This is a genomic window from Arcobacter venerupis, assembly GCF_013201665.1.
Classification (GTDB): Bacteria; Campylobacterota; Campylobacteria; order Campylobacterales; family Arcobacteraceae; genus Aliarcobacter; species Aliarcobacter venerupis.
Window position 1 is genome coordinate 2,017,744 of record NZ_CP053840.1, and the last position, 57,671, is coordinate 2,075,414.

Here is a 57,671-nt window from a genome sequence, read left to right on the forward strand (position 1 = left end):
TTATATCCATTTGTTTTAATCACTCCAAAAAGTGCTTCTTCATCATTTAAATATATTTGTTGTGGTTTTCCACTAATATAAATGCAATTACATCCAATAAACTCTTCTAAGAGTTTTTTAGAACTAAAAATACTTTTGGCTACATATTTATCTCTTAAAAGTATTTTTATAGCTTTGAAATTACTAATAGTTATATTAATTGGCATTACCAATTTTCCATTGCGTTTCTTGCATCTATTAAATTAAGTTCTACATGATTTGAGCTCTCTCTTGTTCCCATGTATATTCTTGGATATGCTTCTATAATATCATCATCATTAGCAGCTGTTCCATTTATAAATACAAACTCTAAATGTCTTGCATATTTCATTAATTCTGTAAAATAATCTGCCGATATTTGCCCTATTTCATCGATAATACAATGATATTTCATATCTTCACTATTTGTAAATTTGTTTGCAACCATACGAAGTAAAGTAATATAAATAATGGCTTTTATCATAATAGATGTTCCATTACTTCCTACACTATCAAGGGTTGCAATTCCTTTTGTTACTTGAGCATTTTCACTAACATCAAAGGTTAAAGTACTAATATCTGCAACTGTAATATTTTTTTTGAATGTTTTATCAAGAACTATTTGTAAATCATGGGCTATTTTTACAAGTTCATTTTTTACTTGTTCAGATCTATGGCTATTTTCATATCCAATCAACATATTAGCACTTAACATATCGCCAATATTTTCGATACTTGTTACTATTTCATCTCTACCTGTATCTTTAAAATTTAATTTTATGTAATCAATTACTGTAATATTTTCAATCCCTTTTTTGATTGTTAGATTTATTTTGTTTACATCTTTTACAATACTATTAAAAGTCCCTTTTATATGAGATATTTTACTTACAGCATCATTTATAGCCTCAATTAGTCGGTGTAATTGTAGGCTCGTTCCTTCTATATCAAATTTTGTTTTAATAAAATCTGCATAGGATTTGGCTATTACAATATACTGGTCTATATTATCTTCAAAACTATTTATGTCAAATTTCGTTTTTAATTTCATCATATTATCAGATGGAATTCCATCAATTATTTTTCCAGTTTCAAGTATGATAGTTTTTTCTTTTTCACTTTGTTGATTTATAAGAGTTTTAAATCTTTCAAGTATCTTGATATTTTTTTTACTATTCAGTAATAGTTTTATTTCATCATCACAGTAAGCTTCATATGTTTTATTTGGATTTGCTTCAGAAATTTCAAGTTCAAAAGTTTTAAATGATTCAGCATAACTTTTCCAAATATCAATATTTTTTTCTATTTCATTTAGTTTTTCATCAAGAACTGCAATCTCTTTTTCAAAATAATCTCTGTCATTGTCTCTTTGTTTGATTATTTGGGCATATTGCTCCTTTAAAAAAGGAATTTTATTATATTTTGGTAATACTTCATCCTTATATCTTGTAACTAAGGCTCTATTATTATTAATATCTTTAATAGATTTTTCTAATTCTTTAATAGTTCTTTGAAAGGATTCAAGTTCTTCTGTATTAATATTTTCATTTTTTTTGATTTCATTGTATATTTCATGGATTCTTTTATCCGAATCTTCTATTTGTTCTTTATATTTTTTATTAATACTATTTATATTTTGTTGGCACTTGATTACTTCTGTATTTAATCTAAAATCTTCACTACTATATTTTTTATTGATTTCTGAAATAAAATTTAACTTATTAGCTTTTATATTTGTTAAATACTCTTTTAGAGAAGTTAATTGTTCTTTGTCTTTTTTAAGATGCTCTTTTTTATCAATAATATTTTTATCAAGTTCATCTTTTAATCTTATTATTTCTTCTTCTAGTCTTTTTCTTTCATTAGATATTTTTATCTCATTATCTTTAACTTTTGGAGTTAATTCATAAGTAGCTCTTGATTTTTCTTGTATTAACTTTTGGTATTTATTTGATATATCTTTTAAATTATCTTGAAAATTTTTATACTTAATATTATGTTTAGCTACCAATTCATCTCGTTGCTTTTGAAAAGATGCTTTATTATTTTCAAGTATTTCAATCTCATATTTAGTTGCTAGGGATTCAACATCACCGTCAATTTTTAGACCATAAAAAGTATCATTACTTGTTTCTATTGAAAATTTTAATTTTGTCTCTTTAAATAAAACCTCATCACTACAAAGAGCTAAAATTTTTGTTTTATTAGGAACTTTGTTTTTATTTAAAAATCCAAATAAATTGTTTTTCCCTAAATCTAGTTTTACATTTAGTTCATCAATTTTTAATTGAATGTCATTTTTGATTTTAATATATTCACTAACTTCACTTTGAATCTTATCATTGGTCTCTTTTAATTTTATATTCTTTTCATTTTCAAGATTATCTTTTTCTTTCTCCAAAATTAAAACTTGTGATTCAATAGAGTTTTTAAAATTAGATAATCTTTCAATCTCATCTTTGAACTTTTTTGTATTGCTATTTTCTAATACTTGTTTTGGCAAATATGAAAGTGCTGTTTCATCTTGAGATATTTTTTTATCTAATTGATAATATTCACTATTTTTAACTTCAAGTTCTTTATCATATGAAGATAAACCCTCTTCAATTTCAATCTCTTTATCTTTTGATAGTTTTAATATTTCAGTAGTTAAATTATCTTTTTTAGAGTCTAACTCTTTTTTCTCATTATCTTTTTTCTCATTTATTAAAGAATTAGCTTTTTGTTTTTCTATCTCTTCTTTTGATTCTAACTCTTTAATATCACTTGATATTGCACTTACTTTGATATTTAGTTCATTTAACTTTTTTTCAAATTCACTTTGTCTATCTTGTTGAGTTATTAAATTTTCTATTCTATATTTTTCATGAAAATTATTATATGTCTCTTTATTTGTTTTTATTTCTATATTTAAATCTGAGATTTGTGTACTGTAAGTGCTAGATTTAATTTTCCATTCTTTTGAAAGCTCATCTTTTTTATCACTTTTTATTTTTTGATGAGTTAATAAATCCAAATGATTATCACTTATAACTGTTTTTATTCTATCTTTGTTGTAAGAAATCGTCTCAAGTTCAAAAGTAATATTGTCTATTTCATCACACAAAGCCTTATAAGAGATAACAGTATCATCAAGTCTTAATATCCTTTCTCTTCTATCTTTGATTAGTTCAAAATGAGCCACATTTGTTAAAGCATCTGCTAATTTACTTTTGAAATCTGAAATATCTAAAAAATACTCTTTTTCTCCAATTAGTGAAATAAGCATATCTTTGATACCTTTATCCCTAACTGATGAATTTGAATAGATATTAAAAAGATATTTACCAAAGATATTTGCCGATTCTTCACTATCATAAAAAGAGAAATCTAATTCAGGTTTATCTTTATTTGGTAACATTCTATAACTTTTTCTACACATCATTTTTCTAAAAGTTGCTACCGTTTCACTTTTATAATATGTCAAAGATTTTTTTACACAATTTGCTAAAATCTCTTTTAAACTTAAACATCTTTTATCAGAATCTAGATATAAAGTACTTAGGTCTTCTTCATAATTGTGAATATTGATAAATGTATGTTTTACTTTTCCATCATCTTTACTTAAAATAAGTGCATTTCTTCCAATACTATTTTCATAAATATAAATCAAATGAGCATAGATACCTTTTAAATGCCAATCATAAAAACTAAGTTCTTTTTCAAGTGGTCTAGTTTTAGATTTATCCATAGTATAAAAGTAACAAATAGCACTCATAACAGTTGTTTTCCCAACACCTGAACTACCAAGTAAAAGGGTAAAATCATCAATTATTATACTTTCATTAGGGAAATGTCCACTATTTATAAATCGTATCTCTTTTAATCCAAGCTTATTATAATTCATATTCTATTTCCTCTATCATATCTTCGATGAATTTAAATGAACGAAGTATTAAAAACTCCTCTTCTTTATTTCCCATACTTTGGGCAAATCCATCATTTTTTAATCTTAAAATAATTGAATCAATAGCTTCACGATTAGTTGAACGCTTCTTTAAAAAGTTCATTTTATCAACCATTGTTTTTAACTCTATATCACCATTTAATCTACTTTCAATATCACTAGCACTATATGGACCACCATCTGATGAGCTGATATTAGTATTTAATAGTTTTAAAAATCTGTATATATCTATATAGTCAATGTAAGAATTAACATAAGGTTTAGGAATAGTTTCATAGCCTTCAATTATAAAGTAAAAATAACCTTTTTCAGAAATAAGTGTATAACCGATAATACTAAAATAAGTTTTTACTTCTTGTCTATATTGTAAGATAAAATTATATGCTTCTTTTATTTTATAATCAGTACTATTTTCATTAATGAATCTACCATTTACTCGGCAATCTTCAATCACTTGAAAGATCTCTTTATAATCGTCTAATTGTAATAAATTCAAACTATCCCCTTTTTGTAATATACGGCACTTTTATACCTTTATGTTCTATACTTATATCTTTTGAGATAGATAAAAACTTATTGTATTGTAATGTCAGTCTAATAAAAATAGATAAAAATTGTTTTTTATCTAAATCTTTTTGTTTTAAAAATGAAGCTAAATCCATATCTTGTTTGATGAAATTATTATAAACTTTTTTAGTTCCTAATATCATTTTTTCTTTTGCTACTTTATTTTGCTCAAGTTTTACAGCTTCAGGTCTTGTCTCTTCTATTTTTATCTCTTGTGGTAAAGAAATATTTTTTTCTTTTGCAAGATTTACTATAGCTTCAATTAACTCATTATCATTCATGTATTGAGATTTAATATTAATAGGTTCAGCAATATTTTTCAATCTAATAAATACAGACTCTATATTACTCTTTTCAAATAATTCACCATTAACTTTCAATTTATATAGGTGATTTAATTTTTCAATCTTTTTAGCTTCTTTTTCAATATGAATAAGATACTTTGAAAGTTCATTTAGTGTTTTACTTATATTTTCTCTTACATCATGGATATGATGGGCTAATTGATTAATATGAAAAGATATAGATTCATTTGCAAGTTCATCTATAAAATATGATTTGTACTCTATTAAAAACTTATCAGTATTTGTAACTGCTTCTGATAAGGCAGTTAAATCCGCTTTACAATCATATAAATTTGCTTTTTTTACTTCAAAATTTACTTCAGCTTTGAATTTCATCTCTTTTTCATTTAAAGATTCTATTGCTCTATATATGATTTTTTTGATATTTCTAAAAGAAGAGTTTATTCTTTTTATTTCACTTGAATAATCATTATTATCTTTTCTTTTTATATTAATATCTCTAATTAATTTCTTAATAGTTTTTTGTTTATCTTCAATATCTTTTATGTTTACATCTGTATAAGTTCTCAAATGAGCGTTGTAATCATCGCTTAATAACAAAGAATAAGAATATTCATCATAATCAAATACATTAAAATCAATTAGTTTTTCAATAGATAAGGATAAATCTTTATTATTAGTAGAATTATAATATGGAATATTTTCTACATATTCAATACTACCTTTAAAATGAGCCTCAATAATCGCATCTTTTGCATCATTTTGTGCTTTGATAAATTCTTTTGGATTTATATTTGTTGTCATTGTATGATTACCATTTATCTTTTAGAATCTCCTAAAATACTATTATAAAAGTTTTTTCTTGAGTGTTTATTACGAAAAGGAATAGTCTTTTTCTGCATGAGTAAAAGCCTAATTTCTAGTTTAATTTTAAAAGAATTTCAATCAATTTATTAAACTTACTAACAGCAATTATAGCTAATTAGGCATTAATATCTTCATCAAAATCTTAAGAAAACTGGTATATAAAAACACAAAGAATATTTTTCTGTATAAGGTTGGACAAACTATTATATGACTTTAAAATTGATATTTTTTGTAATTTGTAATTTCATTCTCATTTATTCTAAGAATAACTATTAATTCCATGTAATTTATCATACTAAAGTATGAAAAATAGAAATATGCCAATACGATAAAAATAATTATCAATTTTAAATAACGTGTTTTAGGATTGTTGTAAAGTTGTAGGGATTTTTGTTTCATAAATTTCCTTTTTGGTTTATTTATGAAACTATAAAATTAAAGTTGGATTTTTATGTGGTGAAAAAAGCTCTTAAAAATTTACCACTTTAACTATTTTTAACACCAGTTATAAGTTCTTTGTAGCCAAAATCATCAATAAAATATTTCATTTTATCTCTAATTTTTCGTAACATATCTTCTTTATAGGGAACATCATTTTAAATTATCTTCTTGTTCTAAGATTTGTTTTCCTTCTTCACTTTTAGATTTTAAATTTTTAAGTTCATCATTTAAATACTTAATTTGTTCAATTTGTATTTTATTCTGTTCAGTTGTAATTTCATGTTTTAATATCATTTTATCAATTTCTGAACTCAATTTCTTAAAACTTTGTTCTAAAGTATCAAGTTTGATTAAATCAATTTGTACATTAATATTTTGATTTTTTTCAACTTTTTTTTGAAAAAAATATATATTTAGCAAAAAAGCAAATACCATTATTATTAAACTATAAATCAAATGTTTATAACTAGAATACACATAATTTTGTCTGTTAATGTTATGTTTTATATTTAATTTTGTATTTATAATCATTGCTTCTTTTAATTTATTTTCTTCAAGAAAAGAATCATCAGTTTTTAATTTATAAATAACATTTTTATTACTTAATAAAGTTAAAGATAAATAACCTGAAATAAAAGAATAACCTAATGCAACAATATATAATAATATAGATACTGGTGATAAGTTTTCAAAATTAGTAGAAATTGAAGAAATTAATCCGACTGCAATAGTCACACCAACTATTCCAGTTTTTGCTTTATCATCAATAAGTTTTTTAATTTCAAATGGATCATTATATATTTTTTCAATTAAATTTTTATCAGCATTAGTATAATCTATATTAATTTCATTTTCTGATTCATCCTTTAATATTTCTTTTTCTGCTTTCTTTAATTCAATAATAGGAAATATAAAATATGATAATTTAATTGACCAAGACATCACATATTCCCTCATAAATTTTTTGATTTGCTTTGTCTACTAACCAAGCCCATTCACCTGTAGGGTTAATCTCAATAAAATAAAAATTATCATTAAAAAGAATCAAATCTATCCCTCCAAAATTAAGATTGAATTTCTTTAATAATTGAAAACAAAAATTTTCAATTTCAATAGGAAGATGTGTGGAAATATAATTAATATCCTCTTTTTCTTTTCTCCAATCACCATATATTCCACAATTGTTTTTTATAATCTTTGTTGAATAAATATTATTACCAACTACAGTAACTCTATAATCAATTTTTGGATTTAAATTTTCTTGAATAACAATAGGACATAAAGATTTATCAAAATCATTATATTCATCATTGTTTAAGATATTTGTATAAAAAAAAGCTTCTTGCTTATTAATTGTGAATATTGCTGTATCTAGTGATTTAACAGCTTTTTTTCCAATAAATGTGAAGTTATTATCATTTGTAATAACAGTTGATGGAATTAGAAATCCAATTTCTTTGGCATATTTCAACTGTAATAATTTATTTTCTGCTTTATAAATATAATTTGGATTATTCACCCATATAGCATCTTCAAAATAACTTAGGTTTCTAATAAATGCCATCCATTGAGAGTTATATAATTGTTCTTCTGTAGAAAACTGTTTTAAATATGTTTCCCTAAAATATGTTGGAGCCCTGAAATAAACAGACTTCAATGAGCTATCAATATAGTAATTTTCTTCATTTATAATGATTTTAAGTTCACCAATATCTAAATCAAATATGATTTTATATTTTGAAAATTCATCTCGATTTAACCTTAAGTAATTTTCATTTCTCTTATTAAGTTCAACACATACATAGTCTGTACTAAAATCGAATTTAGTTGATATTATTAAAATATCAATTTTATTCACCTTTTCTATCCTCACCTGTCTCTACATCACATTTTTTAGATTGTGGTTTATATATATTATTACTTTCAATCAATGGAATACTCTCTTCTGCAATCCAAAACCCCAATTTTTCATTATATATTGCATCAATATTTATTGATGAGTCTGTTTTTTCATTATATCTAAATGCTTTTTCAATAACTAAATTCTTCATTTTAAGCTCCATTAAGTTTTTCTTACAATAAAAATCATAATATATAATTATTTTAGCTAAATAGAAATTAATTCTGATTAGGATTTATTTTAAAGTTAAATAATCTTCTCCTGACCAATCCTATAAAGCGAAAAATCATACTTTATTGGGTCAAACTTATCAAACTCTTTTAGTTTTTCAGTTATTAGTAATGCTGATTTTAAATCATAACTTTGTCTATTCAATAAACCTAATTTCTGTGATACTTTAAAAGTGTGAGTATCAAGTGGTAAAATCAAATCTTTTTTATTTATGCCTTTCCAAAGCCCTAAATCTAGATTATCATCACGAACCATCCATCGCAAAAACATATTCCATCTTTTGTATGGAGCATTTCCTAACTCTTTTATGATTCCAAGTTTGTCTCTTTTAAATGGGCTTGAGATTAAAAATGTGAAACCTTGTGATTTATGATTTGCAGTGTTGTGGATTTTTTGAATTAGGGCATCAATTCCCTCTAAAATTGAGTTCTCTTTTTTGTAGGCATCTACAAATATTGAGTTTAAACTATCTTCGTTTTTTAGTCGTTTAAAGGTTTTAAATACTGTTTTTATATCTTGGGCATTTTGAAATCTATAATAGTGATTATTTAGCTCTTTATCTATTATTTCATCACTTTTTTCAAGAAGTGAAAAATCCAAACTATCTAAAAACTTCACTATTAATTTTGCATTTCCATAGGCAAATAAAGCACATAAAAGGATAATAAACTCATCATCATATCTACTTGCTACCATTAATGGGTCTGGTTTGTCGTAGTTTAGTTCTGTGTTATTATTTCTTTGATTTACTTCATTATCTAAAAGCTCTTTTATCTTTTTATCTTCTGTTGTCATAATTTCCTATTTTTAATAAAATTTTCTATATCTTGCTCTATTTTTTCATAGGCTGTATCTGCATTTTCATAATAAACTTTTGTAAAACACTCATCATAAATAGCATCACTTGGCTCTAAATTATTCAAAATAGCATAATCAGCATATTGGGTTAAAAAACTCACATCAATCACTCGCCCACTTGTTCCTATTACCACCAATAAACCACAATCTTTTAAAATCTTATGCATTGTTTCATATTTGGGAGCAAGTTCACCAAAAAAAACTATGTTTGGTCTCATTTTAGAGTTACACTTTTTACAAGTTGAGTTTGTTTCATTTTGCAGTGAATATGAAATATCAACAATTTCCTCACACTTCATACATCGAAGCTCTTTTAAAAATCCATGTAAATGTAAAACATCTTTACAATTTGCTTTTTCAAGTAAATCATCTATATTTTGGGTGATAACCTCCACTTTTTGTGGATACTTATCTTTTAGTTTTGCTATCATTTTGTGGGCATTATTTGGAAGTTTATCTTTTATATCTTCTCGTCTTAGATTATAAAAGTTTACTGTTGCTTCATAATTCCAATCCAAACATCCAACACTACAAATCTCTTTAACATTGTGTCTTTCCCAAAGACCATTTTCATCCCTAAAAGTAGAAATCCCACTACTAGCACTTAGCCCTGCTCCACTTAATATTACAATTTTTTCATCCATTGCTTTATTACCTAAATCTTATATGTATTTTTTTTGATTATAATACCATTTCAAAAATTTATATGGATTAAAATTATGCAAAATATATTAATAACTGGTTGCTCATCTGGAATTGGACTACAAACTGCCCTTACATTAAAAGAAAACAATTATAAAGTTTACGTAAGTGCTAGAAAACAAAAAGATGTTGAGATGTTAAAAGATTTAGGTTTTGAAACTTTTCAAATAGATGTAAGAAACAAAGATGAAATAAAATATGCTCTTGAAACTATTTTAGAAAATGATTTAAAACTTGATGCAGTTTTTAACAATGCAGGTTTTGGACAGCCAGGAGCTGTGGAAGATTTGAGTGTGGAAGTTTTAAAAAAACAGTTTGATTCAAACTTTTTTGGACTTCATGAGGTAACCATTCAAGCCATGAAAATATTTAGAACTCAAGGTTTTGGAAAAATCATCCAACACAGTTCAGTTTTAGGAATCATCTCTTTAAAATATCGAGGTGCATATAATGCAAGTAAATATGCAATCGAGGGAATCGCTGATACGTTAAGACAAGAAGTTATAGGAAGTAATATTTATATTAGTACAATTAATACAGGTCCAGTTACATCAAAATTTAGAGAAAATGCCCTAAAAAAATTCAATAACAATATCACTATAGAGGGAAGTTTTTTTGAAGAAACTTACAAAAAAGAGTTAAAAGCAAGACTTGAAACAACTGAAGATAAAGCACTTTTTAATCTTCCAGCTTCAAGTGTTGCAAACACTGTTTTAAAAATCATGCAAACACAAAAACCAAAACCTAGATATTATGTAACAAAAGCTACTCATATCTTAGGATTTTTTAAAAGAGTTCTTAGTACTTCTTTAATGGATAAATTGTTAAATAAAATATAAAAAGGAAGAAATCTTCCTTTTTATTAAGCTTTCATAAATGGTTTTCCATAGAATCGAATAACTAAAAATACTACAAGCAATCCAAGTGGAAGTAATAAATAAACAGGAACTCCAAAAGCTGCTGGTAAATATCCACATACAACTGCCACAACTGCTACAAATAATGCATAATACAACTGAGTTGAAATATGGTCCATATGGTCACAAGATGATGCCATAGATGATAAAATAGATGTATCAGAAATAGGTGAACAATGGTCTCCAAAAATTGCACCAGTTAAAACAGCTCCAATATTTAATACAATGTAACTATGTAAATCAGTCCCCTCAAGTCCAGTATTAATACCAATTGCACTAGCAAGTGGAATAGTTAAAGGCATTAAAATCCCCATTGTTCCATAAGAAGTTCCCGTTGCAAATGATATAATCGAACCTAAAATAAAAATAATTGAAGGTAAGATATATTGTGGAGTACTATGAGATAATAAAGTTACTAAATAAGTAGCAGTTCCAACTTCTTTCATAACAGCACTTAATGACCAAGCAAGAATCAATATAACAGCTGTAATAACTAAAGCTTTTACTCCAAATACCCAAGTTTCAATTGCTTCATGCAAATCAAAAATCTTTTGTTTTAATCCCATTCCAATAGCAACTAAAGAAGAAAGTAATGCTGCTTCAAAAATTACAATAGAAGCATCAGCACCACCAAAACAATCTCTAAATGATGCAAAAGAGTAAGGATTAGCTTCAACAGCCTTTAAAACCTCTCCTTCAAGAGAAGATTTACCATTTATATAAAATCCAACGATAGCCACAACAATTAAAACTAAAATAGGAACTATTGCATTATAAATTGAGTATTGTGTTCCTTCTTTTGGAAGCATAAATGAATTTTCTTGATTCATTACACCTTTTGATTTTGGATCTGATACATGTCCTGTTTCATAAGCTCTTACGGCAGCTTTATGCATAGGGCCAAATTCTCGTAAAGTGTAAGCTGAGAAAAATACAAAGGCTAACATTAGAATATTATAAAATCTATAAGGAAGAGTTTCAACAAAAATAGCAAAAGCATTAATATCTGGTTGTCCAATAGCAACATAAGCATCTTTGATTAAAGACAACTCATATCCAACCCAAGTAGAAATTAGTGCGAGTCCAGCAATAGGAGCGGCAGTAGAATCAATAATAAAAGCTAGTTTTTCTCTTGAAACTTTTAACTTATCAGTAACAGGTCTCATAATAGGACCAATAATTAATGAATTTGCATAATCATCAAAAAATATAAAAAATCCCATAATCCATGTATAAAGTTGAGCACTTGCAGGAGTTTTAGCACGAGCTGCTAATTTTTGTGCAATAGCTCTTGGACCTCCCATTTTTGTAATAACTGCTATCATTCCTCCAATTGTTAGAACTTGAAGAACAATTCCAGCATTCCAAGAATCAGCAAGAGAACCTACCATTTTTCCTGACATATCAACAAATGCACTAAAAAATGCATTAAAAATGTTTGCACCACTAATATTAACCATAAAAGTACCAGCAAAAATCCCCATAAATAAAGAGAAAATTACATTTCTAGTAATAAAAGCTAACACAATAGCAACAAGTGGTGGAATAAGGGTGAAAGCCCCATAAATAACAGAATTCTCTTTCGCATCTGCTAATAGTAATATTGGTAAAAAAAGTACCAATATAGATGTTTTAATAAGTTTACTCAAACAAAACCTTTATATATGAAAATAAAAGTTTTCATTATACAAATAAATTGCTTTAAAATTATATGTTAATTATATATTCAAAAACAATTCTAAAATTAATTTTGAATAATCTCTTTTTTGTTTGCTAAACCTTGTAGATAATCACTAATTTGTATCAAACAAAAAGTAATTATAAATATCATAAGTCCAGGATAAAAACTAACCCACCAAGCTATATCAATAACAGCTTTTCCATCACTTAATAAACTTCCCCAAGACATAGCAGGAGGATTAACTCCAAGACCTAAAAATGAAAGTCCTGACTCTGCTAAGATTGAGCCACCTACTCCAAAAGTAAAAGAGATAAGAAAAATTGGCGCTAAAAGTGGAGCAAAATATTTAAAAATGATTTTAAATGTTGAAACATTTGCAACTTTTAAAATTTTGATAAAGGGTTTATTTCCAATGGCAAAACTTTCACTTCTAATCATTCTAGCCATTCCCATCCAACCAGTAATTGAAATTACAATAATTAAAATAACAGCTGAAGCTTGAACATATGAAACCAAAGCTAAAAGTAGGAAAAAAGTAGGAAATGTCAAAAATAAATCAATCATAATCGTAATTGTTTTATCAATATTACCTTTGAAATATCCTGCATTTATTCCAATAAAAAGTCCTACTATTGATGAAATTGAAGCTGCTAAAAATCCAATGATTAATGAAGTTTGACCACCTTCTAAAATCCTAGCCAACATATCACGACCTAGTCTATCAGTACCAAATAAATGTTCTAAAGATGGCGCTTGTAAAATTTTTGATGGGTCTAATTCATAAGGTGAAACTGCATATAAAAATGGCAATAAAAAAATTGCTAAAATAACTGTAATTAATAAATATAAAGCCACTTTATACATATTTTCTTTCTTTTATTTTTGAGTATAAAAATAGTAAGAGAGTGCACTTTTACCAAATTTTTTAGTTTTATTTAATGAAAATCTACCCAAAACGTCTGGCATTTCTAAAGTTGAAACATGTTCAACTATAATCATATAAATATTATCAACATCTATATTTTCAATCATTGTAAATGATTTTTTATAGATGTCATCCATTCCTTCTCTATAATCAAAAGGAGGATCAATATATAAAATAATTTCATTTTTTGAGTTTCTTAAAAAATCTACAAATAATGGAGTTTGGACAAAAGTATTACCTTGTACTGTCTGACATTTTTCAATATCAACAGCTTTACAATTTCTAAGTAATATTTGATATGAATTTCTGTCAAGTTCAACAAAGTAAGCACTTTTTGCTCCTCGACTAATAGCTTCTAATCCAATAGAACCACTTCCTGCGAAGGATTCTATAAAAATTTTATCAATTATATCAAACTGCAAAACATTAAACAAAGACTCTTTTAGTCTAGCTTTAGAACTTCTAGTTACATCCAATGAGGGAAGTTCTAAAATTTTTCCTTTATACTTCCCAGCTATAATTTTTGTTGTTGGTTTTTCAGTTTTCATAATTTGAACACCTTGTTAAGATTTTTTTATCTAGCATAGCTTTCAGCTCGTATTTCTCTAATAACACTCACTTTAATCTCACCTGGATATTGAACTTTTTGCTCAATCTCTTTTGCAATTTCAGTTGCTAATAATACAGCTTCATCATCATTTACAAGCTCAGCTTTTACAATAACTCTCACTTCTCTACCTGCATTAATTGCATAGGCATTAATTACACCCAATTTACTTGTTGAAATATTTTCAACCTCTTCAACTCTTTTTAGGAAACTCTCTAATACTTCTCTTCTAGCACCCGGTCGTGCAGCACTTAAAGCATCAGCAGCACATACAGAAGCTGATTCTACATTTATTGGTTCTTCATGTCCATGGTGGGCATAAATTGCATTTATAACTGTATCACATTCATCATATCTTTTGCAAATTTCTGCACCTAAATGTACATGAGAACCTGGCATTTCATGAGTTAAGGCTTTTCCTATATCATGTAAAAGTCCAGCTCGACGTGCAAGAATTGCATCCCCACCCATTTGGGCTGCTAATAAACCAGCTAAGTGAGCTACTTCAAGTGTATGAGCAAGTGCATTTTGTCCATAAGAAGCTCTATATCTTAATCTTCCAACAAGTTTAATAAGTTCTGGATGCATAGTTTTAATTCCAAGTTCTAAAACAACATCTTCCCCCTCTTTTTGGATGTTTTTATCAAATTCAGATTTTACTTTTTTATAAATCTCTTCAATTCTAGCTGGTTGAATTCTTCCATCTTCAAGAAGTTCTTGAATAGTTTTAGTAGCAACCGCACGTCTATATAGATTAAAAGATGAAATAGTAATTGTATTTGGCGTGTCATCAATAATAATATCAACACCTAATAACATTTCAAGAGCTTTAATATTTCGCCCCTCTTTTCCAATTATTTTACCTTTTGTTTCTTCATCATTAATTGGCACATTATTAATAAGTCTTTCAGCTGCAAATTCACCAGCATATCTTGTAACTGCGTGAGAAAGCATATTATTAATTTCATTTTTAGCATTTTGCTCTGCTACTTTATATTTTTTCCTAAAAATAGAAGAAATTTCAGCTCTTGAATCTTCTTTAACTTTTTTAAGCATCAAATCTTTTGCTTCAAGAAGTGTTAGACCCGAGGCATTTTCTAATATCTTTATAGCTTCTAAAGTTTTTTCTTCATAAGTCTTTTTTTGTTGTTCAATTCCATCTTTTAAAGCTGTAATTTTTCTATTTTTATCAATAATATCATCTTTTTCTTGTTTGATAATTCTTAATTCTGATTCAAGATGATCATTTAGCTCACGCTCTTTTTTTTCTATTTTTGAAAGCATGATATCATACTCTCTACGTGCATGTTTAAACTCTTTATCACATTCAAATTTTGCTTTTAATTGTGCATCTTTTAAAGCTACTTCAGCTTCATGTTCAATAAATTTAGCTTTTGCTTTTGCTTGCTCAATAAAAACCTGAAACTTTGCTTTGTCTAATTTCCTTACAATAAATATACTTACCGCAGAACTTAGCACTGCAATAATTGCACTTACTATTATGTATTCCATATTCAAAACCTTAATTTGTTATTATATAATTAGCTTGAATATCGTAATTATCGGATAGAATTTTTTCACTTTTGCAAAGTACTAACTGTGTAAAAACTATCGTTGGTTTATAATCTAATTTATCAAAAAATCTATCATACATTCCTTTTCCAAAACCTATTCTTTTTCCTAGTTTATCAATTCCTACAATTGGAACAATCGCTAAGTCTATTTTTCTAGCTTTAAAAAAAGAGTTATTCGGTTCTTTTATTCCAAATCTCTTTTTATGTAAGGGTAATCTATATTTAACAATTTTAAAACTCTCCCCTTGCATAAACGGTACATAGACATTTTTACTTTTTGTCTTTCTTAAATTTTTTATCAACGGTTTTACATCAACTTCTATACCCAAAGGTATATACAACAAAATATTCTTTGAATCACTTCGTTTTATAAAGTCTTCTAATTTTTTAACAATTATTTTATTTTTGTAATACTTTAAAAAAAGGCTTGTAAATTCTAATCTCTTGATAGACGATTTTCTAAAATCACTTTTGTGATCATTTTTCATATTTAAGCCTCACTTGGGTAAAATTTCTACCCAACAAATAATTTTACCCAAAGGAATTAAAATGCAGTTTAAAACTTTAGCATTTTTGTCAATTTTATCTATTTTATTATTTACAGGGTGTGATTCTAAAGATAAAAACGAAGATTCAAAAGAGACAACTACTCAAAAAGTAAATAAAATCACTGAATTTCAACTAAAAACAACAAATGACGGTATAATAAATCTAAAATTAGATAAAGATAAAATTATATTAAAAGATTACCCAAATAAAATAGTTTTATTAAACTTCTTCGCAACATGGTGTCCTCCTTGTAAAGCTGAAATCCCAAATTTAGTTAGATTACAAAATGACTACAAAAATGATTTCGTTGTTATTTCAGTTTTACTTGAAGAAATGAAAACAAATGAAGAATTAAAAGCATTTATGAAAGATTTTGAAATTAATTATGAAGTAGTAAATTCTCCTGATGGATTTGATCTTGCTAGAAATTTAGGAGGAATAAAATCTATTCCTACAATGTATTTAATTGATAAGAATAGTGCAGTATTTCAAAAATATGTTGGTTTAGTTCCATCTGAAATGCTAGAAGTAGATATAAAAAAAGTATTAGAAAGATAAAGGTTAATTAATGTTCAGTTTTTTTAAAAAGAAAAAAGAAGAAAGTAATTTAGAACATAATGAACTTTCAACAGAACAACTTGAAGAAAATCAAGTTTATGCAAATCCTGTTGAAGTAAAAAATGATGAAATTATTCAAAAAGAAGAATTAGAGAAAAAAGAGGAAGAAGTGCAAAAAGGATTTTTTTCAAGAGCCTTAGAAAAAACCTTTGCAACTATTAAAACTGTAGTTCCGCAAAAACAAGAAAAAATATCTTTTGATGATATTCAAGAACTTCTAATTGAAGCAGATATGGAATATGAAATCATTGAAAAAGCGATGAATGGACTTCCTGATGAAATTACAAGAAAACAGTTAAGACATAGACTTGTAATGCTTTTTGAACATGCTCCAAATGTTGATTTATCAAATTTACCAAAACCATTTGTAAGACTTATTATTGGTGTTAATGGTGCAGGGAAAACTACAACAATTGCAAAACTTGCAAACATCTCTAAAAAACAAGGAAAATCTGTTATTTTAGGAGCTGGTGATACTTTTAGAGCAGCTGCAATTGAGCAACTTTCAACTTGGGCAGCAAAATTAGATGTTCCAATAATCAAAACAAAACAAGGGCACGATGCTTCAGCAGTTGCATATGACACAATAAGCGCGGCAATTGCTAGAAATATTGATAATGTAATTATTGATACAGCAGGACGACTTCAAACTCAAACAAATCTAAACAACGAGCTTAAAAAAATAGTAAAAGTTTGCAGTAAAGCAATGCCTGATGCTCCACATCAAAAACTTATGATTTTAGATGGAACACAAGGAAATACTGCAATTGCACAAGCCAGAGCATTTAATGAAATGGTTGGAATTGATGGAATAATTGTTACAAAACTTGATGGAACAGCAAAAGGTGGAGCTTTATTTTCAATCTCAAATCAACTTGAACTTCCAATTTTTTATGTGGGAATTGGAGAAAAACAAGATGACTTAATTGAGTTTTCACCTGATGAGTTTGTTGATAGTTTACTTAACGAAATTTATACTGCTGAAAAATAAAAAAATCAAATCAAAAGGAAAATACTTTGAGAGCAAAAACTAAATCTTTTTTTGAAGATACCTTTTTACTTTTAATAATTGCAGTTTTAATATATTTAGCTTATAGTTTCTTTTTTTCAAGCGATGAAAAAACTGAAATAGTTGAAGATAATAAAACTACTATAGAAAAAAAAGTTGAAGCATTAATTCATGAAAAATTATTTAATAATGATGTTAATAAAGATGAAATTAAAAAAGATGAAACAATTTCTGAGCAAATTGATACTACTGAAAAAAATCTTCCCCTAGAAACTCTTACACAAAGAGAACAAATAGAAGAAGTTATTAACACCAAAGACACTCCAGCAATTGAAGAAACAATTGAGCCAATTAAAGAGACAAGAGAACCTCTTCTAACTGTAAAAGAAGAGAAAGCTGTTGTATCAGAAGAAAAACAAGTAGTTGTAAGTGATGAAAAAGCTAAAATGGTATTATTTAATCAAAGTATTGAACAAAAAATTTATTCAATAATAGAAAAAAATATTGATAGAAGTCTTATTAAAAATGATGATTATGCAAATATTAGAGTAACTATTTTAAAAGATGGAAACTATGAACAATTAACTTTCATAGATGGAAATAAAAACTATTTTAATCTTATTAAATCTTCTATTATTCAAGCTTTTCCTGTTGAAATGGATAGCTCTTTAAAAAACAATTTTCCTAGATATTTTAGGATGAAAATACAAATTCAATAACTCTTTTTCCTCAAATTGTATAATTTGAGGAAAAAATATCTTTATTTTAATTCTTGCAAAAACTTTTTATATGGTTCTTCCCAACAACAATTATGTGTTGCATCAAAATATCTATAATTTATCTTGTCTTTTCTATCAAATTTCGAACGGTATGATAAAAAAACCTCTTTAGGAATATTATCATCTTGATTACCTATTAAATGATATTGTTCAATATTTTCAAGCTCTTTTGTAAAATCTGCAGGATTTAATGATCCATCTAAAGTAGATATATTATGAATTGAAGTCCATTTAAAAGTATCTAAATTTCCAGCAACACTTATAAATCTATTTATATCATCTCTTTGTGAAGAAACTAATGCTGCAATTGCTGCACCACCTGAATATCCAACTAAAGTAAAACTCTTATTTTTATAACTATTTTTAAGGCTATTTAGTGCTTCATCAAAAGTTTTTATAACTTTTGAATCAAATCTATTACTAGTCCAATATTTTTTACTACATTCACTTGAATCTAAATATTGGCAAGGTCTTGTAAGATATACTTTACATTCAGAAGAATCTTGATTCATAAGTTTTAAAGCGGTAGGAGTTATTGGTGTTGGATTTGAAGAAATTGTAGTTCTTGTAATCCAAGATAAACCATCGCCCTCAATATAAACTTTTAAATCTTTATTTTCACAATTTTTAATATTTTTTTGTAAAGATAATAAAGGGAAATAAGAAGTTTGAATGTTAACTAAAGAGAACTCTTTATTTTTTAAAGAAATTAGAGTTTTTTCTCTATCTTGTGGTGTTGGAATAGTGCTTAAACAACCAGAAAAGAAAGTAATTATTAAAAAAATTAACAGATTTATTTTCATATTATTTTAATAATAAATCTATCTCTTTAGCTAATGCTTTTCTTTTTGCAAGATTAATCAAAGCATCTTTTGACTCTTCAAAAGATGCTTCTTTTTCAGGGATGAATTTCTCTATAAGAATAATTTGAGTACCAATATCTTTTAGATTTACTTTTATAATATCACCCTCTTTTTTACCATCAAGTGCACTTTTAATTTCTGCATTTAATTTATTTATATCAACCAACTCACTTAATCCATCTTTTTGTTTTGAAGCTAAATCATTTGAAACTGATTTTACATATTTTATAAAAGAGTCCTGTCTATCTTTTTTAGTTTTAGTTTTTATCAAAGCACTGATAATTTTATCTGCGTTCTCTTCATAAGTTACTAAAATATTTCTTAATTCATATTTTGCAACAATTCTTGGTTTTTCTATTTTAAATAGTTCATTTAATTCTAATTCTGTTGGATTGTAACTTCTTAAAAACTTTTCACTCCAAATATCAACTGTAATAATATTTTTTGCTGTTTTTAAATTAACATCATCTTTCATTTTATCTTTTTCTAAAACTTTTGCTAATTTTTCTACTTTTTCATACTCATTAGCTAAAACATCTTTTACTTTTGAGTTTTGTTTATAAAAGTCAACTTTATGTTTTTGTGCAGTGAAAGAGACAATCTCTTTTTCATCTGATGAAAATAGATTTACATTAAATAAAAGACTACATAAAGTTATAGTTATAATTTTTTTCATTTTTACCCTTTGTTATATAATAATTAGAAACTAAGTTTAAATGATACATTTCCAGAATATCCTACAAATTTACCGTCTTTACTTCTGTCATAATCTACTCCAAAAATCAAACTTGAAGAGTCACTAAGTGTTGTATTAAGACCAGCACCAGCGTTATAAATTGTTTTATTTAAATCTTCCGTTGGGGTTACAAATTGATTTCCACCACCAACATACTGAGCTTTAATATCAGCATTCGTATCTCCAATAGAATTATAAACTGCAAGTCTTAATTCGGGAATAATTAAAGCATCTCCAAGATTTAGATTTGTTGTAAGTTTTGCACCAACTCCAACTGTACCTTTATTCATTTTAACAGAATCAACTTTTAAAGCATCGTTTTGATATTTAGTACCTTTTTCAGTATATGCTTTTTGATTTAATGTTCCATACTCAATAGAGGTAAATGGTGTTAAAGTTGCAATATCTTCAAAATAAACTCTATATCCTAATTCAATCTTAGCTGATAATTGTTCAGCATCTACAGATGAAGATAATTGCCCTGAATTAGCTGTTCTAGTTGCATCAGTTGAGTGTTTAGCATAAGATAATAACCCATCTATATAAGCATCTCCAAACTCTTGTTCTGTATAAATTGTAAGTTGTGTACTTTTTGTTTCAGAAGTATCACCTTTTCTAAAATCTGCTTGGTCAATTTGTGTATTAGAGTGAGCTAATGCAACCCCTACCGTTGTACCATCTTTTAAAGTTCTATCATATCCAGCTACAAATCCAGTACTTTTTGAATCATAACCATCATAATCTTTTACCTTACTTTGAGTTGCTTTTGAAGCTAAAGCTTTAATCCATAATGAATTATCAAGTCCATAATCTCCAGATGAATATCCAGAATAAGGAATAAAATCCATACTAGTTGAACCTCTAACATCAGACATTCTGTCTTTAATTGTAGATAAAACAAGGTTTGATGCAATTATTGTAGATTGAATTCCTGAATTATTTGCAACTGGCGCTAATAATTTTTGAGTTTTAATCATTTCAGCTTTTTTATCAGCACTTAGAGTTGTACCACCTTGTAACTCTTCAAGGTCTCTAATTATGTCAGCTAATGCACCTTCTCTATTTGCTTCATTAGCATAACCTGCTAATGCTTGAGAAGCTCCATTTGAATAATGATCTCCTATTTCAGATTTAACAATATATAAATCATCTGCATCATAAGATCCACCTCCTGTTCTATCAGCAAATAAAGTAAGATTTGTTCCATCTATTTTTACAATAGAATCAATAATACTATTATCACTTACTAAACCATTTGCTTCTGTACCATAATAAGTACCACTTACACTACTTGAAGTAATCAGATTATATTTTCCAGCTCCATACCAACTACCTACATAATCAATATTAATTTTTGCATCACTGGCCATCGTAAGGCTATTAGAAGTTATACTTCCAGAATCTGCATTTTCAACTGCTTGACCTGCACTTAAATCTGTTGTATATACTTTAAAATTAATTTTTGAATTACTTGCCATTGTTAAAGTATCTTTAACAGTAATATCATTATCACTTACATTTAAAGTTGTATTATCTTTTAAATCTAGATTCCCACCAAAAATAATATCATCTGAAACATTTACTGTTACAGAATTTGAACCATTACCAATATATGTATTTTGAGCATATATATTTTTATTTATTGTTTGAGTATAAGTATCAGAACTTGTACCTTCTAAAGCAAAAGTTACATCTTTAAGTTTTTTAGTTTCTGTACCTATATCACTATAAAGTGTTGTAGTTCCTAAGAAGTTTAAAGTTCCAGTATTATCAGTTTGAGTTCTTACAGCTGTAGGAACAGTTGAAACAATAATTGATTTAGCATCACTAACATTTACAGTACCATCAGCATCATAGATTAAATCACCTGTTAAATTACCTTCAAAATTAACTGTACCTGTTCCACTTACATGAAGTGTTGTATCATTACTCTCTTCAACATAAACATCATTTTTAAATGTAACTGTTGAACCATCTGCACCAGCATAAATTCTCTCAAAGGTAGAGTTTCCTGTTGTATTTCCACCTAATACACCTGTAATTGTTGAATTACCTGTAAATTTTAAAATGGCATCATTTGCATTAGCAAATTGAATTCCTGATGTTCCAGTAGTTAGATTTACATCATCTCCTATTTCTAAAGTACCAGTAGTGTTATTTAAATCAACAGTTCCTATAATACCTTCTGAAGTATCAGTTGTTGTATTACCATTTAATACAACAGTGCCATTATCAGAATATTTTAAAGTTGTTGCGTATACCATATCATTAAAAGTAACTGTTTCTCCTGTTACTCCTGCATTAATAGTATTTAACACCTTATTGCTTTCTCCAACTTGACCAGTGATATTAGAAGTTCCTTTGAAATTTAATGTTCCTGTATTTGTTACATCAGTAGTAATAAAAATTTTATCAGAACCTAAACCTGAATTTAGCATATTTGTATTATCTAAAAGTGTTAAAGTAGCGTTATTTTCAAGAGCAACAACATCAGCATAAAGCTCTCTTGCTAATCCAACAACACCAGCTATAACGCCATCAGGAGTATTTTGTTCATTATTAGTATTAATATTAAGTTCTTTAATTCCATTAGTGATACTACTTCCAATATTACCAGAAATAGCTCCATCACCTTTATAATTTAAAATTCCTGTATTATTTGAAGCAAGAGTTTGAACAGAACCCAAAATACCCTTTCCATCTGATACATTTACGATTGCATCATTACCTGAAAAATTAATATCTCCTGTTAAATCACCATTTAAATTTACAGTTCCTGTATCAGAAAAAACTATATTTGATGTTGTATTTCCTGATACTGTATTTAAATTTACTGTCCCTGCAGCTACATTTAAAGTTGTAGAATTTACAGCATTTTCAAAAGTTACTGTTTCACCAGATACTCCTGCATTTATCTCTTTTAATTTTTTAGTACTTGTTCCTACATCTCCACTTACAGTTGAAGTACCATTAAGAGTTAGTGTTCCTTCATTATTTGTAGTTGTTGAAATTGGAGCATTTATATTTGCATTATCAGCTAATACAACTGTTCCATCGCCTGTTATATTTAAGTTGTTAGAATTTATTGATGAATTAAAAGTAACTGTTTTTCCATCAGCTCCAGCATTTATTTGTGCTAATTTTTCTGTGTCAGTTCCTATTGTTCCAGTTGCAGTTGAATCACCAACAAAAGTTAAAATACCTTGACCATCAGTAGAAGTTTTTATAGTTGAAGTTATATTTGAACCATCTGTTAGTTCTAACGTAGAATTATTTGTCGTATCATTATTTAAAACTGTATTTGCTGCATATACATTTCCATCTATTACTGTTTTAGAGTAATTACCTACTCCTCCATCTCCAATATTTAAAGTATTTATTGAATTACCTGAACTTCCAATATTTCCCGTAACAGTTTGAGTTTTTCCTGATGTATCACCAACAAAAGTTATGACACCAGCACCAGAAGTTAAGGCAATAACATCACTTGTCAAATCTGACTCAAATTTTATTTCTCCTGAAGATATATTAGTAGATGTTGCATACACATCTGAAGTAAATGTTGCTGTCTTACCATTAGCTCCTGCATTTACATTTGCTAATTTATTACTATCTGTACCTACTTGTCCATTTACTGTTGATGTTCCTAATAGATTTAATGTCCCTGTATCATTTGTAGTTGTTGTTACAGCTGCTGTTATATTCTTTGTATCTGCTAGATTTACGCTTCCATCTGCGTTATAATTTAGCGTTGTCCCTTTATAACTTCCATTTAAATCTACTGCTCCTGTTCCTGTTACATTTAGGTTTGTTGCATACACATCTGAAGTAAATGTTGCTGTCTTACCATTAGCTCCTGCATTTACATTTGCTAATTTATTACTATCTGTACCTACTTGTCCATTTACTGTTGATGTTCCTAATAGATTTAATGTCCCTGTATCATTTGTAGTTGTTGTTACAGCTGCTGTTATATTCTTTGTATCTGCTAGATTTACGCTTCCATCTGCGTTATAATTTAGCGTTGTCCCTTTATAACTTCCATTTAAATCTACTGCTCCTGTTCCTGTTACATTTAGGTTTGTTGCATACACATCTGAAGTAAATGTTGCTGTCTTACCATTAGCTCCTGCATTTACATTTGCTAATTTATTACTATCTGTACCTACTTGTCCATTTACTGTTGATGTTCCTAATAGATTTAATGTCCCTGTATCATTTGTAGTTGTTGTTACAGCTGCTGTTATATTCTTTGTATCTGCTAGATTTACGCTTCCATCTGCGTTATAATTTAGCGTTGTCCCTTTATAACTTCCATTTAAATCTACTGCTCCTGTTCCTGTTACATTTAGGTTTGTTGCATACACATCTGAAGTAAATGTTGCTGTCTTACCATTAGCTCCTGCATTTACATTTGCTAATTTATTACTATCTGTACCTACTTGTCCATTTACTGTTGATGTTCCTAATAGATTTAATGTCCCTGTATCATTTGTAGTTGTTGTTACAGCTGCTGTTATATTCTTTGTATCTGCTAGATTTACGCTTCCATCTGCGTTATAATTTAGCGTTGTCCCTTTATAACTTCCATTTAAATCTACTGCTCCTGTTCCTGTTACATTTAGGTTTGTTGCATACACATCTGAAGTAAATGTTGCTGTCTTACCATTAGCTCCTGCATTTACATTTGCTAATTTATTACTATCTGTACCTACTTGTCCATTTACTGTTGATGTTCCTAATAGATTTAATGTCCCTGTATCATTTGTAGTTGTTGTTACAGCTGCTGTTATATTCTTTGTATCTGCTAGATTTACGCTTCCATCTGCGTTATAATTTAGCGTTGTCCCTTTATAACTTCCATTTAAATCTACTGCTCCTGTTCCTGTTACATTTAGGTTTGTTGCATACACATCTGAAGTAAATGTTGCTGTCTTACCATTAGCTCCTGCATTTACATTTGCTAATTTATTACTATCTGTACCTACTTGTCCATTTACTGTTGATGTTCCTGCTAATGTCAATATACCCATATTTGAATCAGATGTTGTTATTGTTGAAGTTATATTAGAACCATCTGACAAAAGTAAAGTTGAACTATTTGTTGTTCCATTATTATTTAATACTGTACTGTTTGCAAATATATCTCCATTTACAGTTACTGTAGAATAATTAGAAGAAACTCCACTTTCTCCTATGTTTAAAACATTTACATCAGTTGTAATTGAGCTTCCAATATTTCCATTTATTGTTTGTGCTTTTCCTGCACCATCACCTATAAATGTTACTGTACCTAGGTTATCTGAAGTTGTTACTATATTCCCAGTTAAATCACCATATAAATTTGCTGTTCCTGCTCCACTAAAAACTATATTTGAATTTGTACTTCCAGATACTGTATTAAAATTTCCAGTTCCTGTTGTTATATTTGTTGATGTAGCTGTCAAATTCTTTTCAAAATTTGTTGTTCCTGCATTTACATTTACTGTTGTTGCTGTTACATCATCTTTGAATGTTGTAGTCCCTGTACCCGTATTTGTTAGATTTGTAGCATTTACTGTTCCTGTAAATGTTGAAGTTGAACCTGTTGCACCAGAATTTACCTCAGCTAATTTTCCTGTTGAACCCACAGTTCCTGTTACAGTTGAGCTTCCAGCCAAAGTTAAAATACCCATATTTGAATCAGCTGTTGTTATTGTTGAAGTTATATTAGAACCATCTGACAAAAGTAAAGTTGAACTATTTGTTGTTCCATTATTATTTAATACTGTACTATTTGCAAATACATTTCCATTTACAACTGTTTTAGAATAGTTTGATGAAACAGTGTTACTTCCAATATTTAAAATATTTATGTCAGAAGAAGTAGATGTTCCAATATCTCCTGTAATAATTTGTTCTTTTCCAGTACTATTTCCTACAACGGTTAGTGTTCCAAGATTATCACTACTTGAAGTAACATTTCCCGTAAAATCATCACTTAAAAGTACAACTCCTGCTTGACTAAAATTCATTGCATCTGTAGTTCCTGCTGATAAATCTACTGATGAATCAAAGGTAATATTACTTGTAGTATCAACATCTATAGAACCAGCATTTACGGCTCCTCCAAAAGAGGCACTTCCGTTTAACTTGATATTTCCATCATCAATACTTGTAGTTCCCAAAACAGTATTTGAACCATCAAAAACTAAATTTGCAGTGTAACTATCATTTTGAATAGTATAAGTAGCCGTATTATTTACAGAATAATATTGTGAAGTTTGTTTGATTATATTATTTACTGTTGCACCTGAATCTAATGTAACTGTAAAAGCAGTACTAGGAGTAAAAGTTTGGTAATATAATTTGTCATAATTTGGAGTTACATCACCATTAATATCTAAATATGTTCCATCAGATTTATTCATAAAAGTTGTTGATATAGTTCCATCAGTGCCTTGTGAAACTGATGAAGTTCCTGAAGGTTCAAAATCATTAACACCAATATAAGAAGATTTTACTCTATCTGGTTTAAAGATTATATTTTCTGTCGTTGAAATACTTGAATAATTTGCAGAGGAAATACCTGTATCTGATTTTGCTCTAGCTGAAACATCCCCAGAAGTATAAGTAGTACCATCTGTTACTCCATCAAAAAAAGTTTCTGAGTAAGCATTAATACTACCGAGTGTTGACATTGCAGTTATCAAAGCAATAGACAGTGATAATCCTATTTTTCCACCTTTTAAGATACGAAATCTCGTATCTACAACTCTGAATGAATTCATTCTTAGAGCGCTCCTTAGTTTTTCAATACATCATAATTGTCTTTATTATATCCAATCAATACTGAAATATCAGGTCTTTAGCTAATATTTTAATTATAAAAGAAGCTATTTATTTTTCTGAAATATCTTTCTATTCCATCAAAAGAGTGAGTTCCACCCTCTTCAATAATAAGTTCAGTATTTTCAAGTTTTAAAGCAGCTTCAGTAAAATCTAAAACCTCATCTTCTTCTTGTAAAAGTGTTATGAAATTTTGTGGGTTTTTTATATAATCAACTTCATAATTTTTAAGAGATTTTATATGACCACTTGTAAATTCAAATCTTGAATTATCATAAAAATTTGTTACTAAATCAACACCTTCATATCTATCCAAAGTACCCCAAGGATTAACAGCTGGATTTATTAAAACTGCTTTTAAATCATATTTATTTGCTAGAAATAAAGCATAAAATCCACCAAGAGATGAACCTACTAAATAAACATCTTCTTCCTTATTTAAAAAAGCTTCAATTATTTGCTCTAAAGTATCAATAGCTAAATTTGGGATTGTTGGAAGTGAAATTGTTATTAGTTCATCTTCAAAATACTCTTTAAATTTTTGTGGTTTAGAACCAAAGCCTGAACTTGCAAATCCATGAATATATATTATCATTTTATTTTTTTCCAATTTTATTATTATATAATTTTGGAATATTACAATAAAAGGATTAATAATGAAATTATTTCTAAAGATTTTTTCAATTTGTCTTTTGTCTTTAAATTTAAATGCACAAGTAATTTCTGCTTTTTTTGAAAATGATGTTGTAGATGGACAAGACAAACACTATACAAATGGTGCTGCATTTACTTATTTAAGCAATAAAGATACAAATGACTTAAATAAATATAAAAGTGGTTTTTTTGATTTAGTATCAAAAATTCCTACGTTTAACAATGATACTAAATATCAGACTATGGGAATGACTATTTCTCATCTTACTTTTACACCAAATGATTCTGAAAGTTACAATAAAATAATTGGTGATGTACCATATGCAGGTGTTGTAACAGTTGATTTTATTTTATACAAATGGGAAGAAGATTTTTTTCATCAATATATGTTAACTTTAGGAATGGCAGGCCCTAGTACATTAGCCAAAGATGCCCAAAAAACTTATCATCACATAACTGGAAATAATGAAGCAAATGGTTGGAACAATCAATTATCAGATGATTTTTTATATAACTTCACTTATGCTTATGGATATAGAACATTTAAACATGATTTTTCTTATGGTAAAATGGATATTGTAAACAATATCAGAGTTGATGTTGGAAATTATAATAGAGCTTTAATGGCAGGTGGTTCAATTAGATATGGAAATAATTATCCAAACAATTTTAATACTGTTGGAAGATTTATAGGAGCAAATGAAAATAAACTTTTAAATCTTGATGAAAAAAGAAGTAAAGATTTTGCGTGGTCAGTTTCTTATGGTTTAGGTTACTCTTATACAGATTATTTTTATGTAACTAACTATGATAAATCTTATGAATTAGATAAATTAAAAGATACTTTTATTCATCTTTTTTCAATTGATACATATTTCGATGATTTTGTTTTATCTTTTACCTATAAAACTTCAAAATTTGTATCAGCAGATTATAAAAGTGAATATGAAAACTGGGGTGGAATAAATTTAACTTATCTATTTTAGATAAGTTAAATTTTCTCTCAAAGCGTTTCTTGAAGCTTTATCAACAAGATTAAAAATCTCATCAATATTATCTTTTAAACTGTTTTTTTTATGCCCTTTTACTTTTATAAAAACTAAATTTAATTTATCAATTTTTTCAAAAAAAAGTTTATATAATTCATGATTATTCATCAATTTTCCCTTTGATGATTTGTAAGCATTTGATTCTAATTTTTTTCTTCTGTCTTCCAAGCCTATTATATTTTGACAATCGGTATAAACTTCAATAAAAGAATCATTTTCTATTTCATCCAAAGCCCAAAGAAGTGTTTGAAGCTCTAATTTTGTAGAACTTGTATCTTCAAATCTTTTAGTTTTTATATCTTTTTTCATATCAAGAAGAGAAACATTTTCATTAAAAATTTTCAAATAAGCACCAAAACCTATCTTTTCTTGAGGATTTACGCTTGAATCAGTAAATAGTTTTATTGAATTCATCAAATTTTAACTTCTATTTGAAGTTGATAATGTAAGCAATGTTGTAAATCCATTTTTTATTCCTTATTGAAAAATATATAGATTATACTTTATTTATTGTAAACATTGAGATAAACAGTATGACTTAAAAGTCACACTATTTAGAATTTAGATTTTTGTACTTCTTCTACAACTTTATCAGCCATACTATGTACACTTTTTACTACTTCATTAATTTCAGAAGCAATAGTTGCATTTTCTTGTGTTGTTTTATCCAATTGTCCAATTGCAGAGTTTATTTGTTCAACTCCAATCATCTGTTCTTTTGCATTTGTGGTAACCGTATCAACAATAGATGTTGTATTTATAATATTATCATTTAGTTTTTCATAACCTTCATACATAATATTTACAATATCTTTTCCTTCTTTAGAACTTTTTGTTGCACTTTCTACTAAAGATTTTATCTCCTTAGCTGCTTCTGCACTTCTTGTTGCTAGATTTCGCACTTCTGCTGCAACTACTGCAAATCCTTTTCCTGCTTCTCCAGCAGTTGCCGCTTCAACAGCTGCATTAAGAGATAGAATATTTGTTTGAAATGCAATTTGATCAATTATAGAAATAGATTCAGTTATTGCATTTACATTTGCATTTATTTGCTCCATTGAAGTGCTTGTTTTTTTTGATAATTCTTTACCTTTATTTACTTCATCCCTTAAAGATACAGAGTTTGAAGAGAGTTCATTTATATTATTAGAATTTAATCTCATAGTTTCAGTTATCTCTTCTAAAGCTGCTGCCGTTTCTTCCAATGATGCCGCTTGCTCATTTGCACTAATAGTCAATCTATTCATATTTGATGTTAAATTATTTGCATTTTTATCTAAAATTTCAGAATTTTCAAGATTAGCTCTTAGCATTATAGATATTTCATTTCCAAGTTTATTAACTCCACTTGTTAATGAACAAAGTTCTCCTTTACATGAGATAGTAGTTTGTTTTGTAAAATCTCTATTTTCATATGATTTTAAAACATCAATAGTATGATTAATTGTATTATATAAATTCCCTATCATCATATTTAAATCTTCAGTTAATTCGTTGATTACACTATTTGTAGTTTTAGCTTCTACTTTTTTAGTCAATATTCCTGAACTAACATCATTAACAACTCTTGTAACATCTTCAATAACTTTTTCATCTTGTTGTATTGTTTCTTTTATTTTTATGATATTTTCATTTATTCTTTTTGTCATCAAACCAATTTCATCTTTTGAAGTAACTTCTATTAGATTTACATCTTTTTTCTCTTTATTCAAAAATGACAAAAATGACAATAATCCTTCTTCAAAAAGTTTTAATGGATTTATTAAAGATATTTTCGAAATATATGAAACAACAACAATAATTAAAACTAATAAAATAGCAATTATTGATATAAGAGTAAAAATCAAAGAATTAACATCACTATCAACTCTTTTTGTCTCTTTGATAATCTTTTTTTCAACATCATCAATATAAATACCTGTTACAATAGTCCAATCTAACTCTTTAATATATTTAGAAAATGAAAGTTTTTTTATTTCTTCATTTGTATTAGGTTTTTTATAAAAATATTCTACAAATTTATTGTCATCATTTCCAGTTTCAATTAACTCTTTTCTAAACTGAAAACCTTTTGTATCTGGTTCTGTGATATCTGTTTTTGTCCCATTTAATTCAGGTGTAGTTCCATGAAATGCAAATTGATAATCGTTCCCTACTTTCTCATATGCAAAGAAGTAACCACTTCCATTTAAAAATCTAGATTGTGATATAACACTAATAACTTTTCTTTTTGCCTCTTCTGTACTTTTTGAATTCCCAATAATTGCTTCAATAATTGTATATACAGTCAAAACTTCATTTTTTAAAAGTTCTTTTTTCTCATTAACTATACTTTTTTCAAATTCAGCCAATGTTTTTTTACTATTATCATAAGTTAAATTTACACTTACAATTGTAGTAATTATTACTATTGCTAATACTGGTAAAATAACTAAAGCTAATAACTTTCCTCTGATACTACTAAACACCATAATCTCCTTGTTTATACTTATTATTGTTTTATAAATAACAAATATAATATTATTATTAATATTAATATTAAATAAATTAATGATTATATGTTTTTATTATTTAATGATTAAACAAAGAATTGTTTTTTTTAAAAATAACTTGATTATTGAAGCAACACTATCTTTATTTATATTTTTTTCTTGGCAATATTTTGAGTTGAACAATAAAGAAATATTCCAATTATTTGCCATAAACTACTCTTTTTTTAAAGATTTAGAATAAATTATATATTAAAAAATCACAAATTGTAATATTTTTAAGCCCTATCATCTTTTTATGCTAAAGTACAAAAAATTAAACAAAAATCATATAAAATCCCTTTCGAATTTTAAGGAAAGAAAATGGCAAAAAAGAAAATATCACTATTTGAGTGTCAACACTGTGGAGAACAAGCTACAAAATGGCTTGGAAAATGTCCTAACTGTGGCTCATGGGATTCATTTATTGAATTAAATCAAGAGCAACAAGAGGTTCTAAAACATACTTCAAAACTTGTAAATACAACTTCAAAAGCCGTACCAATTACTCAAATACAACAAGATAATGTAACTAGATTTTCATCTTTTAATGATGAGTTTGATTTAGTTCTTGGTGGTGGAATAGTTCCAGGAAGTTTAACTTTGATTGGTGGAAGTCCAGGGGTTGGGAAATCTACACTTTTATTAAAAGTTGCAGGAAGTATCGCAAAATCTGGTAAAAAAGTTCTTTATGTTTCAGGGGAAGAGAGTGCTGGACAGATAAAACTGCGAGCAAATAGATTAGATGCGAATCATGATAGTTTATATCTTTTAAGTGAAATAAAGCTTGAAGAGATTCAAGATGAACTTTTAAGAGAAAATTATGAAGTTGTAATCATTGACTCTATTCAAACAATCTACTCTTCAAATCTAAGTTCAGCGCCTGGAAGTGTGAGCCAAGTGAGAGAAATCACTTTTGAGCTAATGCGTAAAGCAAAAGAGTCAGATATTGCAATGTTTATAATTGGTCACATCACAAAAGATGGAAGTATTGCAGGACCTAGAGTACTTGAACATATGGTTGATACGGTTTTATATTTTGAAGGTGAAGCTAGTAGGGAACTGCGAATGTTAAGAGGTTTCAAAAATAGATTTGGTTCAACTTCTGAAATTGGAATTTTTGAAATGACAGCAGAAGGACTTATAAGTGCCAAAGATATTGCTTCAAAATTCTTTGATAAATCAAAAGCACAAAGTGGTTCAGCTCTTACAGTTGTTATGGAGGGAAGCCGTGCTATAATTTTGGAAGTTCAAGCGCTAGTTACAGAGAGTACTTATCCAAATCCCAAAAGAAGTGCTACAGGTTTTGATGCAAATAGACTTACAATGCTTCTTGCGCTTCTTGAAAAAAAAATTGATTTACCATTGAATAATTATGATGTATTTATAAATATAAGTGGTGGAATAAAAATCAAAGAAAGTTCAGCTGATTTAGCTGTAATTGCAGCAATTATCTCTTCTTACAGAGATAGACCAATTTCAAAAGAATCTGCTTTTATTGGTGAAGTTTCACTAACTGGAGAAATAAAAGATGTTTATTCTATTGATATAAGGCTAAAAGAAGCTCAAGCTCAAGGAATGAAAAAAGCTGTAATTGCTCAAAAAACAAATTTGAAACTTGATATTAAAACCTTTGCTGTGGATGAAGTATCTAAAATGATAGAACTATTTTAAGGAAAAAAATGATTGATTTAGAAAATAATACAGATTTTGAAATTGATATTTCAAGTTTAGAAAATATTGCAAATACTCTTACAAAAAAAGATATTGAGCTAATGGTAGTAAAAAATGATGAAATACAAGTGTTAAACAAAGAACATAGAAACATAGATAAAGCAACAGATGTTTTAAGTTTTCCAATGGATTTTGATTTTGACAATATGCCTTTGGGTTCTATTGTGATTTCGACTGATTTTGTGGAAGAAAAATCAAAAGAGTATGGACATAGCTTTAATGAAGAGTTTTCACTTTTATTTATTCATGGAATTTTACATCTTTTAGGATATGACCATGAAGTTGATAATGGGGAACACAGAACTAAAGAAGAAGAGCTAATAAAACAGTTTAATTTACCTGATAGCTTAATAGTTAGAAATTCTTAAAGAAATAGCCTAGTTTAAACTAGACTATTTTTTACAATGTGGGCAAAGACCACTCAGAATTATATTTGTAGAATCAATTTTAAATGAACTTATAGTTGAAGCTTCAGCTAAAACACTAGATGCATCTATCATAATATCTTCAATATATCCACAAGAAGAACAAACTAAATGGGCATGTTCTGCTTTAACTAACTCATAAACAGATTTTGAGTTTGGTATTTTTACCTCTGAAAGAAAAACTTTTTCGATCATTGCATTAATATTCTTATAAATAGTTGCTAATGATACAGATGGGAACTTAGATAATAGTTTTTTGTATAAATCATCAATGTTCATGTGACCATTTTTGTAAAGTTCTTCAACAATCGCTACTCTTTGCGGAGTAACTTTTAAATCATATTCTTTTAATAAATTTGTATAATTTGTCATCAAAAACTCCCTTTTGCGGAATAATACTACTTTATTATTTATTTCCACATAAATTATATAGTTTATAAATAAATATATTTACAAACTCTTGAATAATTATAGCATAAATTTTTGCAAAGGATAATAATTTTCTTTTAAGTTTAAATATTTTATAATTCCTGAAAGGATAAAAATTCTCCTCAGATAAATTTTAAACAATAGGAAAATAGAATGAAACAATATGAATCATATAAATGTAACACATGTGGATGTGAAGTTGAAGTACAAGTAACAGGTGCAAATGCAAAATTATCTTGCTGTGGACATGAAATGGAAATGGTTACAACAAATTTAACAGCTATTAACTTAATGAAAGCCTTTGCAGGAGAATCTCAAGCTAGAAATAAATATGAATTTTTTGCACAAATTGCATTTGACGAAGGTTACCATAAAATTGCAAGATTTTTTAAAGAGGCAGCTGAAAATGAAAAATACCATGCAATTGCAGAGTTTAAAGCATATAATAAATTAGTTCACAATATTGAATTAGATAGTACAGAAAAAAATATCCAATACGCAGCAGATGGCGAAAAATATGAACATGAAGAGATGTACCCAAATTTTGAAGCAATTGCTAAAGAAGAGGGATTAAAAGAGATTGCAAGAATGTTTAAAGCAATTGGAAAAGTTGAAGTTGAACATGAGAAAGAGTATTTAGAATTAAAACAAGCATTAATTGATGAAGGTTTTTTACAATCCGAAGAGGAAGAAGAGTGGATTTGTGAAGTGTGTGGTCATGTTCATAGAGGGAAAAAACCACCAAAAGCTTGTCCTTTATGTGCAGTTGAAAAGGAATATTTCAAGAAAAAGTCTAAAGATGTAACAGTTGGTTAGTAATCAAAATATGTTACAATCTTAGTCAATCTAAATTTATGTAGGAGTAAATAATGAAACAACACGAGAGTTATAAATGTAATGTTTGTGGGAATACAGTTGAAGTATCACACGTAGGTGGTGGAAAACTTCACTGCTGTGGTGAAGAGATGGAGTGTATAACAAAGGATTTAACTTCTGTTGTATTAATGAAAGCATTTGCTGGTGAGTCAATGGCTAGAAATAAATATGAATATTTTGCAAAAATTGCTCAAAAAGAAGGATACAGAGATATTGCTGAACATTTCCAAAGAGCTGCAAACAATGAAAAAATGCATGCTAAACTTGAATTAAAAGCATACAATGTTTTAAATTATGACAAAGAATTTGGAGATACAAGTGAAAATCTTCAATATGCAATTGATGGTGAATCTTATGAAAACACAACAATGTATCCTGATTTTGCAAAAATTGCAAAAGAAGAAGGTCATTCTGAAATTGCAAGAATGCTTGATATGATTGGTAAAATCGAAATCGAACATGAGAATATGTATAAAATGCTAAAAGATAGACTTGATTCTGATAAAGAATTTATAAGTGATGAGGAAGAAGAGTGGATTTGTGAAGTATGTGGACATGTTCATAGAGGTAAAAAAGCTCTAAAAGTTTGTCCAGTTTGTAAACATCCTCAAGAATACCAATCAAGATTAAACTCTAAAAAATAGTTTAACCTCGAAAAAATAATATCTTCGATAATATTACAAAAAAATTATCGGAGATAACTCTTTGTTTAAATTTCTCTTATTATTCATATTTACAATTACATTAAATGCTAATAATTTTAAAATTGCCTCTTATAATGTTGAAAATTTTTTTGATTTAAAAGATGACAATAGTGAATATAGTGAATTTATACCAAATACAGCTTCACAATGGAACCAAAAGAATTTCAATATAAAAATAGATAATATTGTAAAAGTATTAAAAGATTTAGATGCAGATATTGTAGCTTTACAAGAGATTGAAAATAGAGAATTAATGCAACTACTTGTAAAAAAACTCCCAAATTATCAATATTACTCTTTTATTAAATATCCTGATTCCGCAATTGGTGTTGGATTCTTATCAAAAATTAAAATTAAAAATAATCAAAATTTAGATGTAAAATTTAGAACAAAACTTTTTAGACCAATTTTAGAAACTACTTTTATATATGATAATATTGAGTTTAAAGTTTTTAATAATCACTGGCCTTCAAAGGCTGTGGGAGAAAGTTATAGAATAAAATATGCAAAAAATCTACAAGAAAGAATCTCTACTCTTCCAAAAGATTATGATTATATTTTAATAGGTGATTTCAACTCTGATTATAATGAAATGCAAACTTTTAGAACAAATCAGAAATTAAATAATACTTCAGGAATAACAGGAATTAATCAAATTTTAAATACAACAATAGATAATCAATTCATAACATATGAAGATATTTTAAAAAACGAAAAAAGAGTTCATTATAATTTATGGTTAGACTTACCTTCAAATGAAAGATTTTCAAGTAAATATATGGGGCAAAGTAGTACTCCTGATGATATTATTATTCCACCTGCTCTATTTGATACAAAAAAAGTCTCTTACATACCAAAATCATTTAATGTTTTTAAACCTTCATATTTATATGAAGACAATGTTGTAAATAGATGGAAAATGACATCTGGTAAATTTAATAAAAGACATTTAGGAGAAGGATATTCTGATCATCTTCCAATATATGCAGAATTTTCAGTTAATAAAAAAGATACTAATTCTTTAAAAAATATAGAAAAACAACAAAAAGATCAAACAACAATTTCTGATTTATATCAAAAAGAAAAATTAGTAAAAAGTATATTTTTGCAAGATGCTATTGTTATTTACAAAGATGATGATAAAGTAATTATCAAAAGAAGAGATGATAAAGCAATTTTTATTTATTCAAAAGCAAAAGAGTTGAATCTAGGTTATTCATATAATCTTCAAATTAATCAAATCTTTAATTACAATGGATTAAAAGAGATAAAAGATTTTGCTATTTTAGATGAATTGAACAAAGTTGATGATTATAAATCTTTATATTTAGATGCAAAAGACATTGATATTTTTGATTTTAAATATGAAAATGAAATTGTAACAAATTTAAAAGGTATTGTAAAAAATTCAAAATTATATTTATCAGATGATAAATATATAAAAATATATTCAAATAAAAGAAATTTATTACCAAAAAATGGTGAAATAATTACTATTTTAACTGGTCATTTAGCCTCTTACAAAGGCAATATGCAAGTAATTATTTACCAACCATCTGATATAAAAATAGGATTATAATGTTACTTAAATCAATTTTCACAAATAGCTCTGGAATTTTAGTTTCAAGGGTTTTAGGTTTTATAAGAGACTTGTTAACAGCTTCTATTTTGGGTGCTAATATCTACTCTGATATATTTTTTGTAGCTTTTAAACTACCAAATTTATTTAGAAGTGTATTTGCAGATGGAGCTTTTACTCAAGCATTTATACCATCTTACGCAAAATCAAAACATAAAATTAGATTCTCTTCAGTTGTATTTTTACAACTATTTGGTTTTCTAATTCTTTTATCACTATTTGTAACTTTTTTTTCTCATATGGTTGCAAAAGCAATTGCCATTGGTTTTAATGAAGAAACAATTGATTTAGCTGCACCATTATTTGCAATAAATTTTTATTATTTACCAATAATATTTGCAGTAACTTTTATGGCAGCACTTTTACAATATAAACATCATTTTGCAACAACAGCTTATTCAACAGCTCTTTTAAATATTGCAATGATAATTTCACTTTTGATTTCAAAAAATTTAGATAAATATGAGATTACATTTTATCTATCTTATGGAGTTCTTGCAGGGGGAATATTACAAATACTAGCCCACTTATACTCTATTAGAAAACACAATTTATGTAAAATTTTTCATTTTAAAAAACATGAAAAAAAAGAAGAGAGTAAATTTTATAAAAACTTTTTTTCCGCAACTTTTGGTTCATCAACTCTTCATATTTCAGCTTTTATAGATACATGGTTAGCATCTTTTTTGATAAGTGGATCAATTTCATATTTATATTACGCAAATAGAATTTTTCAACTTCCTCTAGCTATTTTTGCAATTGCCACATCAATTGCTCTTTTTCCAATGGTTGCAAAGGCTATAAAAAATAAAGATGAAGATAGAGCATTAAGATTAATGAAAAAATCAGCACTGATTTTATTTGCTCTATTATCAATTTCAACTTTTATTGGAATTGTATTTAACGAGTTCATAATAAAACTTCTTTTTGAAAGAGGTCAATTTACAAGTAGCGATACTCAAAATACAGCTTTCATTTTAGTAATGTATTTAATTGGATTATTGCCTTTTGGTCTTGCAAAGATTTTTTCACTTTGGCTGTATGCAAAAGAACAACAATTTTTAACTGCAAAAATATCAATGTATAGTTTGACTTGTAATATCATATTTTCATTAATTTTAATAAAACCATTTGGAGCAGCAGGTCTTGCCTTTGCAGGAACTATTGGAGGATTTGTACTATTTATTTTAACAATAAAAGCATTTGGATTTAAAAAGTTTATATTAATGTTTTCTAAATCTTAATCACTATTTTTATTATATATTCCTAATTTAACAATATTTAGTAGGATTTAGCTATAATCTAGGCTTTATTTAAATATTCAGGATTATTAATGAGAGACTTTTTTAAACAATATGCACCCTACTACAAAAACTATATTTTATACTTTTTTTATTCATTCATAGGAATTATTTTAGTTTCAGCCTCAACTTCTGGAACTGCCTATGCAATTCAGCCTTTACTTGATGATATTTTTATTAATAAAGATGAAAAAATGCTTCATATAATGCCTTTTATAATAATTGCACTTTATGCTGCAAAAGGTTTTGGTGGATATATTCAAGCTTATTACATCTCTTATATAGGACAAGATATTACAAGAATTGTAAGGGATAAACTTTTTTCTCATATTTTAACACTTGATATGGATTTCTTTCAAAAAAAACATGGTGGAGAACTTGTAAGTAGAATTACAAATGATATAAATAGAATTCAAAGAGCTATTTCAAATAGTGTTGCTGAATTTATTAGAGAATCTTTAACAATTGTTGGATTAGTTGCTTTAGTAATTTATCACTCACCTGAACTTGCATTTTATGGATTAATTGTATTACCACTTGCAATTTTGCCTTTATCAAAACTTGCAAAAAGAATGAAAAAATTATCGTTTAAATCACAAGAGAGTAACTCAAATATTACTACAAGTCTTAGTGAATCATTTAACAATATAGAAATAATAAAAGCAAATTCAAGTGAAAAAATAGAAGCAACTAAATTTTCAATTCATAATATGATTTTTTTCAAATACAATATGAAAGCTTTAAAAACAAATGGCCTAACTTCACCATTAATGGAAGTTATAGGTTCATTGGCTTTTGCAGCAGTAATAGTTGTTGGTGGTTCAAAGGTTATCTCAGGAGAGCTTTCAACAGGAACTTTTAGTTCATTTATTGCAGCACTATTTATGTTATATACGCCTATTAAAAAACTATCTTCACTTTATAATAATATGCAAGATGCTCTTGCTGCAAATGAAAGAATTAATGATATGTTTGCTCAAAAAGCAATAATTACATCTGGAGAAGTAATTTTTCCTTCAAATATTCAAACTATAAATTTCAAAGATGTTTTCTTAAAATATGACGATTTTATAGCTCTAAAAGGGATAAATTTAGAAGTAAAAAAAGGTGAAACAATTGCACTTGTGGGAGATAGTGGTGGGGGAAAATCTTCTTTAATAAATCTTGTAATTAGATTTTATGATACGACAAGTGGAAATATTTTATTAAATGATACTTCAATAAAAGATTTTGATATAAAATCTCTTAGGGAAAACATTTCAATCGTAACCCAAAGGGTTTATATTTTCAATGACACAATAGCTTCAAATGTTGCTTATGGTTATGAAATAGATGAGATAAGAGTTATAGAAGTTTTAAAACAAGCCCATGCTTATGATTTTGTCATGAAAATGAAAAAAGGCATAAATACAATTTTAGATGAATTTGGAACAAACTTAAGTGGAGGACAAAGACAAAGAATTGCTATTGCAAGAGCTTTATATAAAAATCCACAAATACTAATTTTAGATGAAGCAACATCAGCTTTAGATAATGAAAGCGAATCAATTATTAGTGAAGTAATACAAGAAGTAAGCACTAATAAAATAACTTTTATTATAGCTCATAGATTAAGTACAATTAAAAATGCAAATAAAATCGCTGTTTTTAAAGATGGTGAAATAATTGGTTTAGGAAGTGAAAAAGAACTTTTAAACTCTTGTAAAGAGTACCAAAGATTATATAATCTTGCAAATATATAATAATTAAATGTTAAAAAAATCATTAAAACTAATATTTAATGAATTTTAGATAAAATGCATGAATTTTAAAAAAGGGATAAACTTTGATTAGTTATGAAACACTGAAAAAAATCTTATTTAAGTTTGAACCAGAGACTGCACACAATCTTGCAGAAATTGGTTTAAGAGTTTTAGGAAACTTTTCTATTATGAAAAATTATATGGAAAATAGAAACTATATATCAAATCCTAAATTAACTCAAGAAATTTTTGGTGTAAGATTTGAAAATCCAGTTGGGCTTGCTGCTGGTTTTGATAAAAATGCAACAATGATTAAATCTATGAAATCTTTAGGATTTGGCTTTACTGAAATTGGTACAATGACTTTAAAACCTCAAGATGGAAATCCAAAACCTAGAATGTTTAGATACCCTGAACTTAGATCAGTTCAAAATGCAATGGGATTTAATAATAAAGGTTCACATGAAGTTTTAAAAAACTTAAAAAAAGTTTATCCATTTAATATACCAGTTGGTGCGAATATAGGGAAAAATAAAACTACACCTGAAGAGTTTGCCCTAAGTGATTATAAAAGTTTAATAAAAAAATTTGAAGCAAATAGTGATTATTTAGTAATAAATATTTCAAGTCCAAATACTCCAAATTTAAGAGATTTACAAAATGAGAAGTTCATAACAGAACTTTTTACAATGGCAAAAGAGTTAACATCAAAACCAATATTACTAAAAATTGCACCTGATATGGAAGCTAGTATGGCAATTGATTTATGTAATAGTGCAATAAATGCAGGAGCTGCTGGAATAATTGCCACAAATACAACTATAGATTATACTTTAGTGCCAAATTGTCAAAATTTTGGTGGATTGTCAGGAGCTTGTTTGACGCAAAAATCTGCTAGTTTATTTAAAGAGTTAGCAAAAGAATTATTTGGAAAAACAGTTTTAATCTCTGTTGGTGGAATTGCAACAGGTGAACAAGCTTATGAAAGAATCAAAGATGGTGCAAATCTTGTACAATCATATACAGGAATGATTTTTGAGGGACCTTCAATGGTTAAAAAAATAAATGAAGAGATATTAGAACTAATGGCAAAAGATGGATATGAAAATATTTCACAAGCCATTGGAGCTAATTTAAAATAAAAGGAATAGATAATGAATAGAAGTAAAAATAGTAATTTAATTAAGATATTCATTATTCAATTTTTATTATTAATTACAATTTCGGGAGAATTAATGAGTAGCAGTTTACCAAAATATTATACAAAAACTTTAGAAAATGGTTTAGAAATAGTTGCAATTCCAATGAAAAATAGTTCAGGTGTTATATCAACTGATGTTTTTTATAAAGTTGGAAGTAGAGATGAAAAAATGGGTAAAAGTGGAATTGCTCATATGTTAGAACATTTAAATTTTAAATCTACAAAAAACTTAAAAGCTGGAGAATTTGATGAAATAGTAAAAGGTTTTGGTGGGATGAATAATGCCTCTACATCATTTGACTACACTCATTATTACATAAAATCTGCTTCAAAAAACATGGATAAATCTGTAGGATTATTTGCAGATTTAATGGAAAATTTAACGCTAAAAGATGAAGAATTCCAACCTGAACGTGATGTTGTAGCTGAAGAAAGAAGATGGAGAACAGATAATAATCCAATGGGATATTTACAATTCAGACTTTTTAACAATGCTTATATTTACCATCCATATCACTGGACACCAATTGGATTTATGAGTGATATTCAAAACTGGACAATCACTGATATTAGAGATTTTCATAGTACTTATTATCAACCAAAAAATGCAATAGTTGTAGTTGCCGGTGATATTGATGAAAAAGATGTTTTTTCATCTGTTGAGAAACATTTTAAGAATATTAAAAATACAAAAGAGATTCCTTCACTTCTTCATACAGTTGAACCAGTTCAAGATGGAGAAAAAAGAGTAGTAATAAATAAAGAATCAGCTGTTCAAATGATTGCAATAACTTATCATATTCCAAACTTTGAACATGAAGATCAAGTTGCTCTTTCAGCTCTTAGTGAATTTTTAAGTAGTGGGAAAAGTTCAATTTTACAAAAGAAACTTGTAGATGAGAAAAGATTAGTAAACACAATTTATGCCTATAATATGGAATTAAAAGACCCTGGAATTTTCATGTTTATGGCCGTTGCAAATGAAGGTGTTGATGCTAAAGAAATTGAAAAAGAAATTTTAGATACAATTGCGCAAATCCAAAAAGGTGATATTTCTCAAAAAGATATTGATAAAATTAAAATAAATACAAAAGCTGATTTTATTTTTTCACTTGAAAGTTCAACTGAAGTGGCTTCTTTATATGGTTCTTATTTTGTAAGAGACAATATAAAACCTCTTTTAAATTATGAGGAAAATGTAGATAAACTAACTAAAGATGATTTAATTAATGTTGCAAAAAAATACTTGACAAAAAATAACTCTACAACAGTTATTTTAAAGCAAGAAGATAAATAAATGGATTACTCTATTAGCAAAACAAAATTTGGAGAGAAACCTGATTTTGAATACCCTCTTTCACTTTTTTTAGAAGAAATGGGTGAAGATAGATTAAAAAAACTATTTAGTGATTTTTATGATTTAGTTGTTGATAGTGACATTGGAAATTTTTTTCCACAAAATGAAGAAGAGTTAGAAAAAATAAAAGCTCATAACGTGAAGTTTTTTATTGAAGCTTGTGGTGGAGAGAAAAATTACACAAAAGCTGTTGGGCATTTTGACATGTTAAAAACCCATGAGAAGTTCTCAATTACTGAAAAAGCAAGAAGAGAATGGCTTGGTTGTATGGAAGAAGTTTTAAGAAAAGTTGATATCTCAGAAGGTGCAAAACAAAGTTTTTGGAACTTTTTAGAAACTTTTTCAAAGCATACGGTAAATGTAAATGAGAGATTAGAATTAGAAGATTTAGTAGTAAGTAAAGGATAGAAAGAAATATGGAAATTATTACCGGTTCAATGACCGCACTTGTAACCCCATTTAGAAATGGAAAAGTTGATTTAGTTAAATTTGAGTCTTTAATTAAAAGACAAATTGCACAAGGTATAAATGCAGTTGTTCCTGTGGGAACTACAGGAGAAAGTGCTACACTTTCATTTAATGAACATAAAGAGTGTATAGAAGTTGCAGTTGCTGCTTGTAAAGGTTCAAATACTAAAGTAATTGCAGGGGCTGGATCTAATGCAACTAATGAAGCCTGTGAATTAGCAAAACATGCTCAAGATGTAGGCGCAGATGGAATATTATCTATAACTCCATATTATAATAAACCAACACAAGAGGGTTTATATCAACATTTTAAAGCAATTGCAAATTCAGTAGAAATTCCTTTTGTACTTTATAATGTTCCAGGAAGAACATCTGTTGACTTAGAAGCAAATACAGCTATTAGACTTTTTGATGATGTGAAAAACATATATGCAATTAAAGAAGCAACAGGTTCTTTAGAGCGAGCTATATGTTTAATTTCACAAAGAAAAGATTTTCTTGTATTTTCAGGTGATGATGCTATTGATTTTCCAATGCTTGTAAGTGGAGCAAAAGGTATAATCTCTGTTACCGCTAATCTTCTTCCTAATTTAAAATCACAATTAGTAAATAGTGTTTTTGAGGGTGATTTTGAAAAAGCTAAACAAATAAATGAAGATTTATATGCTTTAAATTCTGTATTATTCTGTGAGAGTAATCCAATACCAATCAAAGCTGCTATGTATTTAGCAGGTTTACTTGACACTTTAGAATATAGACTTCCATTAGTTTCTCCAAGTAGTGAAACAATGAAAAAATTAGAAAAAACTTTAGAAAAATATGAGGTAATAAAATAATGGCTGATAGTATGAAAGATAAAACTTTAGTAATTTCTGGTGGAACTAAAGGTATAGGAAAAGAGTGTGTTTATAAATTTGCGAGTAATGGCATAAATGTAGCTTTTACATATAATTCAAATCAACAATTTGCTGAAGATATTTGTAAAGATATTGAAGAAAAATATAATGTAAAATGTAAAGCATATCCATTTAATATTTTAGAACCAGAAAAATATAAAGAACTATTTGAAGAGATTGACAAAGATTTTGATAGAGTTGACTTCTTTATTTCAAATGCAATGATTTATGGTCGAGCTGTTGTTGGGGGGTATGGTAAATTTATGAAATTAAAACCAAGAGGTTTAAATAATATTTATACAGCAACTGTAAATGCATTTGTTTGTGGAGCTCAACAAGCTGCAAAAAGGATGCAAAAAATTGGTGGTGGAGCAATTGTTTCTTTATCTTCAACTGGAAATTTAGTATACATTGAAAACTATGCAGGTCATGGAACAAACAAAGCAGCTGTTGAAGCTATGGTTAAATATGCTGCAAATGAACTAGGTGAATTTGGAATTAGAGTAAATGCAGTTTCTGGAGGTCCAATTGACACAGATGCACTTAAAGCATTTACAAACTATGAAGAAGTAAAAGCAAAAACTGCTGAATATTCTCCATTAAACAGAATAGGTCAACCTCAAGATTTAGCACAATCATGTTATTTCTTATGTACATCTGATGCATCATGGATTACAGGTCATACTTTAATTGTTGATGGTGGGACGACTTTTAGATAATGTCATCAAAAGCACTGAATCTTCCAAATATTTTGGCACTTTTTAGAATAGCATTAGCTCCGCTAATGCTATGGTTCTTTATAGATAGAAACAATCCTATTTTTGCTTCATGGCATCCTTCATGGCTAGATTTCTTTGCTGGACTCATTTTTGTTATAGCTTCTGTTACTGATTTTTTTGATGGTTTTATTGCTAGAAACTGGAACCAAATGACAAAACTAGGGGGAATATTAGATCCGCTTGCAGATAAAATGCTAGTACTTGCTGGCTTCATAGGGTTAATTGTAATAAATAGAGCTTCTGCTTGGGCTGTATTTTTAATACTTTCAAGGGAATTTTTTATCACAGGACTTAGAGTTGTAGCCGTAAGTGAAGGTAAAGATGTAGCTTCTACCATGGCAGGAAAAATAAAAACTGTTGTTCAAATGATAGCTATTGGTTTTTTAACAATGAATTGGCCCTTTGCAACAGAGATTTTATGGTTAGCTGTTATTTTAACAATATATTCAGGATATGAATATACAAGAGATTATTTCAAAAATTAAAGGCTTTTTTTGGGTACTATTACTTTTTTACTTGTTTTATCATTTTTAGTTTTTTTCCATGAACTTGGACACTTTTTAGCAGCTCGATATTTTGGTGTAAAAGTTTATGTATTTTCAATTGGTTTTGGTAAACAATTATATGCAAAAGAGTGGATGGGAACAACTTGGCAATTTGCCTTAGTTCCACTTGGTGGATATGTAAAAATGAAAGGTCAAGATGACTCTAAACCCTCTTTAGTTGAAAATGGCAATGATTCATATAATACTAAAAAACCTTGGCAAAGAATAATAATTTTATTTGCAGGTCCTTTTGCAAACTTTATTTTAGCAGCTATTTTATACTTTAGTATTGCAATGATGGGAGCAACTACTTGGGCAGCACAAGTTGGACAAGTTCAAAAAAATTCACCAGCATTTCAAGCAGGGATTCTTCCAAACGATGAAATTATAAAAATAAATGACACAGAAATAAAATCTTGGGATGAAATTGGAAAAACAATTGTAAATTCTGATGGAGCATTAAAATTTTTCATAAAAAGAGATGGTGTAATTATTGCAAAAACAATAAATCCTTATATCTCTGATAGTGAAAATATGTTTAAAGAAAAAATCAAAAAAAGAATGATAGGAATTTCACCATCTGGAAAAATCATAAAGCTTGACTTATCTTTTAGTGAATCTGTAGTTTATGCTTATGAAAAAACTCTTTTATCTTCTAGTATGATTTTTCAAGGTGTTCAAAAACTAATTCAAGGTGCAATTCCAAGCAGTGAAGTGGGTGGAGTTATCTCTATTGGAAAAGTAATTTCAGATGCAAGTGAATCTTCGATTATTGCTTTATTTGCTATAACAGCACTAATTTCTGTAAATCTTGGAGTTTTAAATCTTCTTCCAATTCCAGCACTTGATGGTGGACATATCATGTTTAATCTATATGAAATGATTACAAGAAGAAAACCGAGCGATCGTGTATTTATGTTTTTAACTATCTTTGGTTGGGTAATTCTAGGGAGTTTAATGCTTCTTGGAATTTATAATGATATTAATAGAATCTTTTTAAATAATTAGGTAAATCAAATGAATAAATTAGCAGCAACAAAAAATTTAGATGAAATAATTACAAAAGTTGAAGGTGCAAGACTTAGAATTTCTGAACATCATATTGTAAAAATAATTGGTGTTTCAAAATACTCAACAGCAGATGATGTAAAAACTTTATACGAAGCAGGACAAAGAGCTTTTGGAGAAAATAAGGTTCAAGATTTAAAAGAAAAATCTGAAACTTTAGATGATTTACCAATAGAGTGGCATTTTATTGGAACTTTACAAAAAAATAAAATAAATAATCTAATTGATTTAAATCCTACTTTAGTTCACTCTTTAGACTCTTTAGATTTAGCACTTGAATTAAATAAAAAACTTGAAGCTAAAAATAAAAAACTATCTGCCCTACTTCAAATAAATTCAGCCTATGAAGAGACAAAATCAGGAGTTCTTCCTGAAAATGCAGTTGAAATTTATAAACAAATAATAGAACTTTGCCCAAATATCATCCTAAAAGGTGTTATGAGTATTGGAGCACATGTGGAAGATGAAAAAGTTATAAGAGACTCTTTTAAAACAACAAAAAAAATCTATGATGAATTAGTTCCTTTTGGAGCAAAATATTGTTCTATGGGAATGAGTAGTGATTTTGAACTAGCAATTGCAAGTGGATCAAATATGATTAGAGTTGGTTCTTCTTTATTTAAAGAGTAGATTTTCTACTCTTTAAAATCAAATACTTTTTATTTCTTAGCTTCACTTCTTATTTGCGTTATTGTTTTTCCACCTATTGCATAATTATCAGTACTAACTTCTTCAATAATCACAACAGCACTAGAAGCACCTCGACCATTAAATATTTTAGCAAAAAGTTCAGTTATACCTTGTGATAACTCTTCTTTTTGCTCTTTTGTAGCTCCTCCATCTTCATGGGTCATTTTTACATTTATTAATGGCATTTATTCTCCTTTTAATTTAAATATTTTTGTTAATAGTAATAATACAATTCCACCAAAAACTATTAATGCTGTTAAATATAAAGCATAATCATAAGTTTTAAAGTGTTCAATCAAGGCTACACTATAAAGTGGTGCAGTAACTTGCCCTATTCCATAAGCTGTAGTTAATGCTCCCATTAACATTACAGGATTATTCCCAGCAAGTTTTCCACCTAAATTCATAAACAATGCAACAAGCCCAACAAAAGTACCACCATATAAAACTCCTGAAAATAGATTTAGATATACATTATTTGTTAAAGCTGAAATCATAATACCAATTACTTGTAAAAACATTGCAAGAATTATTATATTCACACTTCCATATTTATGAGCTAACATCATCCAAACTATACAAGATGGAATTCCAGCAAGTCCAACTAAAGTCCATGTAAAACTTCCAAATCCCTCAAGTCCTTTTAATGAATTTATAATATCTGGTAAAAAAGTTCCTTGAACAACCATTCCAACACCTTCACAAAAATACGCCATAATTAAAATTATAACAAAAGGTGAAAATAGAGATTTATCAATATGATGTTTTACACTATTTTGTTTTACCTCTTTATCATATGACAAAATGTACATAGAATAAAATGACAACACAAAAGCAAAAAGTGCTAAAACAACCCAAGCAAACTGCCATGTTCCATTAAAATGAAATACAATTCTTACTATTACGTCACTCACTAAAATAGAAAATCCAATTCCAGAAAAATGTATTCCCATCGCTTTTGTTTTATTTTGAATATTAAGTTTATTCATTACAATAGCAGAACCCACAACCAAAGCCATAGCAGCCCCAAATCCTGCAAGAACTCTTGATATTATCCACATTGTCTCAGAAGTTGTAACTCCAAGTATTAGGGTTGTTAAAACTGCTAAAAACATACCTAATCTAAAAAATTTTACTTTAGCATTTATATCTTTTATAAAAACAGCGAAAATTGAACCCGCTAAATATCCAACATAATTAATAGAAGCTAAAACTCCTGCGAAACTAATAGTTAAATAATTCTCAAGCATTGGAGGCAATAATGATGTAAAAACAAATCTTGCAACTCCCACACCAATAATTAGTGCGATAATTCCCGCAAGTAAAATAGCTACATTTGAATTTTTGTCTAATAAATTTATCTTTTGCATACTCTCTCTCCTTAGTATTTCAGTATAATATCACTATTAATGATATTAAGTCAAATACTAAATCATGATTAATGATATAAGGAAAAGAGATATGGATTCAAATTTACTAAAAGTTTTTGTTGAAGTTGCCCGTGAAAAGAGTATTACAAAAGCAGCAAATAATCTAGAATTCGCCCAATCAAACGTAACTTCAAGAATAAAACAACTAGAAAAATCTTTGGGATTTGCCCTATTTCATAGAGTTCCAAAAGGTGTAATATTAAGTAAAGAAGGGGAAAAACTCTATCCTTATGCTATTGAAATTGTAAAAAAAGTTAAACAAGCAACCTATGATATGAAAAATATTGATAATCAAGAGCATCTAATTGTTGGATCAACTGAATCAAATGCATCAACAAGAATTGTTCCTTTTTTACTTCAACTTCATAGTGATTTTCCAAATATGAGTTTAGAATTAATCACAAATACCACTAGAGAAATCACAAAAGAGTTACTCGATTATAAAGTAGATATTGCATTTATGAGTGGTGAGCCAAAACATGAAGATTTGGTTGTTTTAAATAAAATTGATGAAGAGATTGTTTTAGTAGAACCAAAAAATGAAAATTGCCCAAATGTTTTTTTATCTTTTAAAAATGGTTGTGCTTACAATGAATTTGGACAAAATTATCTAAAAGAGTTTTCAGATGAGAATTTTAAAAATTTAGAATTTGGAAATTATGAAACTATTTTAGGTTGTGTAAAAGCGGGAATGGGAAAAAGCTTTTTACCCTTAAGCATAGTAAAAAAACTAAAATATGAAAATGATTTAAAAATAATAAATCTACCAAAACAGCTGGCAAATATACCAACTTGTTTAGTTTGTAGAAAAGATAACATTCCAAAAATAGAGACTTATTTAAAAGAATTTACCTTTTAAATAAAGTTCTTAGTTACAAGCATTTTTAAATTTTTTTAATTCATCTTCAATACTAGGAACTCTCATAAAATGCTCACCAATTAAAAAGGCATCCGCTCCAATTGAATTTAATCTTTTTATTACTTCAATATCAGAAACACCTGATTCAGCAACAATGATTTTGCCATTTGGAATTAAAGGAATTAATTTATCACATAAAGTCATATCCATTTCAAAAGTATCAAGATTTCTATGATTTATTCCAATAATCGTAGCTCCACATTTTATAGCTTTTGTTAAGTCTTCTTTATCGTGAATTTCAACTAAAACTTCAAGTCCTAAATGAATCGCATATTCATAAAGCTCTTTTAACTCTTTAGTTCCAAGTGCTTTTGCAATAAGTAAAATAAAATCAGCTCCATAAACTAAAGCTTCAACAATTTGATATTTATCAACTATAAAATCTTTTCTTAAAAGTGGCGTTGGAACAAATCTTCTAATTTGAGTTAAATACTCTAAATTACCTTGAAAATAGTGAGGTTCAGTTAATACAGAAATTGCATTTGCTCCACTATTACTATAGGCTTGTGCAATCAAAATTGGGTCAAAATCCTCTTTTATTATTCCCTTACTTGGACTTGCTTTCTTAACCTCAGCAATAATTCTAATTGGCTCTTCTTTTGTAGATCTTAAAAAAGGTTTTACATCCCTTGGAGCATATGGATTTGAAGAGAGAGTTCTTCCTAATAAATCCAATGTTATCTCTTTTTTTCTAATCTCTAAATCTTGTTTTGTCTTCTCTATAATCTCATCTAAAATCACTTTTTACACTCCTTAATTTTTTCCCAATGTAATTTTATTTCACTATCATCTAATCCAATTTCATCAACAACTTTTTTCATTTGTTTGTAAGCATCTTTACAATTTTTAACTTTATATTCACCCCAAGCTAAAGTATCAAGATATGCTACATTAGAAGGATCTTGTATTAATGCTTTTTTTACTAAAACTAATCCTCTTTTTACATCTATATCAAAATCAATTAATATATAAGCTAAATAATTTTCATATACATGATTATCCATATTTTGTAAAACTTTTTCAAATTTAGCAGTTACTTCACTTAATATTACTTTTTTATCTTCAGCCATCTCAAATTGAATAATTGCTTGTTGAGCTAAATAATCAAAATTCTCTGATTTAACATATAATTTACCTAATAAATCGTAAGCTTTTTGTGGTTGATTAGTGATTCTATAAAGATTTAATAAAATTTCATCTTCTTCATTATTTTGTTCTAAAAACTCTATAGCTTTTCCAACATTATCTTTTGCAATATATTTAATTAATAAAATCTTTGTTTTACTTAACATTAACGTTTCATTATTTTTTTTATAATCTAAATACATTCGTTTTAATAGTGAAATTAATTCATTAGTCTTTTTCTCTTTTTCATAAAAAGATAAAAGTTGCATACATAAGTTAAAATCATATCCATTAACTTTGATATATTCTTCTATTCTACTTATTGCTTCATCTTTTTGAGATAAACTAAAATATTGAATATTTGTCAAATTAAGAAAGGTATTTGCTGAATTATTTATATTAAACGCTTTTTCAAAAAATTCATATGCTTTTACATAATCTTTTTGTTGTAAATATATAGTTCCAAAAAGTTCGAAGTTAACGTCATTTGGATATAAATTAACAAGTTTTTGTCCATTTATTAAAGCATCTTTTGATTCTGATAATTTAAATAATGAAAAGGTATATAATCTTAAAATCATCTCTTCTTGTTGAATATTATCCAAGTAATATTTAGCAACTTGCTCTTTAACTGATTTATAATCTTTGATATTTGTTGATATTGCAATATATTTTACAAAATATTCATAATTATTTGTATTATTAAATAATCTTAAATATAATTCCTTTGCATCATAATATAATCTTTGATTTTCAGATTCTAAAGCCAACATAATATATTGATCTTCTAAATCAAATTGTTTAGTTTTTACTTCTACAAATTTTATTTTTTCTGGTTTTTTATTCTCTAATTCTAATGTTTTATTACTACAACCACTAAAAAGTAGTAAAAACAAGCAAAGTACTAAAGACTTTTTATAGCTGGGCACTCTTTGTAAACCTCTTCTTCATTTTCTTTAAAATAGTCCCAAAATGGGAAAGTTCTACATTGATTTGGTCTTACTTCATAAATAGAACATTGTCTTTTATCCAAATCAAAGAAACAACACGCATAATTGTTTGAAGCTAATTGTATCTCTTTTATGCTATATTTGTAGGCGATTTTATTTAAATATCTTTTTTTTAAATCTTCACTAGAAATTTTTTTATGCAAAGCCAAGGCTTCAATTTCTTGTGAATTTATCCAAATATAACCACTCTCACCGATACAACAATTACCTTTGCAACTATCACAGCCACTTGGCTCAAAAGCAAAATTAAATCCATCTTTTTTAACTAAATTACTCAATATCAACCTTTATACTGTGTGTTGAAGATTTTTTGTATATCTCCTTCACTTCGACTGTAAACTCATTATTTTTATCAAAAACTATCAATGGTTTTAATATTTTTGTTAATGATTTAGAATTTCTTTTTGCATAAACTAAAATTAAAGTTGCTTCTTTTGACTCTTTTGGATGAACAAATTGTAAAGCTTCTAAATTAAATTTATATTTATTTAATAACAATAATATCTCATTTATCTGTTTTACATCGTAACAAAAAAAGAATTTTCCCTCACTATTTAGAATAGTTGCCGTTTTTTTTATAAATATTTCAAGAGGTAAAGAGTCATTATATCTAGCAATTTTCAAACTCTGGTTATCACTTTTTATCACATCACAATGATAAAAAGGAGGATTAGAAATACAAATATCAAATCTCTTATCAAACTCTATATTTTCAAAAGAACCCTCGTATAATTTAGAATTTATTTTATTAGTAACTGAATTTTTTGTTGTGAAGAATTGAAACATTTTTTGTATTTCACACTGATTTAATTTTATTTTATCAAAATCTTTTGCTACTAATAGCCCTAAAATTCCACTTCCACTTCCAATATCTAACAACTCACCTTTTATATTTTTGTATTTTTTAAAATTTTCAACAATAAAGTTATATAAAAAATGTGTATCACTATTATAACAATAGCCATTTGTAGGCTGATATAAAACCAAAAATCTTCCTTTTTAAATTTAATATTATTATATCTAAGTTAAATAAATATGTGTTTTAATTTAATTATCAATTATAATTTTTCATATTAAACTAAATAAATATAACTAGCTTACTTATTGTTTAAAATTCTATTTATATTTATATTATTTTCTTGTTGCAAAATGTAACAAGAGTAAAATTCAACTCAGAAATTACGCGTATTAATCAATCTTTAGAACTATTATAAGCTATTATTTGACGATAATATATTGAGTTTATTCAAGTATTGATATTAAAATAATTTAAGGAGAAATTATGTCTAATATGGAAGCTCCTGCAAATACTCCGGTTTGGGTTAACGAAGCTAGATGTAAAGCATGTGATAAGTGTGTTTCAGTTTGTCCAGCTGGCGTACTTGCTATGAGACAAGAAGTTCATTCTACTTTAGGTTCAATGATTAAAGTTGTTCACCCAGAATCATGTATTGGTTGTACTGATTGCGAACTATCATGTCCTGATTTTGCAATTTATGTTGCTGATAAAAAAGAATTCAAATTTGCAAAACTTACAGATGAAGCAAAAGAGAGAAGAGAAGCGGTTATAAAAAATAATTATAGAGAACTAGAGGCGTAAGGAGAATTAATGGCAAGAGAAATAATTTCAACAGGTAATGAACTAGCAGCTAAAGCTGCAATTGATGCTGATGTTGAGTTTTTTGGTGGATACCCTATTACTCCTTCAAGTGAAATAATGCATGTACTTTCTTCTGCATTACCAGCTAGAGGGCATGCATGTATCCAAATGGAAGATGAGATTGCAGGAATTTGTACAGCAATTGGTGCTGCAATGTCTGGAAAAAGATCAATGACTGCAACTTCAGGACCAGGGATTTCTTTAAAAGCAGAAAACTTAGGTGTGGGATATATTTCAGAAGTTCCTTTAGTTGTAGTAAATGTAATGAGAGGTGGTCCATCAACTGGTCTTCCTACAAGAGTTGCTCAAGGTGACTTATTACAAGCAAAAAATCCTACTCATGGTGATGTTAAATCAATTACTTTAGTTCCAGGTAACTTAAGAGAATGTTATACAGAAACTGTAAGAGCATTTAACTTAGCTGATAGATTTATGCAACCAGTATTCGTTTTATTAGATGAAACAATTGGTCACATGAGTGGAAGAGCAACTATTCCTGACTTAGATGAAGTTCAAGCACAAAAAATCTCTAGAAAGAAATTTACTGGAGATAAAAAAGATTATAAACCTTACGGTGTTGGTGCTGATGAGCCTGCTGTATTAAATCCAATGTTTGAAGGATATAGATACCACTTTACAGGTCTTCACCATGGACCAACAGGTCATCCAACTGAAGATGCTGATATGTGTGATGCTTTAATGAAAAGACTATTCAATAAAGTTGATGCTCACTTAGATGAATTAGAATTAAATGAAGAGTATATGTTAGAAGATGCTGATATCATGATTATCGCTTATGGTTCTGTTTCATTAGGTGTAACAGAAGCTATCAATAGAATGAGAGCAGAAGGAATGAAAGTTGGTATGTTTAGACCATTAACAATTTGGCCAAGTCCAGCAAAAAGAATTAAAGAATTGATGACTAAATTTGACAAAGTATTAGTAACTGAGTTAAATATGGGACAATTTGCAGATGAAGTACAAAGAGCATCTGGAAGATCAGATTTTGATACATTATTCAAAGTAAATGGTAGACCATTATCTCCTCTAGAAATTATTGAAAAAGTGAAAGGAATGTAATCATGGCATTTAATTATGATGAATATTTAAGAACAGACAAAATGCCAACACTATGGTGTTGGGGATGTGGTGATGGAGTTATTTTAAAATCTGTAATTAGAGCTATCGAAAAAATTGGTTGGAATATGGACGATGTTTGTGTAGTTTCAGGTATTGGATGTTCAGGAAGATTCTCTTCTTATATCAACTGTAATACTGTTCACACAACTCACGGAAGAACTTTAGCATATGCAACTGGTATTAAATTAGCTAATCCAGATAAAAAAGTTATTGTTGTTGGTGGAGACGGTGATGGTCTAGCAATTGGTGGAAATCATACGATTCATGCATCAAGAAGAAACATTGACTTAAATTATATTATTATCAATAACTTCATCTATGGATTAACAAACTCTCAAACATCTCCTACAACTCCTCAAGGTATGTGGACAGTTACAATGAGTAGAGGAAATATTGACCCTACTTTTGATGCTTGTAAATTAGTAGAAGCAGCAGGTGCATCATTTGTTGCAAGAGAAACTATGCTTGATCCTAAAAAACTTGAAAGAGTTTTAGTTAAAGGTTTTGAACATAAAGGATTCTCATTTATTGAAGTATTTTCTAACTGTCACGTTAACTTAGGAAGAAAAAATAAAATGGCAACTGCTATGGCAAATTTAGAATGGATTGATTCTATTTCTATGGCTAAAACTAAATTTGATAAATTAGAGCCTGAAGAACAAAAAGGTATTTTCCCTACAGGTATCTTAAAACATGATACTGAAGCAATGGAATATTGTGAAGCTTATGAAAAAGTAAAAGAAGCTCATAAAAATAAAACTATGGTTCAATTATAAGGAGATACACATGGCAACAAATAAAACATTAATGAGATTTACAGGTGTTGGTGGACAAGGTGTACTTCTTGCAGGATCAATTTTCGCTGCTGCAAAAATCAATGATGGTGGATATGGTTTAAAAACAGCTACTTATACATCTCAAGTAAGAGGTGGACCAACTGTTGTTGATATTACTTTACAAGACGACGAAATTTTATATCCTTATGCAAATGATGGTGAAATTGATTTCATGTTATCAGTTGCGCAAATTTCTTATAACCAATTTAAAAATGGTGTAAAAGAAGGTGGAGTTATCGTTGTTGAGCCAAATTTAGTTACTCCAACTGAAGAAGATAGAAAAAGATGGAAAATCTATGAGATTCCAATTATTACTATTGCAAAAGAAGAAGTTGGGAATGTTATTACTCAATCAGTTTTAGCATTAGCAATGGCTAACTACTTTACAGGCGAAACTGTATCAAATGATGTATTAAGAAAAACAATGCTTTCAAAAGTACCTGAAAAAGTACATGAAATAAATAACAAAGCTTTTGATTTAGGTCTTAAATACGCTAAAGAAGCTGCAGAAGCAACTGCATAAAACAAAAAGCCCTAGGGCTTTTGTTTTAAAACTTTATTACTCTTTTATATATTTTTTATAATCTTCAATTTTTTCTTTTAATCTATTAGCTAAATAAATATTTGAATTACCTAAACAAGATAAAATAAAACTTGCTTCTTTTTGATAATTCTTTATTTTTTCATTATCCCAATGTTCGGGAGGAGCTTGTAAATTTGTAATTCTATCAGCTAATTTTACCATTTGAACTTCATAAGATTGAGTAAGCAATCGCTCAATACTATCTTTCATTTGTGCTTGTTTAGAATTTAATGTTATATCTTTACTAAGTGCTTCAACACCATTTGCAACATCTTCACCAAATTTCATATACAATTCATCATAAGTAATATTTGTATCTTCAATTACATCATGTAGTAAAGCACAAGAGATTGCTAAATTAGCTTTTGCTTCATCTAGTGATGACTTTTCACAAGCATTAATTACTTCCATTGCAACACAGGTAATATGAGCAAGATATGGCAAACCCTTTGGAGTTTTTTGTTCACCATGAGCAAGAGCTGCAAAGTTAAGAACTTCTACAAAATTTTCTTGTGAAAACATCTTATTTATTCTCTTTTTTGTTTTGATTATTTATTACATTATCACTTTTAGAAAAAGTAATTAAATCTTCTACCGTTTTAACTTTTTTATCAAGGTTTGATAAACTTTTTTCAAAAACAACAGTAGTAGTCAAAGCATCATAATATGCTCTATGATGGTTATCAATCTCTATACTTAGCAACTCTTTTAAAAAACTCAAACCATATTTTTCTGATTCAATAGTTCTTTTTGCCAAATCAATAGAACAAATTTTTCTATTTAAAAGTTTTCCTAAATTAAACTTTTCAAATGAATCAGAAACAAATGTATAATCAAATTTTATATCATGTGCAATAAAAACGTCATCTTCTAAAAAAAGCTTAAATTCCTGAAGTACTTTTTCAAGTCTTGGTGCTGATTCTAACATTTTAGGATTTATTTTTGTAACTTCTTGAACATAAGGTGGAATCTCTTTTGCAAAAACTAAAGATTCAAATTTATCAATAATCTCACCATTTTTATATTTAACGGCTCCCAGTTCAATAATTTGATGACCTTTTTTTACACTTCCACCATTTGTTTCTATATCAACAATACAAAAAGTTTGTTCTTTTATTGGTGTTTTTGAAGTCTTTAAAAAAACAAAATCTCCGTCAAATTCTAATGGTAAACCATTTGATAAAAGTAACTCAAATTCAAGCTCTGGAGTTTCATAAAAAGAATCCGTTGCAATTTTCAATAGTTCTAAAAACTCTGCATATAAAATTGGTTCTTTTAATAATCTATTAAAAATATTTTGTTGTTTAAATTGAGGTTTAGGAATTATCCTTTTATTTGATTTCATTTGCCTCTTTTACAAAATCTATCATTTTCTGTTTTGACTTTTTGCCTTTTGATTCTTCAACTCCACTACTTACATCAACTCCATAAAAATCAAAACCATTTAACTCTTTTAAATTATCTGAATTTAATCCACCAGCTAAAATAAACTTCGAACAATCAATATTTTCAAACCATTCAAGAGCAACTCTTTTCCCTTCTCCTCCAAAACTTTCAACAAAAGCATCAATTAAATAGTAATCTTTACTCAAATTTTTTAAATCTTTTTTTGATTCTATTCTTATTACTTTAATAAATTTAATTTCTAATAATTCATAATTTAAAATATCATTATCATCAATTATTTGAGCTAATTGCATTTTTGCTTCTTTGCAAACTTCATTTATAAAAGTTTCATTCTCATTTACAAAAAGCCCTACTGTTTGAATAAAAGGAGGTATTTTTTCAACAATTTCTTTAGCATTTAGGGGACTTATATATCGTGGAGAATTTGTATAAAAAACAAAACCTAGTGCATTTGCTCCTGCATTTATAGCATCAAGGGCATCTTGTAGATTAGTTATTCCACAAATTTTTACTCTCATTTTTAAACCTGCAAACTTTTTATGGCTTTAGAATAAT

General features: G+C 27.6%; 56 protein-coding genes and 1 pseudogene (2 of these 57 only partly in view). 25 read left to right on the forward strand and 32 right to left on the reverse strand.

Annotated features, from left to right (window positions below; all coding sequences use genetic code 11):
- The 9 genes from AVENP_RS10080 to AVENP_RS10120 form a co-directional block, all read right to left on the reverse strand.
- Positions 1 to 206 carry the 5' end (the start) of a DUF7281 domain-containing protein gene (locus AVENP_RS10080; RefSeq protein ID WP_128357895.1) on the reverse strand. 676 nt of this gene lie to the left of the window's left edge, so 206 of the gene's 882 nt are visible here — the first part of the coding sequence; its start codon is at positions 204 to 206; its stop codon lies beyond the left edge, outside the window.
- The gene (locus tag AVENP_RS10085) at positions 206 to 3,904 is read right to left on the reverse strand and encodes an ATP-binding protein (RefSeq protein WP_128357894.1); all 3,699 of its coding nucleotides are present in this window, start codon (positions 3,902 to 3,904) and stop codon (positions 206 to 208) included. Before AVENP_RS10085 ends, AVENP_RS10080 begins: the two co-directional genes overlap by 1 nt.
- Positions 3,894 to 4,460, reverse strand: coding sequence for a condensin complex protein MksE (locus AVENP_RS10090; protein ID WP_128357893.1), 567 nt, complete (start codon positions 4,458 to 4,460; stop codon positions 3,894 to 3,896). The genes AVENP_RS10085 and AVENP_RS10090 overlap by 11 nt, the downstream gene beginning before the upstream one ends.
- A 1-nt stretch (position 4,461) precedes the next feature.
- Positions 4,462 to 5,640 carry a hypothetical protein gene (locus AVENP_RS10095; RefSeq protein WP_128357892.1) on the reverse strand — a complete coding sequence of 393 codons (1,179 nt, stop codon included), beginning with the start codon at positions 5,638 to 5,640 and terminating at the stop codon, positions 4,462 to 4,464.
- Between the two features lie 654 nt (positions 5,641 to 6,294).
- Positions 6,295 to 7,086, reverse strand: coding sequence for a hypothetical protein (locus AVENP_RS10100; protein ID WP_128357891.1), 792 nt, complete (start codon positions 7,084 to 7,086; stop codon positions 6,295 to 6,297).
- The gene (locus tag AVENP_RS10105; RefSeq protein WP_128357890.1) at positions 7,070 to 8,002 is read right to left on the reverse strand and encodes an ATP-grasp domain-containing protein; all 933 of its coding nucleotides are present in this window, start codon (positions 8,000 to 8,002) and stop codon (positions 7,070 to 7,072) included. Before AVENP_RS10105 ends, AVENP_RS10100 begins: the two co-directional genes overlap by 17 nt.
- Entirely contained in the window at positions 7,995 to 8,195 is a 201-nt protein-coding gene (locus AVENP_RS10110) for a hypothetical protein (RefSeq protein WP_128357889.1), read from the reverse strand. Before AVENP_RS10110 ends, AVENP_RS10105 begins: the two co-directional genes overlap by 8 nt.
- Before the next feature lie 95 nt (positions 8,196 to 8,290).
- Positions 8,291 to 9,070: a TIGR02757 family protein gene (locus AVENP_RS10115; RefSeq protein WP_128357888.1), complete on the reverse strand. Its 780-nt coding sequence runs from the start codon at positions 9,068 to 9,070 to the stop codon at positions 8,291 to 8,293.
- The gene (locus AVENP_RS10120) at positions 9,067 to 9,777 is read right to left on the reverse strand and encodes an SIR2 family NAD-dependent protein deacylase (protein ID WP_128357887.1); all 711 of its coding nucleotides are present in this window, start codon (positions 9,775 to 9,777) and stop codon (positions 9,067 to 9,069) included. The genes AVENP_RS10115 and AVENP_RS10120 overlap by 4 nt, the downstream gene beginning before the upstream one ends.
- Positions 9,778 to 9,852: 75 nt before the next feature.
- On the opposite strand from AVENP_RS10120, the gene AVENP_RS10125 reads away from it, so the two are divergent.
- A complete protein-coding gene (locus AVENP_RS10125) occupies positions 9,853 to 10,674 on the forward strand; it encodes an SDR family NAD(P)-dependent oxidoreductase (protein ID WP_128357886.1) in 822 nt (273 codons plus the stop codon).
- Positions 10,675 to 10,697: 23 nt separating this feature from the next.
- Here AVENP_RS10125 and AVENP_RS10130 read toward each other — a convergent pair whose 3' ends face one another.
- The 5 genes from AVENP_RS10130 to AVENP_RS10150 all read right to left on the reverse strand — a co-directional run bounded on the left by AVENP_RS10130 (position 10,698) and on the right by AVENP_RS10150 (position 16,027).
- Positions 10,698 to 12,401 (reverse strand): Na+/H+ antiporter NhaC family protein, encoded by a 1,704-nt coding sequence (locus AVENP_RS10130; protein ID WP_128357885.1) that lies wholly within the window; start codon positions 12,399 to 12,401, stop codon positions 10,698 to 10,700.
- Between the two features lie 95 nt (positions 12,402 to 12,496).
- The gene (locus AVENP_RS10135; protein WP_128357884.1) at positions 12,497 to 13,297 is read right to left on the reverse strand and encodes an ABC transporter permease; all 801 of its coding nucleotides are present in this window, start codon (positions 13,295 to 13,297) and stop codon (positions 12,497 to 12,499) included.
- Positions 13,298 to 13,309: 12 nt separating this feature from the next.
- Positions 13,310 to 13,906 carry a 16S rRNA (guanine(966)-N(2))-methyltransferase RsmD gene (gene rsmD, locus AVENP_RS10140; RefSeq protein ID WP_128357883.1) on the reverse strand — a complete coding sequence of 199 codons (597 nt, stop codon included), beginning with the start codon at positions 13,904 to 13,906 and terminating at the stop codon, positions 13,310 to 13,312.
- A 26-nt stretch (positions 13,907 to 13,932) separates the two neighbouring features.
- Complete coding sequence (gene rny, locus AVENP_RS10145) at positions 13,933 to 15,477, reverse strand: ribonuclease Y (RefSeq protein WP_128357882.1); 1,545 nt, start codon at positions 15,475 to 15,477, stop codon at positions 13,933 to 13,935.
- 10 nt (positions 15,478 to 15,487) lie between these two features.
- Positions 15,488 to 16,027, reverse strand: coding sequence for a 5-formyltetrahydrofolate cyclo-ligase (locus AVENP_RS10150; protein WP_128357881.1), 540 nt, complete (start codon positions 16,025 to 16,027; stop codon positions 15,488 to 15,490).
- A gap of 61 nt (positions 16,028 to 16,088) precedes the next feature.
- Between AVENP_RS10150 and AVENP_RS10155 the strand changes: the two genes are divergently transcribed.
- Genes AVENP_RS10155 through AVENP_RS10165 form a run of 3 tightly spaced genes read left to right on the forward strand, consistent with a single transcriptional unit; the run spans position 16,089 to position 18,434 of the window.
- Positions 16,089 to 16,646 carry a TlpA family protein disulfide reductase gene (locus AVENP_RS10155; RefSeq protein WP_128357880.1) on the forward strand — a complete coding sequence of 186 codons (558 nt, stop codon included), beginning with the start codon at positions 16,089 to 16,091 and terminating at the stop codon, positions 16,644 to 16,646.
- 10 nt (positions 16,647 to 16,656) lie between these two features.
- A complete protein-coding gene (ftsY, locus tag AVENP_RS10160; RefSeq protein WP_128357879.1) occupies positions 16,657 to 17,697 on the forward strand; it encodes a signal recognition particle-docking protein FtsY in 1,041 nt (346 codons plus the stop codon).
- A gap of 26 nt (positions 17,698 to 17,723) precedes the next feature.
- Complete coding sequence (locus AVENP_RS10165; protein WP_128357878.1) at positions 17,724 to 18,434, forward strand: hypothetical protein; 711 nt, start codon at positions 17,724 to 17,726, stop codon at positions 18,432 to 18,434.
- Positions 18,435 to 18,475: 41 nt separating this feature from the next.
- On the opposite strand, the gene AVENP_RS10170 is transcribed toward AVENP_RS10165, so the two are convergent.
- The 4 genes from AVENP_RS10170 to AVENP_RS10185 form a co-directional block, all read right to left on the reverse strand.
- Positions 18,476 to 19,297 (reverse strand): alpha/beta hydrolase family protein, encoded by an 822-nt coding sequence (locus AVENP_RS10170; protein ID WP_128357877.1) that lies wholly within the window; start codon positions 19,295 to 19,297, stop codon positions 18,476 to 18,478.
- Position 19,298: 1 nt separating this feature from the next.
- Complete coding sequence (locus tag AVENP_RS10175) at positions 19,299 to 20,033, reverse strand: peptidylprolyl isomerase (protein ID WP_128357876.1); 735 nt, start codon at positions 20,031 to 20,033, stop codon at positions 19,299 to 19,301.
- A gap of 23 nt (positions 20,034 to 20,056) precedes the next feature.
- Entirely contained in the window at positions 20,057 to 26,863 is a 6,807-nt protein-coding gene (locus AVENP_RS10180; RefSeq protein WP_172664287.1) for an autotransporter domain-containing protein, read from the reverse strand.
- Between the two features lie 89 nt (positions 26,864 to 26,952).
- Positions 26,953 to 27,516 (reverse strand): YqiA/YcfP family alpha/beta fold hydrolase, encoded by a 564-nt coding sequence (locus AVENP_RS10185; protein WP_128357874.1) that lies wholly within the window; start codon positions 27,514 to 27,516, stop codon positions 26,953 to 26,955.
- Positions 27,517 to 27,577: 61 nt separating this feature from the next.
- Here AVENP_RS10185 and AVENP_RS10190 point away from each other — a divergent pair, with 61 nt between their 5' ends.
- Positions 27,578 to 28,561, forward strand: coding sequence for a lipid A deacylase LpxR family protein (locus AVENP_RS10190; protein WP_128357873.1), 984 nt, complete (start codon positions 27,578 to 27,580; stop codon positions 28,559 to 28,561).
- On the opposite strand, the gene AVENP_RS10195 is transcribed toward AVENP_RS10190, so the two are convergent.
- The 3 genes and pseudogenes from AVENP_RS10195 to AVENP_RS16010 form a co-directional block, all read right to left on the reverse strand.
- Entirely contained in the window at positions 28,553 to 29,038 is a 486-nt protein-coding gene (locus AVENP_RS10195; RefSeq protein ID WP_128357872.1) for a ribonuclease HI, read from the reverse strand. The genes AVENP_RS10190 and AVENP_RS10195 overlap by 9 nt on opposite strands.
- Positions 29,039 to 29,178: 140 nt before the next feature.
- Positions 29,179 to 30,978: pseudogene (locus AVENP_RS10200) on the reverse strand (methyl-accepting chemotaxis protein); the annotation flags it as partial.
- Between the two features lie 213 nt (positions 30,979 to 31,191).
- Positions 31,192 to 31,326: a hypothetical protein gene (locus AVENP_RS16010; RefSeq protein WP_268907610.1), complete on the reverse strand. Its 135-nt coding sequence runs from the start codon at positions 31,324 to 31,326 to the stop codon at positions 31,192 to 31,194.
- A 150-nt stretch (positions 31,327 to 31,476) separates the two neighbouring features.
- Here AVENP_RS16010 and radA point away from each other — a divergent pair, with 150 nt between their 5' ends.
- Together radA and ybeY are read left to right on the forward strand one after the other, a co-directional pair.
- A complete protein-coding gene (gene radA / locus AVENP_RS10205) occupies positions 31,477 to 32,826 on the forward strand; it encodes a DNA repair protein RadA (protein ID WP_128357870.1) in 1,350 nt (449 codons plus the stop codon).
- Between the two features lie 8 nt (positions 32,827 to 32,834).
- Positions 32,835 to 33,254: an rRNA maturation RNase YbeY gene (gene ybeY, locus AVENP_RS10210; RefSeq protein ID WP_128357869.1), complete on the forward strand. Its 420-nt coding sequence runs from the start codon at positions 32,835 to 32,837 to the stop codon at positions 33,252 to 33,254.
- A 24-nt stretch (positions 33,255 to 33,278) separates the two neighbouring features.
- Here the strand turns inward: ybeY and AVENP_RS10215 are convergent, their stop codons facing one another.
- Positions 33,279 to 33,683: a Fur family transcriptional regulator gene (locus AVENP_RS10215; protein ID WP_128357868.1), complete on the reverse strand. Its 405-nt coding sequence runs from the start codon at positions 33,681 to 33,683 to the stop codon at positions 33,279 to 33,281.
- Between the two features lie 210 nt (positions 33,684 to 33,893).
- Here AVENP_RS10215 and AVENP_RS10220 point away from each other — a divergent pair, with 210 nt between their 5' ends.
- The 13 genes from AVENP_RS10220 to AVENP_RS10280 all read left to right on the forward strand — a co-directional run bounded on the left by AVENP_RS10220 (position 33,894) and on the right by AVENP_RS10280 (position 46,946).
- Positions 33,894 to 34,556 (forward strand): ferritin family protein, encoded by a 663-nt coding sequence (locus AVENP_RS10220; protein ID WP_128357867.1) that lies wholly within the window; start codon positions 33,894 to 33,896, stop codon positions 34,554 to 34,556.
- 53 nt (positions 34,557 to 34,609) lie between these two features.
- Positions 34,610 to 35,260 (forward strand): ferritin family protein, encoded by a 651-nt coding sequence (locus AVENP_RS10225; RefSeq protein WP_128357866.1) that lies wholly within the window; start codon positions 34,610 to 34,612, stop codon positions 35,258 to 35,260.
- A gap of 61 nt (positions 35,261 to 35,321) precedes the next feature.
- On the forward strand, positions 35,322 to 36,899 hold the full coding sequence (locus tag AVENP_RS10230; protein WP_128357865.1) for an endonuclease/exonuclease/phosphatase family protein: 1,578 nt from the start codon (positions 35,322 to 35,324) through the stop codon (positions 36,897 to 36,899).
- Positions 36,899 to 38,203, forward strand: a complete 1,305-nt coding sequence (gene murJ / locus AVENP_RS10235) for a murein biosynthesis integral membrane protein MurJ (protein ID WP_128357864.1) — start codon at positions 36,899 to 36,901, stop codon at positions 38,201 to 38,203. Before AVENP_RS10230 ends, murJ begins: the two co-directional genes overlap by 1 nt.
- A gap of 89 nt (positions 38,204 to 38,292) precedes the next feature.
- Positions 38,293 to 40,002, forward strand: coding sequence for an ABC transporter ATP-binding protein (locus AVENP_RS10240; RefSeq protein WP_128357863.1), 1,710 nt, complete (start codon positions 38,293 to 38,295; stop codon positions 40,000 to 40,002).
- Between the two features lie 83 nt (positions 40,003 to 40,085).
- Complete coding sequence (locus AVENP_RS10245) at positions 40,086 to 41,144, forward strand: quinone-dependent dihydroorotate dehydrogenase (RefSeq protein WP_128357862.1); 1,059 nt, start codon at positions 40,086 to 40,088, stop codon at positions 41,142 to 41,144.
- 12 nt (positions 41,145 to 41,156) lie between these two features.
- Positions 41,157 to 42,500, forward strand: coding sequence for a M16 family metallopeptidase (locus AVENP_RS10250; RefSeq protein WP_128357861.1), 1,344 nt, complete (start codon positions 41,157 to 41,159; stop codon positions 42,498 to 42,500).
- Positions 42,501 to 42,968, forward strand: a complete 468-nt coding sequence (locus tag AVENP_RS10255; RefSeq protein ID WP_128357860.1) for a globin domain-containing protein — start codon at positions 42,501 to 42,503, stop codon at positions 42,966 to 42,968.
- Between the two features lie 8 nt (positions 42,969 to 42,976).
- Positions 42,977 to 43,864: a 4-hydroxy-tetrahydrodipicolinate synthase gene (gene dapA, locus AVENP_RS10260; protein WP_128357859.1), complete on the forward strand. Its 888-nt coding sequence runs from the start codon at positions 42,977 to 42,979 to the stop codon at positions 43,862 to 43,864.
- A complete protein-coding gene (locus tag AVENP_RS10265; protein ID WP_128357858.1) occupies positions 43,864 to 44,643 on the forward strand; it encodes an enoyl-ACP reductase in 780 nt (259 codons plus the stop codon). Before dapA ends, AVENP_RS10265 begins: the two co-directional genes overlap by 1 nt.
- On the forward strand, positions 44,643 to 45,188 hold the full coding sequence (gene pgsA / locus AVENP_RS10270) for a CDP-diacylglycerol--glycerol-3-phosphate 3-phosphatidyltransferase (protein WP_128357857.1): 546 nt from the start codon (positions 44,643 to 44,645) through the stop codon (positions 45,186 to 45,188). The genes AVENP_RS10265 and pgsA overlap by 1 nt, the downstream gene beginning before the upstream one ends.
- Positions 45,189 to 45,197: 9 nt before the next feature.
- A complete protein-coding gene (rseP, locus tag AVENP_RS10275; protein WP_128357856.1) occupies positions 45,198 to 46,256 on the forward strand; it encodes an RIP metalloprotease RseP in 1,059 nt (352 codons plus the stop codon).
- A gap of 9 nt (positions 46,257 to 46,265) precedes the next feature.
- Positions 46,266 to 46,946, forward strand: a complete 681-nt coding sequence (locus AVENP_RS10280; RefSeq protein WP_128357855.1) for a YggS family pyridoxal phosphate-dependent enzyme — start codon at positions 46,266 to 46,268, stop codon at positions 46,944 to 46,946.
- 29 nt (positions 46,947 to 46,975) lie between these two features.
- On the opposite strand, the gene AVENP_RS10285 is transcribed toward AVENP_RS10280, so the two are convergent.
- Together AVENP_RS10285 and AVENP_RS10290 are read right to left on the reverse strand one after the other, a co-directional pair.
- Positions 46,976 to 47,191 (reverse strand): tautomerase family protein, encoded by a 216-nt coding sequence (locus tag AVENP_RS10285; protein ID WP_128357854.1) that lies wholly within the window; start codon positions 47,189 to 47,191, stop codon positions 46,976 to 46,978.
- On the reverse strand, positions 47,192 to 48,376 hold the full coding sequence (locus tag AVENP_RS10290; protein WP_128357853.1) for a YbfB/YjiJ family MFS transporter: 1,185 nt from the start codon (positions 48,374 to 48,376) through the stop codon (positions 47,192 to 47,194).
- A 91-nt stretch (positions 48,377 to 48,467) separates the two neighbouring features.
- On the opposite strand from AVENP_RS10290, the gene AVENP_RS10295 reads away from it, so the two are divergent.
- Complete coding sequence (locus tag AVENP_RS10295) at positions 48,468 to 49,295, forward strand: LysR family transcriptional regulator (protein ID WP_128357852.1); 828 nt, start codon at positions 48,468 to 48,470, stop codon at positions 49,293 to 49,295.
- Positions 49,296 to 49,304: 9 nt separating this feature from the next.
- On the opposite strand, the gene trpC is transcribed toward AVENP_RS10295, so the two are convergent.
- The 4 genes from trpC to AVENP_RS10315 are packed head-to-tail and all read right to left on the reverse strand — an operon-like array spanning position 49,305 to position 52,477.
- Positions 49,305 to 50,096, reverse strand: a complete 792-nt coding sequence (gene trpC, locus AVENP_RS10300; protein ID WP_128357851.1) for an indole-3-glycerol phosphate synthase TrpC — start codon at positions 50,094 to 50,096, stop codon at positions 49,305 to 49,307.
- Positions 50,093 to 51,376 (reverse strand): tetratricopeptide repeat protein, encoded by a 1,284-nt coding sequence (locus AVENP_RS10305; RefSeq protein ID WP_172664288.1) that lies wholly within the window; start codon positions 51,374 to 51,376, stop codon positions 50,093 to 50,095. The genes trpC and AVENP_RS10305 overlap by 4 nt, the downstream gene beginning before the upstream one ends.
- 8 nt (positions 51,377 to 51,384) lie before the next feature.
- Positions 51,385 to 51,768 carry a YkgJ family cysteine cluster protein gene (locus AVENP_RS10310; protein ID WP_128357849.1) on the reverse strand — a complete coding sequence of 128 codons (384 nt, stop codon included), beginning with the start codon at positions 51,766 to 51,768 and terminating at the stop codon, positions 51,385 to 51,387.
- Positions 51,761 to 52,477: a tRNA1(Val) (adenine(37)-N6)-methyltransferase gene (locus AVENP_RS10315; RefSeq protein ID WP_128357848.1), complete on the reverse strand. Its 717-nt coding sequence runs from the start codon at positions 52,475 to 52,477 to the stop codon at positions 51,761 to 51,763. The genes AVENP_RS10310 and AVENP_RS10315 overlap by 8 nt, the downstream gene beginning before the upstream one ends.
- A 295-nt stretch (positions 52,478 to 52,772) precedes the next feature.
- Here AVENP_RS10315 and AVENP_RS10320 point away from each other — a divergent pair, with 295 nt between their 5' ends.
- From AVENP_RS10320 to AVENP_RS10335, 4 genes are read left to right on the forward strand one after another with little or no spacing between them, the layout of a single operon-like run.
- Positions 52,773 to 53,090 (forward strand): 4Fe-4S dicluster domain-containing protein, encoded by a 318-nt coding sequence (locus AVENP_RS10320; RefSeq protein ID WP_128357847.1) that lies wholly within the window; start codon positions 52,773 to 52,775, stop codon positions 53,088 to 53,090.
- A 9-nt stretch (positions 53,091 to 53,099) separates the two neighbouring features.
- Positions 53,100 to 54,230, forward strand: coding sequence for a 2-oxoglutarate synthase subunit alpha (locus AVENP_RS10325; RefSeq protein WP_128357846.1), 1,131 nt, complete (start codon positions 53,100 to 53,102; stop codon positions 54,228 to 54,230).
- Positions 54,231 to 54,232: 2 nt separating this feature from the next.
- Positions 54,233 to 55,066, forward strand: coding sequence for a 2-oxoglutarate ferredoxin oxidoreductase subunit beta (locus tag AVENP_RS10330; RefSeq protein WP_128357845.1), 834 nt, complete (start codon positions 54,233 to 54,235; stop codon positions 55,064 to 55,066).
- A 10-nt stretch (positions 55,067 to 55,076) separates the two neighbouring features.
- Complete coding sequence (locus tag AVENP_RS10335; protein WP_128357844.1) at positions 55,077 to 55,649, forward strand: 2-oxoglutarate:acceptor oxidoreductase subunit OorC; 573 nt, start codon at positions 55,077 to 55,079, stop codon at positions 55,647 to 55,649.
- Between the two features lie 36 nt (positions 55,650 to 55,685).
- On the opposite strand, the gene AVENP_RS10340 is transcribed toward AVENP_RS10335, so the two are convergent.
- The 4 genes in view from AVENP_RS10340 to rpe are tightly spaced (at most 2 nt apart) and all read right to left on the reverse strand, a layout consistent with a single transcriptional unit that may run on beyond the window.
- Positions 55,686 to 56,231 carry an HD domain-containing protein gene (locus AVENP_RS10340; RefSeq protein ID WP_128357843.1) on the reverse strand — a complete coding sequence of 182 codons (546 nt, stop codon included), beginning with the start codon at positions 56,229 to 56,231 and terminating at the stop codon, positions 55,686 to 55,688.
- 1 nt (position 56,232) lies between these two features.
- A complete protein-coding gene (locus tag AVENP_RS10345) occupies positions 56,233 to 57,054 on the reverse strand; it encodes a 3'-5' exonuclease (protein ID WP_128357842.1) in 822 nt (273 codons plus the stop codon).
- Positions 57,041 to 57,634, reverse strand: a complete 594-nt coding sequence (locus AVENP_RS10350; RefSeq protein WP_128357841.1) for a phosphoribosylanthranilate isomerase — start codon at positions 57,632 to 57,634, stop codon at positions 57,041 to 57,043. Before AVENP_RS10350 ends, AVENP_RS10345 begins: the two co-directional genes overlap by 14 nt.
- 2 nt (positions 57,635 to 57,636) lie before the next feature.
- Positions 57,637 to 57,671 carry the final stretch of a ribulose-phosphate 3-epimerase gene (gene rpe / locus AVENP_RS10355; protein ID WP_128357840.1) on the reverse strand. The gene runs 607 nt beyond the window's last position, so only the last 35 of its 642 coding nucleotides appear in the window; its start codon lies beyond the right edge, outside the window — the gene reads right to left on this strand; its stop codon occupies positions 57,637 to 57,639.

What these genes read in the sequence shown, in the direction of transcription:
- AVENP_RS10225 (WP_128357866.1), top strand. Translation starts at nt 34,610, where the DNA reads ATGAAACAACACGAGAGTTATAAATGTAATGTTTGTGGGAATACAGTT.
- AVENP_RS10155 (WP_128357880.1), top strand. Translation starts at nt 16,089, where the DNA reads ATGCAGTTTAAAACTTTAGCATTTTTGTCAATTTTATCTATTTTATTA.
- AVENP_RS10085 (WP_128357894.1), bottom strand. Translation starts at nt 3,904, where the DNA reads ATGAATTATAATAAGCTTGGATTAAAAGAGATACGATTTATAAATAGT.
- AVENP_RS10110 (WP_128357889.1), bottom strand. Translation starts at nt 8,195, where the DNA reads ATGAAGAATTTAGTTATTGAAAAAGCATTTAGATATAATGAAAAAACA.
- AVENP_RS10095 (WP_128357892.1), bottom strand. Translation starts at nt 5,640, where the DNA reads ATGACAACAAATATAAATCCAAAAGAATTTATCAAAGCACAAAATGAT.
- AVENP_RS10120 (WP_128357887.1), bottom strand. Translation starts at nt 9,777, where the DNA reads ATGGATGAAAAAATTGTAATATTAAGTGGAGCAGGGCTAAGTGCTAGT.
- AVENP_RS10335 (WP_128357844.1), top strand. Translation starts at nt 55,077, where the DNA reads ATGGCAACAAATAAAACATTAATGAGATTTACAGGTGTTGGTGGACAA.
- AVENP_RS10290 (WP_128357853.1), bottom strand. Translation starts at nt 48,376, where the DNA reads ATGCAAAAGATAAATTTATTAGACAAAAATTCAAATGTAGCTATTTTA.
- AVENP_RS10340 (WP_128357843.1), bottom strand. Translation starts at nt 56,231, where the DNA reads ATGTTTTCACAAGAAAATTTTGTAGAAGTTCTTAACTTTGCAGCTCTT.
- AVENP_RS10150 (WP_128357881.1), bottom strand. Translation starts at nt 16,027, where the DNA reads ATGAAAAATGATCACAAAAGTGATTTTAGAAAATCGTCTATCAAGAGA.
- AVENP_RS10280 (WP_128357855.1), top strand. Translation starts at nt 46,266, where the DNA reads ATGAATAAATTAGCAGCAACAAAAAATTTAGATGAAATAATTACAAAA.
- AVENP_RS10185 (WP_128357874.1), bottom strand. Translation starts at nt 27,516, where the DNA reads ATGATAATATATATTCATGGATTTGCAAGTTCAGGCTTTGGTTCTAAA.
- rny (WP_128357882.1), bottom strand. Translation starts at nt 15,477, where the DNA reads ATGGAATACATAATAGTAAGTGCAATTATTGCAGTGCTAAGTTCTGCG.
- rsmD (WP_128357883.1), bottom strand. Translation starts at nt 13,906, where the DNA reads ATGAAAACTGAAAAACCAACAACAAAAATTATAGCTGGGAAGTATAAA.
- AVENP_RS10135 (WP_128357884.1), bottom strand. Translation starts at nt 13,297, where the DNA reads ATGTATAAAGTGGCTTTATATTTATTAATTACAGTTATTTTAGCAATT.
- AVENP_RS10175 (WP_128357876.1), bottom strand. Translation starts at nt 20,033, where the DNA reads ATGAAAAAAATTATAACTATAACTTTATGTAGTCTTTTATTTAATGTA.
- AVENP_RS10265 (WP_128357858.1), top strand. Translation starts at nt 43,864, where the DNA reads ATGGCTGATAGTATGAAAGATAAAACTTTAGTAATTTCTGGTGGAACT.
- AVENP_RS10295 (WP_128357852.1), top strand. Translation starts at nt 48,468, where the DNA reads ATGGATTCAAATTTACTAAAAGTTTTTGTTGAAGTTGCCCGTGAAAAG.
- AVENP_RS10180 (WP_172664287.1), bottom strand. Translation starts at nt 26,863, where the DNA reads ATGAATTCATTCAGAGTTGTAGATACGAGATTTCGTATCTTAAAAGGT.
- AVENP_RS10220 (WP_128357867.1), top strand. Translation starts at nt 33,894, where the DNA reads ATGAAACAATATGAATCATATAAATGTAACACATGTGGATGTGAAGTT.
- AVENP_RS10285 (WP_128357854.1), bottom strand. Translation starts at nt 47,191, where the DNA reads ATGCCATTAATAAATGTAAAAATGACCCATGAAGATGGAGGAGCTACA.
- AVENP_RS10100 (WP_128357891.1), bottom strand. Translation starts at nt 7,086, where the DNA reads ATGTCTTGGTCAATTAAATTATCATATTTTATATTTCCTATTATTGAA.
- AVENP_RS10345 (WP_128357842.1), bottom strand. Translation starts at nt 57,054, where the DNA reads ATGAAATCAAATAAAAGGATAATTCCTAAACCTCAATTTAAACAACAA.
- AVENP_RS10240 (WP_128357863.1), top strand. Translation starts at nt 38,293, where the DNA reads ATGAGAGACTTTTTTAAACAATATGCACCCTACTACAAAAACTATATT.
- ftsY (WP_128357879.1), top strand. Translation starts at nt 16,657, where the DNA reads ATGTTCAGTTTTTTTAAAAAGAAAAAAGAAGAAAGTAATTTAGAACAT.
- AVENP_RS10325 (WP_128357846.1), top strand. Translation starts at nt 53,100, where the DNA reads ATGGCAAGAGAAATAATTTCAACAGGTAATGAACTAGCAGCTAAAGCT.
- AVENP_RS10350 (WP_128357841.1), bottom strand. Translation starts at nt 57,634, where the DNA reads ATGAGAGTAAAAATTTGTGGAATAACTAATCTACAAGATGCCCTTGAT.
- AVENP_RS10115 (WP_128357888.1), bottom strand. Translation starts at nt 9,070, where the DNA reads ATGACAACAGAAGATAAAAAGATAAAAGAGCTTTTAGATAATGAAGTA.
- murJ (WP_128357864.1), top strand. Translation starts at nt 36,899, where the DNA reads ATGTTACTTAAATCAATTTTCACAAATAGCTCTGGAATTTTAGTTTCA.
- AVENP_RS10195 (WP_128357872.1), bottom strand. Translation starts at nt 29,038, where the DNA reads ATGAATTCAATAAAACTATTTACTGATTCAAGCGTAAATCCTCAAGAA.
- AVENP_RS10250 (WP_128357861.1), top strand. Translation starts at nt 41,157, where the DNA reads ATGAATAGAAGTAAAAATAGTAATTTAATTAAGATATTCATTATTCAA.
- AVENP_RS10320 (WP_128357847.1), top strand. Translation starts at nt 52,773, where the DNA reads ATGTCTAATATGGAAGCTCCTGCAAATACTCCGGTTTGGGTTAACGAA.
- AVENP_RS10190 (WP_128357873.1), top strand. Translation starts at nt 27,578, where the DNA reads ATGAAATTATTTCTAAAGATTTTTTCAATTTGTCTTTTGTCTTTAAAT.
- AVENP_RS10170 (WP_128357877.1), bottom strand. Translation starts at nt 19,297, where the DNA reads ATGAAAATAAATCTGTTAATTTTTTTAATAATTACTTTCTTTTCTGGT.
- AVENP_RS10215 (WP_128357868.1), bottom strand. Translation starts at nt 33,683, where the DNA reads ATGACAAATTATACAAATTTATTAAAAGAATATGATTTAAAAGTTACT.
- AVENP_RS10330 (WP_128357845.1), top strand. Translation starts at nt 54,233, where the DNA reads ATGGCATTTAATTATGATGAATATTTAAGAACAGACAAAATGCCAACA.
- AVENP_RS10125 (WP_128357886.1), top strand. Translation starts at nt 9,853, where the DNA reads ATGCAAAATATATTAATAACTGGTTGCTCATCTGGAATTGGACTACAA.
- ybeY (WP_128357869.1), top strand. Translation starts at nt 32,835, where the DNA reads ATGATTGATTTAGAAAATAATACAGATTTTGAAATTGATATTTCAAGT.
- AVENP_RS10255 (WP_128357860.1), top strand. Translation starts at nt 42,501, where the DNA reads ATGGATTACTCTATTAGCAAAACAAAATTTGGAGAGAAACCTGATTTT.
- pgsA (WP_128357857.1), top strand. Translation starts at nt 44,643, where the DNA reads ATGTCATCAAAAGCACTGAATCTTCCAAATATTTTGGCACTTTTTAGA.
- AVENP_RS16010 (WP_268907610.1), bottom strand. Translation starts at nt 31,326, where the DNA reads ATGGCAAATAATTGGAATATTTCTTTATTGTTCAACTCAAAATATTGC.
- radA (WP_128357870.1), top strand. Translation starts at nt 31,477, where the DNA reads ATGGCAAAAAAGAAAATATCACTATTTGAGTGTCAACACTGTGGAGAA.
- dapA (WP_128357859.1), top strand. Translation starts at nt 42,977, where the DNA reads ATGGAAATTATTACCGGTTCAATGACCGCACTTGTAACCCCATTTAGA.